The following is a 56,445-nucleotide window of genomic DNA, read 5'->3' as shown; positions in this document are numbered from 1 at the left end:
CAGCCGTACCCGCGCGCCGGTTCAGCCGTCGCTCTCGCCCAGCAGCGTCAGGAAGTCCCGGAACGCCGACGCCATGTCGACCGATTCCGGGTCCAGCAGCCACTGGTACTGCAAGCCGTCCAGGACCGCCACGAGGAGGGGGGCGGCCCGTTCAGGGGTGAGGCCGCTCGGCAGCCGGTCGCCGTACTCGGCGCGCAGCACCCCGGCCATGCCGGACCGCACCCCGGCGTAGCGTTCCGTGAAGTACGCCCGGGCCGGGTGCTCCTCCGTCACGCTCTCGCCGAGCAGCGCCGAGAAGGTCTGGATGATGGCGGGCCGCATGGCGTTGTACTCGACCAGGGAGGCCAGCAGGTCCAGGCGCAGCCGGCCGGCGGGCAGCGCGTCCCAGCGGTCCCGCTCCTGGAGGACCGCGACCAGCAGCGCCTCTTTCGTCGGGAAGTGGTGCAGCAGCCCCTGCTGGGTGAGCCCGACCCGTTCGGCGACCGCGGCCAGGCTCGCCCCCCGGTAACCGCGCTCGGCGATCACCTCCAGAGCGGCCCGCACGATCTCCGCGCGCCGTTCCTCGCTCCTCGTCCTGGCCGTCATGGCGTCACCGTACGACATGCCGAACCGTCGGTTGTTGCGAGAAGATAACGAAACCTACCGCGCCACAGGCAACCCATGCACGATGGTGACATCCAGCGGCTTTCGACGTGGAGGTGCCGACGTGGCGGAGACAGCAGAGGTACGGCGCGAGGCGGCGGTCGAGGCCGCGCTCGGCAAGCTCGGCCTGGACGCCAAGACACGGCTGCTGGCCGGCCAGGACATGTGGAGCCTGCCCGCGCTGCCGGAGGCCGGGCTGGCCTCACTGGTCATGTCCGACGGCCCGGTCGGCGTCCGCGGAGTGCACTGGAGCGCCGACGACCCGTCCGTCGCCCTGCCCTCACCGACCGCCCTCGCCGCCACCTGGGACCCCGGCCTCGCGCACCGGGCCGGCGTGCTGCTGGCCCAGGAGGCCCGCCGCAAGGGCGTCCACGTCCTGCTCGCCCCCACGGTCAACCTGCACCGCTCCCCGCTCGGCGGCCGGCACTTCGAGGCCTACAGCGAGGACCCCTACCTCACCGGCCGGATCGGCACCGAGTACGTGCGCGGGGTCCAGTCCGGCGGTGTCGGCACCACCGTCAAGCACTTCGTCGCCAACGACGCCGAGACCGACCGTCTCACCGTGAACAACCTCGTCGGCGAACGCGCCCTGCGCGAGCTGTACCTGGCCCCCTTCGAGGCGATCGTCGGCAACGCCCACCCCTGGGGCATCATGACCGCCTACAACTCCGTCAACGGCCCGACCATGACCGAGCACCACCACCTGGTCAACGAGGTCCTGCGCGGCGAGTGGGGCTTCGACGGCGCCAACGTCTCCGACTGGACCGCCGCCCGCTCCACCACCGGCGCCCTCACCGGCGGCCTCGACATCGCCATGCCCGGCCCCGGCACCGTCTTCGGCGAGGCCCTCGCCCGGGCCGTGCGCGCCGGCGAGGCCGACGAGGCCCTGGTGGACGAGGCCGTCCGCCGCGTGCTGCGCCTCGCCGCCCGGGTCGGCGTCCTCGCTGGCGCCGAACCGGTCGTCACCGACCCGCCCGCCCCCGTCGACGGCGGGGCGCTCGCCCGCGAGATCGCCCGCCGCTCCTTCGTCCTCGTCCGCAACGAGAACGGCGCCCTGCCGCTGAGGCCCGGCCGGGTCGCGCTGATCGGCGCCGCCGCCCGCGACGCCCGCGTCCTCGGCGGCGGTTCCGCCACCGTCTTCCCCGCCCGGGTCGTCTCCCCGCTCGACGGCCTCACCGCCGCCCTCCCCGACGGGGTCCTCACCTACACCCTCGGCGCCGACCCGAACACCGAACTCCCCATCGCGGACAGGGGCTTCGAGCTGCGCGCCGTCTGCCGCGACAGGGCCGGCCAGGTCCTCGGAGCGCGCTCGGCGCCCAGCGGTCAACTCCAGTGGATGGGGGCGGACCTCCCCGAGGGCGTCACCCACGAGAACCTGCACACCGTCGACTTGACCGGCACCTTCACCCCGCGCGAGAGCGGCACGCACACCTTCGGCATCAAGGGCCTCGGCCCCTTCCGGCTGACCGTGGCGGGCACCACCTACTACGACGGCGTCCAGAGCCCCGCCGGCGACGACCCGTTCCTGACCTTCTTCGGCCCGCCGGTGCCCCACGCCCAGGTCGAACTCACCGCGGGCGAACCGGTCGAGGTCTCCCTCACCTACACGGTCCCGCCGCTCGACGACCACCCCATGCGGGTCATCGGCTTCACCCTCGCCCACCAGGACCCGCAGCGCGACGCCGACGAGCGGATCGCCGAGGCCGCCGCGGCCGCCCGGGCCGCCGACACGGCCGTCGTCGTGGTCGCCACCACCGACCGCGTGGAGTCCGAGGGCTTCGACCGCACCGACCTGCGCCTGCCCGGCCGTCAGGACGACCTGGTCCGCGCCGTCGCCGCCGCCAACCCCAACACCGTCGTGGTCGTCAACTCCGGCTCCCCGGTCGAGCTGCCGTGGCGCGACGACGTCGCCGCCGTGCTCCTGTCCTGGTTCCCCGGCCAGGAAGGCGGCGCGGCCCTCGCGGACGTCCTCACCGGCGCCCACGAGCCCGGCGGCCGCCTCCCCACCACCTGGGGCAGCCTCGCCGACGCCCCGGTCACCCAGGTCGTCCCGGACAAGGGGGAACTCTCCTACGACGAGGGCGTCTTCATCGGCTACCGCGCCTGGGACAAGCACGGCCGCAGCCCCGCCTACCCCTTCGGCCACGGCCTCGGCTACACCGACTGGACCTACGACGCCGTCGAGGTGGCGGAGGCAGCCGGGACGATCACCGCGAAGGTCCGCCTCCGCAACACCGGCGACCGCCCCGGCCGCGAGGTCGTCCAGCTCTACCTCGCCCCGGCCGACCCCGACCCCACCCGCCCGGCCCGCTGGCTGGCCGGCTTCGCGAGCGTCGGTGCCGCACCGGGCGCAAGCACCGAGGCGACGGTCGAACTGCCGCGCCGCGCTTTCGAGATCTGGGACGAAGCGACCGGCTCGTGGTCGCTTGTGAAGGGTTCGTACGAGATCCAGGTCGGACGCTCGATCACGGACCGCAGGATCACCGCGACGATTAACGTCTGATCCGGGACAAGTTCCCCCACCAGCGGCCCCGGTCCGGGACCTGACCTCCGGACCGGGGCACCAGGTCGGTCGCGAGCCCCCTCAGCGGGTGCCGAACCCGTACACCGTCTCCGAGCGGAACACCCCGCCCGGCCGCAGCACCGTCGCCGGGAAATCCGGCCGGTTCGGCGAGTCGGGGAAGTGCTGGGTCTCCAGCGCGATGCCGTCACCGGGCGCGAAGGGCTCGCCCAGGTGGTCGGCGGTGTACAGCTGGAGGCCCGGCTCGGTGGTCGCCACCGTCAGCACCCGCCCGGACGCCGGGTCGTGCAGCTCGGCGACCTCCACCGCGGTGTCCGTCACACCCTTGTCGAGCACGAAGTTGTGGTCGTAGCCGGAGCCGGTCTTGCGGGCCTCGCGGAAGTCGAAGCGTGTCCCGGCCACCTCCTCCGGAGCGCCGGCGGGAATCAGGTCCGCGTCCACCGGCGTGTACCGCGAGGCGGCCAGCCGCAGCTCATGACCGCCCGCGTCACCGGAACCGGCCAGGTTGAAGTAGCTGTGGTTGGTCAGGTTCACCACGGTCGGCGCGTCCGTCACCGCCTCGTACGCGATCCGCAGCGCACCACTCGTGTCGAGCGTGTACGTCGCCGAGACCTCAAGACGCCCCGGGAAGCCCTCCTCGCCGTGCGGGCTGATCCGCGTCAGCCGCACCCCGTGCTCCACGGGCTCCGTGTCCCACACGCGCTGGTCGAAGCCGCGGACTCCGCCGTGCAGCGAGTTCGGCCCGTTGTTCGGCTCCAGCGCGTACGTCCGGCCGTCCAGGGTGAACCGGCCGCCGGCGATCCGGTTGGCGTAGCGCCCGACCAGGGCGCCGAAGTACGGCTCCGGGTGGGCCAGGTAGCCATCGAAGTCCGGGAACCCCAGCACCACGTCGCCGACCCGGCCCTCCCGGTCCGGCACCTCCACGGACTGCACGATCCCGCCGTACGACAGGACACGCACCCGTACACCGGCCCGCTCCAGGGTCCAGCGGTGCACCGGAGTCCCGTCGGAAAGTGTCCCGAAGAGTTCGTTCATGTGCGGAACTCTAAGTCAGAGGCCGGGTCAGGGCCTCTTCGCGGTGACGGTGCGGTATGCGATCTCCGCCAGCCGGGCCTGTCCGTTCACGCTGGGGTGGAAGTAGTCCCAGCGGCTCAACTGGGCGATGCCGAAGCGGTAGTCGTACACCGCGCCCCCGTCGTAGCGGCAGCGCTTGTCCTCGGCGCAGACGTCCTTCAGCACCTCGTTGTAGTCCTCCACCCGCTGCCGCACCGTGTTCCGCCGCAGGGTGGCCGCCGGGTCCAGGGCGTCCGGGTCGCCCAGCATCGACGGGCAGATGCCGAGCTTCCACACCTGCTTGCTCATCGGGCTGGTGCGGCCCTGCGACCAGAGCCGCTTCAGGTTCGGCACGCTCGCCACGAACACCTGCGCCTTCGGCAGGGCCTTGCGCAGCGAGCGCAGGGAGTCCTCGAAGTCGGCGCGGAAGGCCGAGACCGGAGTCATCTCCGCGGGCGTCGGCCGGCAGGCGTCGTTCGCCCCGACCATCACCGTCACCAACTGCGGCCTGCGCCCCACCGCCCGGGCCATCTGCCCGGGCAGATCGGCCATCCGGGCCCCGCTCACGGCGTAGTTCCAGCTCCGCTCAGCTGCCCCGGTCCTTCCCAGCAGCCGCACCGCGAGCGAGTCCACCTCGGGACTGCCACCGGTCGCCCAGGACGCCTCCGGACAGTCCGACAGCACGTCACAGGCGTCGAACCCGCGCGTGATGGAGTCACCGACGGCCGCGACGGAACCCGGGCTGCGGTCCCACAAGGACGGGGGCTTCACAGACGGCTTCGCGGACTCGGACGGGGCGGCGGCATCGCCCCCCACGGCGTCACACCCGGTGACTCCCAGCACGCCCGCCGCGACGACGGCCAGAACGCCCCGTGTACGGCGGCCTCGCTTCCGCATCCCTGGTCCATCCCCTCGCCACGCCGTGTCTGTCTCCCCAACCCATGACAACGCACGAGGGTTCCCGACCGGTCAGGTGCAACGGCTCACACCCGTACAAGCGTCCCCCTGGGTGAATGGCAGGCGTTTCCCGGCACCTGGACCGACCGTACGTCACACTCCTTGCGTCACCGCACGGTAGCCTCGCCATCAACGTGACCCGCCCGGTCACAGCCGTTCCGCCCGTTTGCGTCATGTCCCGCTCTGCCCGGAGGTTCCGGTGACGACACGTGGAGTTCTGTACGTGCACTCCGCGCCGCGCGCGCTGTGCCCGCACGTCGAGTGGGCCGTCGCCGGGGTGCTCGGCACACGCGTCAGCCTGGACTGGATCCGTCAGCCGGCCGCCCCGGGCACCTGGCGCTCGGAGTTCTCCTGGCAGGGCCAGGCGGGCACGGCCTCCAAGCTGGCTTCGGCGCTCCGCGGCTGGCACCTGCTGCGCTTCGAGGTCACCGCGGAACCCTGCGCCACCGCGGAGGGCGAGCGCTACAGCTGCACCCCCGACCTGGGCATCTACCACGCCGTCACCGGCATCCACGGCGACATCCTCATCCCCGAGGACCGGCTCAGAGCAGCCCTGCAGCGCAGCCGACAGGGGGAGACCGACCTGGAGGCCGAACTCAACAAGCTGCTGGGCAAGCCCTGGGACGACGAACTGGAACCCTTCCGCTACGCCGGCGAAGGCGCCCCGGTCCGCTGGTTGCACCAGGTGGTGTAGACGGACTTGAGGTGGCGCACCGTAAGGGGCGCGGGGCTGTTCCGATGTGCGGCTCCGCCGCGTGGGCGCGGACAACCCCCACCGGCCCGCACACGGCTCACAACGCGACACGAAACGGCGAATGGCCCGAACCCCGCTTGGGGTCCGGGCCATTGAAGCGCTCAGAGATCAAACCGTCCGGAACGCCAGCACCACGTTGTGCCCACCGAACCCGAACGAGTCGTTCAGCGCGGCGATGCGGCCCTCGACGGGCAGCTTCCGGGCCTCACCCCGCACGACATCGGCATGCGCCTCGGCCTCGGGGTCGAGGTTCTCCACGTTGATCGTCGGCGGAGCCACCCGGTGGTACAGCGCGAGCACGGTCGCAACCGTCTCGACACCACCGGCACCACCCAGCAGATGCCCGGTCATCGACTTCGTCGCGGACACCGCGAAGTGGTCCGCGTCGTCGCCGAACACCTTCCGCAGCGCCTTCAGCTCGGCGATGTCCCCGGCCGGCGTCGACGTCGCGTGCGCGTTGACGTGCACGATCTCCGCCGGGTCCAGGTCGTTGCGGTCGAGCAGGTTCTGGAGGGCGTGCGAGATGCCCCGCCCCTCCGGCTCCGGCTGCACGATGTCGTGCGCGTCGGCGGAGATGCCCTGCCCGACCGCCTCCGCGTACACCCGGGCACCGCGCTTGGCGGCGTGCTCGGCGGACTCCAGGACCACGACACCGGCGCCCTCACCGAGGACGAAACCGTCGCGGGCGGTGTCGTAGGGACGCGAGGCGCCCTGCGGGTCGTCGTTGTTCTTGGACATCGCCATCATGTTGCCGAACGCGGCGATGGGCAGCGGGTGGATCGCCGCTTCCGTGCCACCCGCGACGACGACGTCGGCACGGCCGGTGCGGATCATCTCGATGGCGTAGCCGATGGCCTCGGCGCCCGAGGCGCAGGCGGAGACCGGCGTGTGCACGCCCGCCCGGGCGCCCACGGCCAGGCCCACGTTGGCCGAGGGGCTGTTGGGCATCAGCATGGGCACGGTGTGCGGGGAGACGCGGCGGACGCCCTTCTCCTTCAGCACGTCGTACTGGTCGAGCAGCGTCGTCACGCCGCCGATACCGGAGGCGATGACCGCGCCGAGCCGGTCGGGGTCGATGTTCGGGTCCTCGCCGGCCTTCGCCTCGAAACCGGCGTCGGCCCAGGCCTCCTTGGCCGCGACCAGCGCGAACTGCGCCGAGCGGTCCAGGCGGCGGGCCTGCGGCCGCGGGATGACCTCGGTCGGCTCCACGGCCACCGGGGCCGCGATCTTGACGGCCTGGTCGGCCGCCCACTCCTGCTCCAGGGGCTTGACGCCGGAACGTCCGGCGATCAGGCCCTCCCAGGTAGAGGCTGCGTCGCCACCCAGCGGTGTGGTTGCGCCGATACCGGTGACGACCACGGTGCGATTGGTCGAGCTCACGGGAATTCTTTCTCCAACGGATCCGAGGATTAAGCGGCGCCACCGCCGGGTGGCGGGGCAGTAAGCCCGAGGGCCTGATCGGTCGATCAGCCCTGGTGCTTGAGGATGTAGTCGGTCGCGTCACCGACGGTCTTGAGGTTCTTGACGTCCTCGTCGGGGATCTTGACGTCGAAACGCTCTTCAGCGGCGACGACGACCTCGACCATGGACAGCGAGTCGACGTCCAGGTCGTCGGTGAAGGACTTGTCCAGCTGGACGTCCTCAACCGGGATGCCGGCGATCTCGTTCACGATCTCGGCGAGACCGGCGACGATCTCTTCCTGAGTGGCGGCCATGTCGGCGCTCCTTCGTAGATATTCAGAGGGTGTGGCAGGTGTTTCCGCCCGCACCGGATTGCATGATCCGGCACGGAGTGCCTAGGGGAGGGTAACGACAGTCGCGGCGTAGACGAGACCCGCCCCGAAGCCGATGACGAGCGCGGTGTCGCCGCTCTTCGCCTCTCCGGTCGCCAGGAGCCGCTCCATCGCGAGCGGGATCGAGGCGGCCGAGGTGTTGCCGGTGGTGCGGATGTCACGGGCGACCGTGACGTGCTCCGGCAGTTTCAGGGTCTTCACCATCGAGTCGATGATCCGCACGTTGGCCTGGTGCGGGATGAAGACGTCCAGGTCGTCCACGCTGATCCCGGCCGCGTCCAGCGCCTGCTGGGCGACCTTCGCCATCTCGAACACGGCCCAGCGGAACACCGCCTGGCCTTCCTGGGTGATCGCGGGGAACTTCTCGACCGTCCCGTCGCGGTAGTCCGTCCACGGCACCGTCTGCTTGATGGTCTCGGACTTGTCGCCCTCCGAGCCCCACACGGTCGGGCCGATCGCCGGCTCCTTCGCCGGGCCGACCACCACCGCGCCGGCGCCGTCGCCGAACAGGAAGGCCGTCGCGCGGTCCTCCAGGTCGGTCAGGTCGCTCAGCCGCTCGACACCGATCACCAGGACGTACTCCGCCGAGCCCTCGACGACCATGCCCTTGGCGAGCGTGAGGCCGTAGCCGAAGCCGGCGCAGCCCGCCGAGATGTCGAACGCGGCGGCCTTGGCGGTGCCCAGCTTGTCGGCGATCTCGGTGGCGACGGCCGGGGTCTGCTTGAAGTGCGAGACCGTCGAGACGATCACGCCGCCGATCTGCTCGGCGGAGATGCCCGCGTCGGCGATGGCCTTGCCGGACGCCTCCAGCGACATCGCGGCGACGGTCTCCTCGTCGGAGGCCCAGTGCCGCGTCTCGATGCCGGAGCGCGAGCGGATCCACTCGTCGGACGAGTCGATCGTCTCCAGGATCACCTCGTTCGGCACGACCCGGGTCGGGCGGTACCCGCCGACGCCGAGGATGCGCGCGTACGGGGCGCCCTTGCTGGGCTTGATCTTCGCCATGCTCTCGGGCTCCTTCTCAGGCACTCTGCCCGGCGATGAGCTCGCGGGCCGCGTCGAGGTCGGCGGGGGACTTCAGGGCCAGCGTCTTCACACCGGGCAGGGCCCGCTTGGCGAGGCCGGTGAGGGTGCCGCCCGGGCACAGCTCGATCAGGGCCGTGACGCCGAGGCCCTTGAAGGTCTCCATGCACAGGTCCCAGCGGACGGGGTTGGCCACCTGGCCGACCAGACGTTCCAGCGCCTCGGTGCCGGCGGCGACGGCCTGCCCGTCCTTGTTGGAGACGTAGGGGAGCTTCGGGTCGCCGGGCGCCAGGGCCTCGGCGGCCTTCGCCAGCGTCTCGACCGCGGGGGCCATGTGGTGCGTGTGGAACGCGCCGGCGACCTTCAGAGCGACGACCTTGCGCACGCCCTCGGGCTTGTCCGCCTCCAGCGCGGCGAGCTGCTCCTTGGTGCCGGCGGCGACGATCTGGCCCGCGCCGTTGATGTTCGCCGGCGTCAGGCCCAGCTTCTCCAGGTGCGGAACCGTCACGGCGGGGTCGCCGCCCAGCAGTGCGGCCATGCCCGTCTCGGTGACGGCGGCGGCCTCGGCCATGGCGAGCCCGCGGGTGCGGACCAGGCGGAGGGCCTCCTCGTGCGGGAGCACGCCGGCGAGCGATGCGGCGGTGAACTCGCCGACGCTGTGCCCGGCGACGGCGCCGACCTTCCCGGCCAGGTCGGCAGGGTCGTCGAAGAGCAGTTGCGCGGACGCCAGTCCGGCCGCGACCAGCAGCGGCTGCGCCACCGCGGTGTCGCGGATCTCCTCCGCGTCGGCCTCGGTGCCGTAACGGATCAGGTCGATCCCCGCGGCGTCGGACCATGCCTCAAGGGCACCGCGGACACCGGGGAGGTCGAGCCATTCAGTCAGGAAGCCGGGCGTCTGAGCGCCCTGGCCGGGAGCGACGAGTACGAGCACTCTCACACTCTCTCTTGGGGACGGGCACGGCCGCCCGTGGGGACAAGGACGAAGAACACGGGGGGGTTTTGTCGGGCCCCGACAAAACCCTAGGGCTGGAGATCTCCATCGACCAGACGCCCCAGGATCAACGCGATCCGCAGTGTGAACGCAGAGCGTACATCGGAGGGTGACCAACCGGTGACGTCTGTCACACGTCGAAGCCGGTAGCGGACGGTGTTGGGATGGACGAACAGCATCCGGGCGGCGCCCTCCAGACTGCTCGCCTGTTCGAGATAGACGCTGAGGGTTTCCAGGAGCGCGGCCCCGGCCTCCTCCAGCGGTCTGTAGATCTCCTCCACCAGCTGCTCACGTGCCGAGGGGTCACCGGCCATCGCCCGCTCCGGGAGCAGGTCGTCGGCCAGGACCGGGCGCGGGGCGTCCTGCCAGGCGGAACACGCCTTCAGCCCTGCCGCCGCGGCCTGCGCGGACCGGGTCGCGGCCTGTAGGTCGGGTACCACCGGCCCCGCCACGACCGGTCCGGCGGCGAACGGGCCGATGAGCGACTTGGCGACGGCCAGCGGGTTGTCGCTGCCGCCCGCGATGACGACCAGCCGGTCGCCGAGCACACCGGTGAGCACCTGGAGCTTGGCGTGCCGGGCCGCGCGCCGTATGGCCTCGACGGTCAGTTCACTGTCCCCGTCGGGCGCCGTCCCGAGCACCACGCACACGTGCTCCGGCGAGTTCCACCCGAGGGCGGCGGCCCGTGACACGGCCCCCTCGTCGGCCTCCCCGCTGAGCACGGCGTTCACGACCAGGGACTCAAGGCGGGCGTCCCAGGCACCCCGCGCCTCGGCGGCCTGCGCGTACACCTGGGCCGTCGCGAAGGCGATCTCCCGGGCGTAGACGAGCAGCGCCTCGCGCAGCACCCGCTCGTCGCCGGGGGCCGCGACCTCGTCGATCGCGCTCTCCATGACCTCGATGGTGGTGCGCACCATCTCCACGGTCTGGCGCAGCGTGATCGCCCGGGTCAGCTCGCGCGGCGCGGTGCCGAACACGTCGGTGGAGATGGCCTGCGGGGCGTCGGGACAGCGGAACCACTCGGTGAACGCGGCGATGCCCGCCTGTGCGACCAGACCGATCCAGGAACGGTTCTCCGGGGGCATGGCCCGGTACCAGGGCAGCGTCTCGTCCATCCGCGCGATGGCCTGCGCGGCGAGCGACCCGGACGACTTCTCCAGCCGCTTCAGCGTCGCGGCATGCGGATGGACGTCGTGGGCTGCGGCTTCGTTCTTACCGGTTTCGGGTTCGGGCACGGGACAAGACTGCCTTATCCGGACGGGAAGGTGGGCCGCCGGGTCTACGGTGGACTCGTGATGGACGTGAGGCGCGCGGGTGAGCGCTACCCCGGAGGGGACCCGGCCGCAGGGATCGAGAGCCGGCACGCCTTCTCCTTCGGGTCCCACTACGACCCGGACAACCTCCGTTTCGGCGCGGTGCTCGCGTGCAACGAGGAGCGACTGGCGCCCGGGGCGGGGTTCGACGAGCACCCGCACAGCCACACCGAGATCGTGACCTGGGTGGTGGAGGGCGAGCTGACCCACCGGGACTCCACCGGGCGCGAGTCGGTCGTGCGGCACGGCGACGTGCAGCGGCTCAGTTCGGCCGGCGGCGTACGGCACGTGGAGCGCAACGACGGCCCCGAGCCCCTGACCTTCCTCCAGATGTGGCTGGCCCCGCTGCGGCCCGGCGGCGACCCGTCCTACGAGGTCGTCCGCGGCATCGCCGACTCGACGCCCTACGCCGTCCCGGAGGCGGGCGCGATGCTGCACGTACGGCGGCTGGGGGCGGGGGAGCGGACCGCCGTGCCGGACGGGGCGTACGCGTACGTGCACGTCGTCCGCGGTGAGGTCCGCCTGGACGGCGAGGTGCTGGGCGCCGGAGACGCGGCCCGGATCACGGACGCCAAGGGCCTGGAGGCCGCGTCCGTGACCGGGGCGGAGCTGCTGATCTGGGAGATGAACGCGGCCTAGAGATCGGCCAGTACCGCGTCCGTGAACGCCGGCCACGCCTCGGTCGCCCACGGCCCGAACGCCCGTTCCGCCAGCGCCACGCAGGCCGCACCCGCGTCCGGGTCGATCCACAGGAACGTACCCGACTGCCCGAAATGCCCGAACGTGCGCGGCGAGGACGACGAGCCCGTCCAGTGCGGCGACTTGGAGTCCCGGATCTCGAAGCCGAGCCCCCAGTCGTTGGGGTTCTGGTGGCCGTACCCCGGCAGGACGCCCTTGGTGCCCGGGTAGTGCACGGTCATCGCCTCGGCGACCGTACGCGGATCCAGCAGCCGCGGAGCCTGCACCTCGGCGGCGAACCGCAGCAGGTCCTCGACCGTCGACACCCCGTCCTTGGCCGGGGAGCCCTCCAGTGCCGTCGAGGTCATGCCCAACGGCTCCAGCACGGCCTGCCGCAGGTACTCCCCGAACGGGATGTCGGTGGCCTTGGCGACATGGTCGCCCAGCTGCTCGAAGCCGGCGTTGGAGTACAGCCGCCGCTCCCCGGGCGGGGCCGTGACCCTGTGCTCGTCGAACGCGAGGCCCGAGGTGTGTGCGAGCAGGTGCCGGACCGTCGACCCGGGGGGACCCGCGGGCTCGTCGAACTCGACGGCCCCCTCCTCGTACGCGACGAGCACCGCGTAGGCGGCCAGCGGCTTGGTCACCGACGCGAGCGGGAACCGCTGGCCGGCCGGGCCGTGTGTGCCGAGGACGGTGCCGTCCGCTCGGACGACACCCGCCGCAGCGGTGGGAACCGGCCAGTTCTCGATCAGGGCGAGGCTCTTCAGCGACATGCGTTCGAGCCTATGCGCTCAGAGCGTGAGTTCCGGCAAGGGGTCGGGCTTGGGCCGGAATCCGAGGGAGACGTACAGCGGCTGGGCCTCCGGCGAGGCGGTGAGCTGCACGCGCCGGGCACCGCGCTCACGGAACCAGGCGAGCAGTGTCGTCATACAGGCGCGCGCGTACCCTCCCCCAAGCTCTCGACCTCGCTCGAGCAGGGGGACCCCCATCGCCGCGCGGCGGGGTCGGTGGCGACGCTGAACACGAAGCCCACCATGCCGTGCGGGTCGCCCGGCTTGCCGATGCGGTAGTCGATCGTCCCGGCCACCAGCGAGGCCAGCGCCCCCGGCCGCTCGGGATGGTCGACGACGAACGCGGCGAAGTCCCCGTCCGGTTCGCCGAGTCGGGCCCTGAGGGTGGGGAGGGACTCCCCGTGCCAGGCGACGGAGGGATCGGAGGCGAACACCGCGTCGATCATGACCTGGCGCAGGCGCAGGCGCAGGCGCAGGCGCAGGCGCAGGACTTCCTCGGCGTCGGCGGGCAGGGCGCGGCGTACAACACTCATGAGTCCGTACGTCAACCAACCGGATCAAGAAGCGTCCTGCCGATTTCTTACCGTCGGCGCTTGCTTGGAGCGCACTCCAAGGTTCTAGCGTTGGGGCCATGACGGTGATGGAGACCACGGGAGCCAGGACCGACACCTGCGCAGGTCCGCCGCAGCAGAACCGGCGCCCGGACGGCGACGACCACTACACGATCAGCGAGGTCGTCGCCTTCACCGGCCTGACGGCACACACCCTGCGCTGGTACGAGCGCATCGGCCTGATGCCGCACATCGACCGGTCCCACACCGGCCAGCGCCGCTACACCAACCGCGACCTCGACTGGCTGGACCTCGTCGGCAAGCTCCGCCTGACGGGCATGCCCGTCGCGGACATGGTCCGGTACGCGGAACTGGTGCGCGAGGGCGACCACACCTACGGCGAGCGCTTCGACCTGCTGAAGACGACCCGCGAGGACGTCCTGGCCAGGATCGACGAACTCCGGGGCACGCTCGCCGTGCTCGACCGGAAGATCAGTTTCTACGCGGACGCCGGGCAGGCCCTGGCGTCGGAGAGGTCCCGATGACGGACGGCAGGATCACGACGGCGAAGCTCGGCGACAACGGCCCCGAGGTGGGTGTCCAGGGCCTCGGCTGCATGGGCATGAGCTTTGCCTACGGCCCCTCGGACGAGGACACCTCCCGCGCCACCCTGGAGCGGGCCCTCGAACTGGGCGTCACCCTCTACGACACGGCCGACGCGTACGGGGCCGGCGAGAACGAGCGGTTCCTGTCGCCGTTCTTCAAGGCCCACCGCGACGAGGTCGTCATCGCGACCAAGTTCGCCCTGTCCATACCCCCGGACGACCCCACCCGCCGGGTCATCCGCAACGACCCGCCCTACATCCGCGAGGCCGTCGAGGCGAGCCTGAAGCGCCTGGACGTCGACGTCATCGACCTCTACTACATGCACCGGCGCGATGTGAACGTGCCGATCGAGGAGAGCGTCGGCACGATGGCCGACCTGGTCCGCGAGGGCAAGGTCAAGCACCTCGGCCTGAGCGAGGTCACGGCGGGCGAACTGCGGGCCGCGCACGCCGTCCACCCCATCGCCGCCGTGCAGTCGGAGTGGTCGCTGTTCAGCCGGGACATCGAGACGCACGTCGTCCCCGCGGCCCGTGAGCTGGGTGTGGCCCTCGTCGCGTACTCGCCCCTCGGCCGGGGCTTCCTCACCGGCTCCTTCACCGACGCCGAGCAGGACCTGAGCGACGGTGACTTCCGCCGCCGGCAGCCCCGCTTCACGGGCGACAACGCCATGGCGAACGCGACCCTGCTGGAGCTGATCCGCTCGGTGGCCGAGGCCCATGACGCGACCATCGGTCAGATCGCCCTGGCCTGGGCCCAGCAGCAGGCGACGATCCACGGCCTCCAGGTCATCCCGATCCCGGGCACCCGCAAGCCCTCCCGGGTGGAGGAGAACACGGCGGCGACCGGCATCGTCCTGACCGACGAGCAACTGGAGCTGCTGGACGGCATAGCGGCCCAGGTGGCGGGCCCGCGGTATGCGGACATGGCGTTCACGTCGGCGGGCCGCGAGTAGAGGCCGGCAGGGGCGCGGGGAACTGCGCGACCGGCCACACACGACCCGCACCCGCCGGCGCGCAGCACCCCGCACACGCTAAAGCTCCGCCAGCAACTCCGCCTTTTTGACCGAAAACTCCTCATCCGTCACCAACCCGGCCTGATGCAGCTCACCCAGGTGACGAATGCGCTCGGCGATGTCGGCGGGGTCCCGCCGCGGCGCGGGCACGGCCGCCACCGGACTCGACGTCCGCACCGCCGCCAACACCGCGGCGGCGAACGGCAGCGACTCGTGCACGGGGCCGTACCCCAGTCCGAACACCACCGCCGCGGGATCCTGATCGGCCTGGGCCGCCGATGCTTCCGCATCCCGGCGCAGAAGCCGCAAATGCCCCTCGAAGACCTCCGGCGACCGCCACTCCACCCCGTTCAGCTCCCCGACGGAGAAGCTCTGGTCGCCGGCCTTCCACTTCGCCGACGACGCTCCCGTCCAGAACCACCGGAAGTTCACGGTGCGTCCGTCGAAGCTCGCCTTCCCGTCGTACGCCTTGAAGGACAACGGTCCCTCGGGCGGCTTCACGAGGAACCGGTCCGCGGGTCCGGACTCGGTCAGCAGCGGACGCAGCTCGTCGGCGTAGTACTCGGCGAGCACCTCCCGCTCGGCGGGCAGCACCAGCCGGTAGGGATCGCCGCTCTCCTTCAGCTGCCCGGCGGCCGCCTCCATGAGCGGGTCCGCCCCGGGGCGCGGCTCGACGCGCAGCACGACCGTGCCGCGCTTCCCGCGGGTCAGGGTCACCCCGGCGATCGCCTCCAGGGGCACGCGGCGTTCCCCGAGGGCCTGGAACAGCTTGGGTGTTCGAATCCCCCGTTCGTAGCGGATGAGCACGGAGTCGGACTCGAACTCCCAGGCGGCATGAAATCCGGCCAGTACGTCACCCATGCGGCTCATCGTATGCGGCACGCGCTCCTCCGTCCCCCTCTCGAGCAGACCGCAATTCCTTCGCCTCTACGCGCGTCAGGCCGCCGCCGCGCCGGACAAACCGGTACGGCAGACGCCGTCTTCGTGCGCGCAGTGCACCGAGCGGTATGCGCCAACGCCGATCTCTGCGAAATTGAACAGACTTGCCGTCCCGGGCTCGAAGTAGCCCGCATGACCCTTCGCGCCGGCCGCCGACAGCACCCGCGCCCCGAACCCGGCGGACACCGGATCAGCTCCGTGGCCCAGCCCGCCGACCTTCAGGTAGGGCACGTCCTGGATCCAGTCGTCGGAGTCCCGCATCGCCCACACCCGGGCACTGGTGTGCAGCTGGGCCGCCTTCTCGACACGCATGCCCGGGCTGCCGGCCACCGCGATGTCGGCCACCCGGCCGGGCAGCTCGTGCGCCGCGACCCCGCACACCACGGAGCCGTAGCTGTGGCAGAAGAGCGAGACCGGCGACTTGCCCGGCAGGGCCCGCACGAGCGCGTTCAGCCGTACGGCACCCTCCTCGGCGCGCATCGCCGTGGCCGAGTCGATGCCGAGCCCGCTGGGTGCCGTGTAGTCGGCCCAGGCGATGACGGCCGTGCGGGTCGAGGGGCTCACCTGCCGCTCGGCCGCGTACAGGGACGTGGCCATGCCGACGGGAGCCGCGTACTTGCGGTGCGTGCGCTGGAAGGTGAGCAGGTCGGTGTCGACACCGGGGACGACGACCGAGACCCGCTCCGCCTCGCGCAGGTCGCCGAAGACCTCCGCCACCCGGCCCGAGCCCTCCGGGTCGAAGGCCAGGATGTGCCGGCCCTTCTCCATGAGGTCCTCGTAACGGTGCATCCTGCGCCCGGCCTCGTGCTGCCCGGTCCGGGTGAGGCGCTTGTCGTGCATGCGTTCCCGCTCGACCTTGCGCGCCTTCGCGAGCGCGAGACGGTTGGCGCGGTAGCGCAGCTCGACCGGCGCGCCGTTCATGTTGCCCACCGCGAGCGAGTACTTGCGGACCAGGGTCGTACGGTCCTGCTCGGTGAGCGACGCGAAGAAGCGGGCCAGCCTCGGCGGCTCGGACTGCGGGTCCGGCAGCCGGTGTCCGGCGATCCGGCCGTGTTCCCAGGCGGAGAGCGAGGCTTGGAGCGGTGTGTCGCCCCGCTGGTTGCGCAGGGCCGTCCAGCCGGTGGTCGCCAGCATCACGAAAACGACGGCCAGAGCGAGCAGTGCGCGCCAGACGTTCAGTTGCGGGGAGGTGTCGAAGGAAGTCACTGAAAGGACACACTAGGAGAACGAGAGGGTCTCGCGTTAACCAAGTGACCGGGATCACGTTTCGGTGTATGGGCTAAGGGGACTGCCCCGCACGCCAGTTCCCGGCCAGTGCGGGACCCACCTGATCCAGGTATGTCGTGGTGAGTTCGCGCATGCCGTCCAGGGTGAGGTCACCCCCGGTGGACCACAGGCGCTCGGTGACACGAATCACCCCGCCGAAGAGGGCGACGACGATCCGCGGCCGGGGGTCCGCGTCCACGTCGAGACCCTCGCGCTCGGCGATGATGCCCGCGAGCTGCTCCTCCAGCTCCGCCGACCGCCGCAGATGGGCGGCGAGCAGCGCGGGCGACGACTCGATCACCCGGTAGACGCGCAGGTGGAGCTCGATCGGCACGAGTTCCACCACGGCCTCGTTGATCGCGTCCCAGCTCTCCAGCACCGCCCGGCGCAGCGCCTCCAGTGGCGCCTCGTCCGGCGGGCGGGTACGCAGGGCCTCCACGACGAGCGTCTCCGCGAGGCGCGGCACGAAGAACGCCGTCTCCTCCTTGCCGGCGAAGTAGCGGAAGAAGGTGCGCTGCGAGACGTCCACGGCGGCGGCGATGTCGTCGACGGTCGTCTCCTCGTACCCGCGCGTGGTGAAGAGTTCCAGCGCGGCCCGCAGCAGTGCGTCCCGGGTGCGCCGCTTCTTGCGTTCGCGCAGGTTCAAGGCCGGCCTCTCGTCTGAAGTGTCTGCCCAGTCCAGGCTATGGGGGGATGTCGTGTCAGTTACCGACTAGTGAATCCGTTTGTCAATTGTCAGTGGCTGTCATTAGCCTCGGAGAATGACTAGTCAGACCACCATCGACACGACGGGACCGGGGGGCAAGGTACCGGCGACGCCGTCGGACGCGACGCCGGGCAAGGGGCTGCGAGGGCACCCCTGGCTCACCCTCATCACCGTCGCTGTGGGGGTCATGATGGTGGCCCTCGACGGCACCATCGTGGCCATAGCCAACCCGGCGATCGGCAAGGACCTGGGGGCCTCATGGTCGGATCTCCAGTGGATCACCAACGCCTACTTCCTCGCCCTCGCCGTGTCCCTGATCACCGCCGGCAAGCTCGGTGACCGGTTCGGTCACCGGCAGACCTTCCTCATCGGCGTGGCGGGCTTCGCCGCCTCCTCGGCTGCCATCGGGCTGTCCAAGGGCATCACGGCGGTCATCGTCTTCCGCGTCTTCCAGGGGCTCTTCGGCGCGCTGCTGATGCCGGCCGCGCTCGGCCTGCTGCGGGCCACCTTCCCGGCCGAGAAGCTGAACATGGCCATCGGCATCTGGGGCATGGTCATCGGCGCGTCCACCGCGGGCGGCCCGATCCTCGGCGGCGTGCTCGTCGAGCACGTCAACTGGCAGTCGGTGTTCTTCATCAACGTGCCGGTCGGCATCCTCGCCGTCGTCCTCGGCGTGCTGATCCTTCTCGACCACCGCGCCGAGAACGCCCCGCGCTCCTTCGATCTCCTCGGCATCGTCCTGCTGTCCGCCGCGATGTTCTGCCTCGTCTGGGCACTGATCAAGGCACCGGAGTGGGGCTGGGGCGATGTGCAGACCTGGGCGTTCATCGTCGCCTCGGTGGTCGGCTTCGGGCTCTTCGCCGTCTGGGAGACGAAGGTGAAGGAGCCGCTGATCCCGCTGGGGCTGTTCCGCTCCGTCCCGCTGTCGGCGGGTGTCGTCCTCATGGTCCTGATGGCCATCGCCTTCATGGGCGGTCTGTTCTTCGTGACGTTCTACCTCCAGAACGTGCACGGCATGAGCCCGATCGACGCCGGTCTGCACCTGCTGCCGCTCACCGGCATGATGATCGTCGGCTCCCCGCTCGCCGGCGTCATGATCACCAAGTTCGGTCCCCGCATCCCGCTGGCCGGCGGCATGGCGTGCACCGCGATCGCCATGTACGGCATGTCCACGCTGGACGCGCAGACGGGCAGCGGCGTCATGTCCGTCTGGTTCGCCCTGCTGGGCCTGGGCCTCGCGCCGGTCATGGTGGGCGCCACCGAAGTCATCGTCGGCAACGCCCCGATGGAGCTCTCGGGCGTCGCGGGCGGTCTCCAGCAGGCCGCCATGCAGATCGGCGGCAGCCTCGGTACGGCCGTGCTGGGCGCCGTCATGGCCTCCAAGGTCGACAACGAGTTCGCCGGCAACTGGGCGGACGCGGGGCTGCCGCCGCTCGACCCGGCCCAGTCCGAGCAGGCCTCGCTGGCCGTTCAGCAGGGCATCGCCCCGGTGCCCGAGGGCACCCCCGAGCAGGTCGCCGCGAAGATCGCCGAGGTCGCGCACACCACGTTCATCGACGGCATGAGCCTGGCCTCCCTGACCGCTGCGGGCGTGGCGGCCGTCGCCGTGTTCGTCGCGTTCCTCACCAAGCGCGGTGAGAACGCGGAGGCCGGTGCCGGCGCGGCGCACATCTGACGCTCCACGGCGGCTTGTTCGCCTATCCGGGTGAACAGCACCGCCGAACTCTCCCCTCCGGTACGCGCCGCAGGTCACAGTGGGTCAAGTCCTCCGCAGGGCATGGAGGGTGGACGCTGCGGCGCGCTGCCGGAGGGGGGCAGCGCGCAGGCAGCGGGATGAACGCGTGCCAACGGGGTACTCGCCATGTCGTACCCGAATCGAACCCCAACCGACCGAGGGTTTACGGGAGTTGATGATGGCGAGCTTCGGACACGGTACGCGCAGGCACCCCCGCTCACGTGGCCGGACGTGGTCACGGACCGGGACGGATCGCGCGACGCTCGGACTCATAGGAGTCATCTGCGCCGTTGCAGGCTTCTTCGTGCTGGGGATCGTCCTCGGTCCCGCCGCGATGGTCTGCGGCTGGCTCGCCATGGGCCGCGCCTGGTCGGGCTCGCGCCCCACCGCGGCCGTGGTCGCCCTGGTCCTGGGCGCCATCGACACGCTCCTGGCCATCATCTGGCTGTCCGGAGCGGCCACACCGGGCATGGGCATGTTCTGACCCGGGTGAGGAATGTGGGAAGAGCCCCCGGCCGTTCGGCCGGGGGCCCTCTCATTGCTCCGCCGGTGTGCCCTTGAGCGCGGCCAGCTCCCCCCGCAGCGCCCGCACCTCCTCCGTCAGCTCCCGGATCGCCTCGGTCTGCCGCTGTTCCTCGGCGTCGTCCTTGTCGAACCGTGCGATGAACCAGGCGGCGATGTTCGCCGTGACCACACCGAGCAGCGCGATCCCGGAGAGCATCAGCCCGACCGCCAGGATCCGCCCCAGGCCGGTGGTCGGTGCCATGTCCCCGTACCCCACGGTGGTCATCGTGGTGAACGCCCACCAGACCGCGTCCCCCAGGGTGTGGATGGAGGCACCGGGCTCGTCCCGTTCCACCTCCAGCACGGCCAGCGCACCGAAGACGAGCAGCCCCAGGCACGATCCCGCGACGTACGTGGTGACCCGTACCTGCGACGCCATCCGCGCCCGCTGCCCGGCGAGGAACAGCATCGACACCAGTTTCAGCAGCCGCAGCGGCTGGGCCAGCGGCAGCACCACGGCCAGCAGCGCCAGCGGATTGCCGCGCACGAACCGCAGCCGCTCCTCGGCCAGCCACAGGCGGACCAGATAGTCGGCGGCGAAAGCGGCCCACACCGCCCAGTTCGTGACGTGGCACGCGGTGAGCAGGTCCTGCGGAGCCCTCGGGGCCACGATCGGTATGGCGTAGGCGATCGCGAACAGCACGGCCAGCGCGAGCAGCGGGCCCTGGGTGCGCCGCTCCCAACGGGCCAGAGCAGTCGAGGCGGTCATCGGGAGCGTCATGGAAGCATGGTAGGAAACGCGTGGGGCGGCACCTCCAGGGTGCCGCCCCACGGAACCGCCCTCGGCGTCCTACGCGTCGCCGCCCGCCGCTCCCGGGTCGGCGGCCGACACGTCGAGCAGCTGGTAGCGGTCGATGGCCTGCTTGAGCACGGAGCGGTCGACCTTGCCCTCACGGGCCAGCTCGGTCAGCACGCCCACCACGATCGACTGCGCGTCGATGTGGAAGAACCGCCGGGCGGCGCCCCGCGTGTCGGCGAAGCCGAAGCCGTCCGCGCCGAGCGACTGGTACGTCTGCGGCACCCAGCGCGCGATCTGGTCCGGAACCGCCCGCATCCAGTCGGACACGGCCACGACCGGACCCTCCGCGCCCGCGAGCTTGCGCGTCACGTACGGCACCCGCTGCTCTTCCTCGGGGTGCAGCAGGTTGTGCGCCTCGCACGCCACGGCCTCGTTGCGCAGCTCGTTCCAGGAGGTCGCCGACCAGACGTCCGCCTTGACGTTCCAGTCCTCGGCCAGGATCTTCTGCGCCTCGATCGCCCAGGGCAGCGCGACGCCGGACGCCAGGACCTGCGCCGGGATCTCACCGGCCGTGCCCTCGCTGAACCGGTAGAGGCCCTTGAGGATGCCGTCGACGTCCACGTTCTCGGGCTCGGCGGGGTGCTGGATCGGCTCGTTGTAGACGGTCAGGTAGTAGAAGACGTCCTCGCCGTGCGGGTGCTCCTCGGAGGAGCCGTACATCCGGCGCAGGCCGTCCTTGACGATGTGGGCGATCTCGAAGCCGAACGCCGGGTCGTAGGCGACGCAGCCCGGGTTCGTGGAGGCCAGCAGCTGGGAGTGGCCGTCCGCGTGCTGGAGGCCCTCGCCGGTCAGGGTCGTACGGCCGGCGGTCGCGCCCAGGACGAATCCGCGCGCCAGCTGGTCGGCCATCTGCCAGAACTGGTCGCCGGTGCGCTGGAAACCGAACATCGAGTAGAAGACGTAGACCGGGATGAGCGGCTCGCCGTGGGTGGCGTAGGCCGAGCCGGCGGCGATGAGCGACGCCGTGCAGCCCGCCTCCGAGATGCCGTCGTGCAGCATCTGGCCGTTCGGCGCCTCCTTGTAGGCGAGCAGCAGGTCGCGGTCGACCGACTCGTACTGCTGGCCGAGCGGGTTGTAGATCTTCGCACTCGGGAAGAACGAGTCCATGCCGAAGGTGCGGTACTCGTCGGGCGCGATCAGCACGAACCGCTTGCCGATCTCCTTGTCCCGCATGAGGTCCTTCAGGAGCCGGACGAAGGCCATCGTCGTCGCGATGGACTGGTGGCCCGAGCCCTTCTTCACGGTCGCGTACGTCTTGTCCTCGGGCAGCGGCAGCGGCTTGGAGCGGACCACGCGCGTGGGGACGTACCCGCCGAGCCCCTTGCGGCGGTCGTGCATGTACTGGATCTCCTCCGAGTCCCGGCCCGGGTGGTAGTACGGCGGCACGCCGGACTCCAGCTCCTTGTCCGGGATCGGCAGGTGCAGACGGTCGCGGAAGCGCTTGAGGTCGTCGACCGTCAGCTTCTTCATCTGGTGCGTGGCGTTGCGGCCCTCGAAGTTCGGGCCGAGGGTCCAGCCCTTGATCGTCTTGGCGAGGATCACCGTCGGCTGGCCCTTGTGCTCCACGGCCGCCTTGTACGCCGCGAAGATCTTCTTGTGGTCGTGACCGCCGCGGCCCAAGTGCAGGATCTGGTCGTCGGTCATGCCCTCGACCATCGCGCGCAGGCGGTGGTCGTCGCCGAAGAAGTGGTCGCGGATGTACGCGCCGGTCTCCGTGGCGTACGTCTGGAACTGCCCGTCCGGCGTGGTGTTCATCCGGTTGACCAGCACGCCGTCGCGGTCCTGGGCGAGCAGCGGGTCCCAGCTGCGGTCCCAGACCAGCTTGATCACGTTCCAGCCGGCGCCGCGGAAGATCGACTCCAGCTCCTGGATGATCTTCCCGTTGCCGCGCACCGGGCCGTCGAGGCGCTGGAGGTTGCAGTTGACGACGAACGTGAGGTTGTCCAGGCCCTCGCGGGCGGCGATGGACAGCTGGCCCAGCGACTCCGGCTCGTCCATCTCCCCGTCGCCCAGGAACGCCCAGACGTGCGACTTGGAGGTGTCGGCGATCCCGCGCGCCTCCATGTAGCGGTTCATCCGCGCCTGGTAGATCGCGCCGATCGGGCCGAGGCCCATCGACACCGTCGGGAACTCCCAGAAGTCCGGCATCGACCGCGGGTGCGGGTACGACGACAGCGCGTACGGGGCCTTGGACTTCTCCTGGCGGAAGCCGTCCAGGTGCTGCTCGCTGAGCCGGTCCAGCAGGAAGGCGCGGGCGTAGATGCCCGGCGAGGCGTGGCCCTGGAAGAAGACCTGGTCGCCGCCGAGGCCGTCGTCCTTGCCGCGGAAGAAGTGGTTGAAGCCGACGTCGTAGAGGGAGGCGGAGGACGCGAACGTGGCGATGTGGCCGCCGACGCCGATGCCCGGGCGCTGGGCCCGGGAGACCATCACCGCGGCGTTCCACCGGGTGGCGTTGAGGACCTTGCGCTCGATGTCCTCGTTGCCCGGGAAGAACGGCTCGCTCTTGGTGGGGATGGTGTTGACGTAGTCCGTGCTGCGCATCTCCGGCACGGCCACGCGCTTCTCACGGGCCCGTTCGATCAGCCGCAGCATCAGGTAGCGGGCCCGCTCGCGGCCGCGCTCGTCGACGGCGGCGTCGAGGGAGTCGAGCCACTCCTGCGTCTCTTCGGGATCGAAGTCAGGAACCTGACTCGGAAGGCCGCCAATGATGATCGGGTTGCGATCGGATGCGGAAGCCACGCTGTTCCTTACCTGTCAGAGGGCCTGCGAGGGCCGCTGTTTCGCTGTCGTCGCCGGGGCGTCGTCGCTGGGGGGCGCGCCGCTGTCCATGGTCCACCTCAGGGCCGGGAAACGTCATCTCTACCGAGCGGTAACCCAGACGTGAGATCGACTCCGTGACGTATGGGGCGAATACCTTCGAGTCTCGTACCCACAGACGATTCCCAAACGCCCAAACGGGGCAGAAAGGTGTGGTGTGCGTCACCTCGGACCATGATGGTGTGCCAGGAGTTGCGGCGACACGGCCAGGATCGTCACCGTTTCGGCGGTCTGAACGGCCGGGTACTTGCGCGATCCGCCCCGCCCGTGTGGACTACGGCCAATGCTTCGCGCACGCGCGTGGCTGAGTTATTCCCAAGACATGATCAGGAGGCAACCCGTGAGCGCGACCGCGGACCACGCGGAGGAGCGGACGAACCCTGCCGCCAGGCTGGGGTTCCAGCCCGGGCAGGTGGTCCAGGAGATCGGCTACGACGACGACGTGGACCAGGAGCTCCGCAAGGCCATCGAGGGCATCATCGAGGCCGACCTGGTGGACGAGGACTACGACGACGTGGCCGATGCCGTTGTGCTGTGGTTCCGTGACGACGACGGCGACCTGACGGATGCGCTGGTGGATGCCACCACGTACATCGAAGAGGGCGGCGCGATCCTGCTCCTGACGCCGAAGACCGGCCGTTCGGGGTACGTGGAGCCGAGCGACATCTCGGAAGCCGCCACCACGGCGGGTCTGACGGCGTCCAAGAGCGTCAGCGTCGGCAAGGACTGGAGCGGCAGCCGGCTGGCCACGCCCAAGGCCGCCAAGTCCAAGCGGTAGTCGTACGGCGGGCGGGCCGGCGTTCGTCGGCCCGCCCATCGGCCTGCGCCGGTGCCTGCGTAGGGTGGTCCCACCCGAGAAGACCGAGAAGGGACACCCACGCGATGGCGATCCAGGTCGGCGAGAAGGCCCCCGACTTCGAGCTCAAGGACAACCACGGCGCGGCCGTGCGGCTGTCCGACTTCCGGGGCCGCAAGAACGTGGTGCTGCTCTTCTACCCCTTCGCCTTCACCGGGGTGTGCACCGGCGAGCTGTGCGAGCTGCGCGACAACCTGCCGCAGTTCTCCGACCGCGACACCGAGCTGCTCGCCGTCTCCAACGACTCCATCCACACCCTGCGCGTCTTCGCCGAGCAGGAGGGCCTGGAGTACCCGCTGCTGTCCGACTTCTGGCCACACGGCAACGTCTCGCGCGCCTACGGCGTCTTCGACGAGGACAAGGGCTGCGCCGTGCGCGGCACCTTCGTCATCGACAAGGAGGGCGTCGTGCGGTGGACCGTCGTCAACGGCCTGCCGGACGCGCGCGACCTGAACGACTACGTGAAGGCGCTCGACTCCCTGTGACCCGGTCGGGCGGCATGCGCCCGACACCCGCCGAATTCCAGGCTTCAGGGCCTGGGTGGGGCGGGAACCCGTCACTAGGATCGACTCGTTGACCCGACATCCGAGCACAACGGGGCATCCCGCCCCTGGACACCAATGGAGGACTCGTGGGAGTCAGCCTCAGCAAGGGCGGCAACGTATCGCTGACCAAGGAGGCGCCGGGCCTGACCGCGGTCATCATCGGTCTGGGGTGGGACGTCCGCACCACGACCGGCACGGACTTCGACCTGGACGCCAGCGCGCTGCTGCTGAACAACTCCGGCAAGGTCGGCAACGACCAGCACTTCATCTTCTTCAACAACCTCAAGACCCCGGACGGCTCCGTGGAGCACACCGGTGACAACCTCACCGGTGAGGGCGAGGGCGACGACGAGCAGATCAAGGTCAACCTCGCCACCGTCCCGGCCGACGTGGAAAAGATCGTCTTCCCGGTCTCGATCTACGACGCCGAGACCCGCCAGCAGTCCTTCGGCCAGGTGCGCAACGCGTTCATCCGCGTCGTGAACCAGGCGGGCGGCGCCGAGATCGCCCGGTACGACCTGAGCGAGGACGCCTCCACCGAGACCGCCATGGTCTTCGGTGAGCTCTACCGGCACGGCGCGGAGTGGAAGTTCCGCGCCATCGGCCAGGGCTACGCCTCGGGCCTGCGCGGCATTGCGCAGGACTTCGGCGTGAACGTCTGAACCATCACCGCGCGGGCCCTGGCGACAGGGCCCGGAGGTCTTCTTGTCCGGCGCCGCACGGTTTACGTGCGGCGCCGGACGTGCAGGACCACCTCAGTGACACCACCGGGCCTGTGGCCCCAAGGGGAGGGACAGCATCATGGGCGTCACGCTCGCCAAGGGGGGCAATGTCTCCCTGTCCAAGGCCGCGCCGAACCTCACTCAGGTGCTGGTCGGGCTCGGCTGGGACGCGCGCTCCACCACCGGAGCGCCCTTCGACCTCGACGCCAGCGCTCTGATGTGCAGCAGCGGGCGCGTGCTCGGGGACGAATGGTTCGTCTTCTACAACCAGCTCAAGAGCCCGGACGGCTCGGTCGAGCACACCGGCGACAACCTCACCGGCGAGGGCGACGGCGACGACGAGTCGCTCCTGATCGACCTGCCCAAGGTGCCGCCGCAGTGCGACAAGATCGTGTTTCCCGTCTCGATCCACATGGCCGACGAGCGCGGCCAGACCTTCGGCCAGGTCAGCAACGCCTTCATCCGCGTCGTCAACCAGGCCGACGGCCAGGAGCTCGCCCGCTACGACCTCAGCGAGGACGCCTCCACGGAAACCGCGATGATCTTCGGCGAGCTCTATCGCTATCAGGGCGAATGGAAGTTCAGGGCCGTGGGCCAGGGGTACGCGTCGGGGCTGCGGGGCATCGCACTGGACTTCGGGGTCAACGTCTCATAACGCGTTATGAGCAAAAACCGGGGCCCACTGGGGTGCTGAGGGGGGACGACTAGACTTCGGCTTCAAAGTTTCGTAAAGCCGGGTACGGCGCGGGGGAGCCCCGTACACACACGATTGGGTAGCCAGTGGTTCTGAAAACCTTCGGGTGGTCGTTCGCGGTCACCGCGCTCGGCCTGGTCGCAGCGGTCTTCTACGGAGGGTGGACCGCGTTCGGTGTCGTAGCGATCCTGTCCGTCCTCGAGATCTCGCTGTCCTTCGACAATGCGGTGGTCAACGCCGGGATCCTGAAGAAGATGAGTGCCTTCTGGCAGAAGATCTTCCTCACGATCGGCATCCTGATCGCCGTCTTCGGCATGCGGCTCGTCTTCCCGGTCGTGATCGTCGCGATCAGCGCCCAGCTCGGGCCGATCGAGGCCGTCGATCTCGCGCTCACCGACAAGGACCAGTACCAGCAGCTGGTCACCGACGCGCACCCGGCGATCGCCGCGTTCGGTGGCATGTTCCTGTTGATGATCTTCCTCGACTTCATCTTCGAGGACCGGGACATCAAGTGGCTCGGCTGGCTGGAGCGCCCGCTGGCCAAGCTCGGCAAGGTCGACATGCTGTCGGTCTGCATCGCGCTGATCGTCCTGCTGATCTCGGCGATGACCTTCGCGACCCACGCCCACCAGCACGGCGGCACCCACGTCGACAAGGCGGAGACCGTCCTGCTCTCCGGCATCGGCGGTCTGATCACCTACATGATCGTCGGCGGCCTCTCCGGCTACTTCGAGGACAAGCTCGAAGAGGAGGAGGAGCGTGAGCACGAGGCCGAGGAGAAGGCCGCGCGCGAGGGCAAGCCCAAGTCCGCGGTCGTCGTGGCCGGCAAGGCCGCGTTCTTCATGTTCCTCTACCTGGAGGTCCTGGACGCGTCCTTCTCCTTCGACGGCGTGATCGGCGCCTTCGCCATCACCAACGACATCGTGCTGATGGCCCTCGGCCTCGGCATCGGCGCCATGTACGTCCGGTCGCTGACGGTCTACCTGGTCCGCCAGGGCACCCTCGACGACTACGTCTACCTGGAGCACGGCGCGCACTACGCCATCGGCGCGCTCGCCGCGATCCTGCTCGTCACCATCCGGTACGAGATCAACGAGATCATCACCGGTCTCATCGGCGTCGTCCTGATCGGTGCCTCCTTCTGGTCCTCCGTACGCCGCAACCGCGCCATCGCGGCGGCCGAGGGGGACGCCGGCTCGGACTCGAAGACTGAGGTCCCGTCCGGGGTGTGACATCCCTCCAGGAGAGGAACGCTCTGTGCGGGGCGGCCACCGAGGGCTCCTCGGTGGCCGCCCCGCCGGTCGTCATGGGCCGTGGGTACGGTGATGACCTGCGGTCTCCGAGTGAACGTGGGGGCGGAATGGGCCTGTTCGACGGACTTCGGCGTGGGCGCGAGGCGCAGTTCGACTCGGGCGACGCGTCGACCAACGCGATCGAGCTGACCAAGCGGCGTGCGCAGATATCACTGACCAAACAGGGCGCGGCCACCGGCCATCTGCGCGTCAACCTGAGCTGGCGGATGCGCACTTCCGACTTCGGCGGCTCCCAGCGCGAGAGCCTGCTGCGCCACCCCTTCCGGGCCCTCAAGCCCCCCGAGGTCGTCGGCCACAGCCAGAGCATGGTCAACGTCGACCTCGACCTCGGCTGCCTCTACGAACTCCAGGACGGCAGCAAGGGCGTCGTCCAGCCCCTCGGCGGCTACTTCGGGGACACCAACGCCGCGCCGTACGTCAAACTCAGCGGCGACGACCGCTTCGGCTCCGCGTCCGGCGAGACGATGTACATCAACCTCGACCACCGCGACAGCATCAAGCGGCTGCTGGTGTTCGTCTACATCTACGACCAGACGCCCGCCTTCGACCGCGCCCACGCCATCGTCACCCTCTACCCGAGCAACGGCCCCCGCATCGAGATCCACCTCGACGAACGCCAGCCGCAGGCCCGCTCCTGCGCCGTCGTCATGATCGAGAAGGTGAAGAACGAGATCGTCGTCCGCCGCGAGGCGAAGTTCGTCTACGGCTTCCAGGCCGAGCTCGACCGGCTCTACGGGTGGGGATTGCAGTGGGGGCGGGGCTACAAGACCAAGGTCGACCGCTGACCGCGAAGCCCTGACGGGCCCCACCCCACAGCTCTGCTCAGCGCCCGACGAACTGCGGGCCCTGCGGGGGCAGCCGGAAGTCCGGGTCGGGGGCCGCGGTGACCGCCGGCGGGTAGCCGTAGCCGGTCGGCGCCCCCGCGGCACCCGCCGCTGCCGGTGCCTGGGGGTAGCCGTACGCCGGCCGGCCGGTGGTCTGCGGGTAGCCGTAGGCCGGCTGCGTCGCCGGCGGCTGCTGCGGCGGCGGATATCCGTAGCCGGGCCGGCCGGGCGCCGCGGCCGGCTGCTCCGGGGGCAGCGGCACGGAGACCTCGGGGGACTGCGCGGAGGCGCCCGCCGTCGTCGGCTGCGCGGCCGTGTTCGTGGTGGGGGGAGCGGGGACCGTCGTGGTCGCCTCCTCAGCCGCCGCCTCCGACTCGTCCACCGAGATGCCGAAGTCGGTCGCGAGACCCTTCAGCCCGTTCGAGTAGCCCTCGCCCAGCGCCCGGAACTTCCAGCCCTCCCCGCGCCGGTACAGCTCGCCGCAGATCAGCGCGGTCTCCTCGCCCGTCTCCGGGGTGACGTCGAAGTACGCCAGCGCCTCGCTGCCGGTGTCCGCCGCGTCGTACAGCAGGATGCGCAGCTCCCGCACGCGGTCGAACGTCACGCCGTCCGCCGATGCGACCAGCAGAATCCGGCTGACCCCGGACTCGACACCGGTGAGATCTGTCTGGATCGTGTCGGTCAGGCCCTCGGCGACCCGCTTCTTGCCGAGCCGCCACACCTTTCCGGCCGGGTGCCGGGGCTGGTTGTAGAAGACGAAGTCCTCGTCGGAGCGCACACGACCGTCGGGGCCGAGGAGCAGCGCGGAGGCGTCGACGTCCGGAACCCCCTGCCCCGGTGTCCAGCGCAGCACGGCGCGCACCGTGGTGGCTTCCAGCGGGACGTTCGACCCCTTCAGCATGGCGTGCGTCATGCGGTCATCCTGCCCTCTCGGTCCTGCTCACGACAACGCGGGGGCGCGGTCGCGAGCGGCGCCGACGGCTGTCGCGGACTACCTTCGTCATGGCCGGGTACTGGCTGTGATTGCCCGCGTTACCTGAAGTTCATGCCTCATGGGAACCTGTGACATGGACATCTACGTACTATTACCGGCCACCTTGCATCGATTCGCAGGTCGCATCACCACCACGGGGGAGTTCCATGCGTCATTTCGGGCACGTCGCCCCTGAGGTACGGAAGGGTCTCTTCTTCCGCGAGCCGTGCGCCTTCACCCCGGACTCCCCGGCCCGGCTGCTCGCGGCCGCCCTGGGCGCCACGCTGTACAGCCCCGCCACCCGGCCACGCCTGGCCGACGACGTCCTCAAGCAGGCCGGGCGCGGTGTGGTCTCGATGGTGCTGTGCCTGGAGGACTCGATCGACGACGCGGACGTCGGCCCCGGCGAGGAGAACCTCGTCCGCCAGCTCACCGCCCTCGCCGCCCTGCCGGACGCCGACCCGCCGCTGCTGTTCATCCGGGTCCGCGTCCCCGAGCAGATCCCCGACCTGGTACGACGCCTCGGTCCCGCCGTCCGGCTGCTGTCCGGGTTCGTCCTGCCCAAGTTCACCGAGGAACGTGGCATCCCCTTCCTGGAGGCCCTGGCCACCGCCGAGGCCGAAAGCGGCCGTCGCCTTTTCGCCATGCCCGTGCTGGAGTCCCCGGAGCTGCTCTACCGGGAGTCGCGCGTGGAGACCCTGGAGGGCATCTCCCGGGCCATCGACAAGTACCGCGACCGCGTCCTCGCCCTGCGCCTCGGCGTGACGGACTTCTGCTCCTCCTACGGGCTGCGCAGAGGCCCCGACATGACGGCCTACGACGTGCAGATCGTCGCCTCCGTGATCGCCGACGTGGTGAACATGCTGGGCCGCGCCGACGGGACCGGCTTCACGGTCACGGGACCGGTGTGGGAGTACTTCCGGGTCCAGGAGCGCATGTTCAAGCCGTTGCTGCGGCAGAGCCCCTTCCTGGAGGTGCAGGCCGCCGAGCTGCGCGAGAAGCTGATTGAGCACGCCATGGACGGGCTGCTGAGGGAGATCTCCCTGGACCACGCCAACGGACTGCTGGGCAAGACCTGCATCCACCCCTCGCACGTGCTGCCGGTGCACGCGCTGTCGGTCGTCAGCCACGAGGAGTTCACCGACGCCCATGACATCCTGCGCCCCGAGCGCGGCGGCGGGGGTGTGCTGAGATCGGCGTACACGAACAAGATGAACGAGGTGAAGCCGCACCGCGCCTGGGCCGAACGGACCCTGCTGCGGGCCGAGGTTTTCGGCGTGGCGAACCAGGACATCGGCTTCGTGGAACTGCTGGCGGCGGGACTGCCGGCCTGACCGCACGGTTTCCGAGGATGCGAAGGTTCATGGAGAAGGCAGTGAACGAGGGGGAGCACCGCGAGGTGCGTGACGACGCGGACGGCGTCTGGTCCGGCAGCTGGGTCGCCGAGCGGCTCGGTGTCGGGCTCGCCGGTGACGGCCGGCTGACCGGCCTGCTGGGGCTGGCGCTGCGCCGCAACCCCAAGCGGGCCCACCTGCTGGTGTCGAACGTCCTGGGCAAGCACGTGCCGCAGTCGCCGTCCGTGGTGTACGGCTACGGGGTCGAGCTCGGCCGCCGGGTGCGGGACCTGCTGGGCGACGACGAGGCCCGCAGGGCCGTCGTCCTCGGCTACGCCGAGACCGCGACCGGCCTCGGCCACTCCGTCGCCGACGGGCTGGGCCTGGCGCCCTACCTGCACTCCACCCGCCGCCCGGTCGCCGGTGTCGCCCCGGCCGGCGGCTTCGAGGAGTCCCACTCCCACGCGACGTCCCACCTGCTGCTGCCGGAGGATCCCGCGCTGCTCGCCGGGGACGGGCCGCTGGTCCTGGTCGACGACGAGTTCTCCACGGGCAACACGGTGCTGAACACTGTCCGTGACCTTCATGGGCGGTATCCGCGGCGGAGGTACGTCGTGGTCGCGCTGGTCGACATGCGGTCGTCGGCCGACGCCGGGCGGCTGGAGGCGTTCGCGCGGGAGATCGGCGCGCGGGTGGATCTGGTCGCGGCGGCTTCGGGGACCGTGCGGCTGCCCGAGGGGGTGCTGGAGAAGGGGCAGGAGCTGGTGGCGCGGTACGAGGCGGCTGCTTCTCAGTTCCCCGCGCCCCTTTCAGGGGCGCGGGGAACTGCGCGACCAGCCCCCACCGGCCCGCAGCCGGACTACGACCGCATCGACCTGCACTGGCCCGCCGACCTGCCGGACGGCGCCCGGCACGGGTTCACGCCCGCGCACCGAGAGCGCCTGGAGGACGCCCTCCCGGCGATGGCCCGCCGCCTGGCGGACGCGCTGCCCCAGGGGGCCCGCCGCGTTCACATCCTCGGCTTCGAAGAGCTGATGTACGCCCCGCTCAGGCTGGCCCGCGAGCTGGAACGGACCACCGGTATCGAGGTCCGCTACTCCACCACCACCCGCTCACCCGTCCTGGCCGTCGACGACCCGGGCTACGCGATACGCACCCGCCTCGCCTTCCCCGCCCACGACGACCCCGCCGACGGCCCCGGCGAGCGCTACGCCTACAACGTCGCGGGCGCCGGCTTCGACGCCGTCGTCGCGGTCGTCGACTCGGCCGGGGACACCCCCGCCCTGCACGCGCCCGACGGTCTGCTGGCCCGCCTCGCCGCCCACACCCCCCGGGTCCTCCTCGCCGTCATACCGTCGTACGCCCCCGAAAGGCCCTCCATGCTGCCCGAGCCCCTCCGCGGCCCCGCCTTCTCCTCGTACGCGCCCGAGGAGGTCGGCTGGCTGCTCCAGGACCTCTCGGACGTGACGCTGGAGGCGCCGACCGAGGAGCGCGAGGAGGCGATCCAGAGCGGCGGCGCGCACTACGCCGAGTCGCTGCCCGTGGAGTACCAGCCCAGCGAGCAGTACCAGGAGCTGTTCCACGCCGCGCTGGAGGAGTCGGCGGCCCGGATCGCCCAGGCGGTCGGTGTCGTCACCGAGACGGTCATCGCGGAGCGGTCGCCGCGTCCCGTGCTGGTCTCCCTGGCCCGGGCCGGGACGCCCGTCGGCATCCTCATGCGCCGCTGGGCGCAGCACCGGCACGGACTGGACCTGCCGCACTACGCCGTGTCGATCGTCCGCGGCCGGGGCATCGACGCCAACGCGCTGCGCTGGCTCGCCCGGCACCACGACCCCCGGGACGTCGTCTTCGTCGACGGCTGGACCGGCAAGGGCGCCATCACCCGCGAACTCGCCCAGGCCCTGGAGGAGTTCGAGAGAACCGACGGCATCACCGGCTTCAGCCCGGAGATCGCGGTCCTGGCCGACCCGGGCTCCTGCGTCCGCACCTACGGCACCCGCGAGGACTTCCTCATCCCCTCCGCCTGCCTCAACTCCACCGTCTCCGGCCTGATCTCGCGGACCGTGCTGCGCGCGGACCTCGTCGGGCCGCACGACTTCCACGGCGCGAAGTTCTACCGCGAACTCGCCGGCACCGACGTCTCGGTGGCCTTCCTGGACGCCGTGTCCGCCCGCTTCCCGGAGGTCACCGACGCCGCCTGCGCCCAGGCCAAGGAACTGCTCGCGACCGACCGCTCACCCACCTGGGACGGCTGGGCCGCCGTCGAGCGCATCAGCGAGGAGTACGCCGTCCACGACGTGAACCTCGTCAAGCCCGGCGTCGGCGAGACCACCCGGGTCATGCTCCGCCGCGTGCCCTGGAAGGTCCTGGCACGGGCCGGGGCGGGCAGCGACCTGGACCACGTGCGCCTGCTGGCCGAGCAGCGCGGGGTGCCCGTCGAGGAGGTCGACGGACTGCCCTACACCTGCGTCGGCCTGATCCACCCCAAGTACACCCGGGGCGCGACCGGCTCCGACGGCAAGGCGGTGTCGGTCTGATGCCCGTCCTCGTCGCGAGCGACCTCGATCGCACCCTGATCTACTCCGCCGCAGCCCTGGCGCTCACCATGCCGGACGCGCGGGCCCCCCGGCTGCTGTGCGTGGAGGTGCACGAGAGCAAGCCGCTGTCGTACATGACGGAGACGGCGGCCCGGCTCCTCACCGACCTGGGCGACGCGGCCGTCTTCGTGCCGACGACGACCCGGACGCGCAAGCAGTACCAGCGCATCAACCTGCCGGGCCCGGAGCCCACGTACGCGATCTGCGCGAACGGCGGCCACCTCATGGTCGACGGCGTCTCCGACCCCGACTGGCACGCGCAGGTCACCGCGCGGCTGGCCGACCAGTGCGCGCCGCTCGCCGAGGTGCAGGAGCACCTGCTCAGGGCCGCCGACCCGGTCTGGGTGCGCAAGCACCGCGTCGCCGACGACCTGTTCGCCTACCTCGTCGTCGAGCGCGAGCTGCTCGACGAGGACTGGGTGAAGGAACTCGCGGTGTGGGCGGAGAACCGCGGCTGGACGGTGTCCCTGCAGGGCCGCAAGATCTACGCCGTGCCCAAGCCGCTCACCAAGAGCGCGGCGATGCGGGAGGTCGCCCGGCGGACCGGGGCCGACCTGATGCTGGCCGCGGGGGACTCGCTGCTCGATGCCGATCTGCTGCTCGCGGCGGACCGGGGGTGGCGGCCGGGGCACGGGGAGCTGGCCGACAGCGGGTTCACGGCTCCCTCGCTCAGGGCGCTTCCCGACCGGGGTGTCCTCGCCGGTGAGCGGATCCTGCGGGAGTTTCTGGGGGCAGTACGGGGCGCCTGAGGACTCGGGTGTCCTGGTCGTCGTGCGGGTGCGGCTGCGTGGTGGTCTCTCGCGCCCCGCGGCGGAGCCGCTGATCGACACGGCCCCGTGCCCCTTCAGGGCGTCGCCGGAGCCGTACGGCGATGAAGACCACCACCGCCACGGCCGCCACCGCCAGGACCACCTTCGAGTAGGTCGAGACGATGTCCGAGACCTGGTGCCAGTTGGCACCGAGGAAGTAGCCCGCGAGGACGAAGACCGTGTTCCAGATCGCGCTGCCCAGGGTGGTCAGGCCCAGGAACACCGGCAGGCGCATGCGCTCCACGCCCGCCGGCACGGAGATCAGGCTGCGGAAGATCGGGATCATCCGGCCGAAGAACACGGCCTTGGTGCCGTGCTTCAGGAACCACGCCTCGGTCTTCTCGATGTCCGAGACCTTCACCAGCGGCAGCCGGCCCGCGATCGCCACCGTCCGGTCACGGCCGAGCAGCGCGCCGATCCCGTACAGCGCGAGTGCGCCGATCACCGAGCCGGCCGTCGTCCACAGCAGGACGGCGAGCAGGCTCATCCGGCCGCTGCTCGCGGCGAACCCGGCCAGCGGCAGGATCACCTCGCTGGGCAGCGGCGGGAACAGGTTCTCCAGGGCGATGGCGAGACCGGCTCCCGGCGCGCCCAGCGCGTCCATCAGGTCATTGACCCACTGCGGTCCGGCGTCCGCTGCGATGGCTGTCATGCCGCCACGTTAGGGAACCGAAGCTGAAGGACTCCTGAGGAAATCCCGGGAGCGGCGTCAGCCGCAGCAGCCCCCTCCGCAGCAGCCGCCCCCGCCGCCGCCCGCGCGGGGCGCCGCAGCCGGGGCGGAGGCCGAGCCTCCCACCGCGACGGTGGAGAGGAGCTTCACCGTGTCCTCATGGCCGGAAGGGCAGGCCGCGGGGTCGGAGGACGCCGCCATGGGACGGCTGAGTTCGAAGGTGTCGCCGCAGGTCCGGCAGCGGTACTCGTAGCGAGGCATGAGGACAGGTTAATCCGCGACGGCAGAAGTGCCGCCTCTCCGGATTCCGTTTGATCACTCTTGCCGTACCGGTGTGGAGGAACTGTAAAGGCCGCTGGTAAATTTCGAACGCCGCGAGAAGCCGTAAGGGCGGGGGAACGTGAGGGCTCGCTGCCGTCGATCACGGCAGCCATGTCCTTCCGCGCGAGCATCACCGTGAGCGGGAGGGAGACGCAGCCGTGTCCAAGGCTGGGCGGGAACCGGACGAGACCATGCAGTTGAAGGTCCCCGCTTCCCCGAACGCGGACGAGACCATGATGTTGCGCGCCGTCGAACCGGCCGCCACCGGCAGCGCGGGACCGCCGTCCTCCGGCACGGCGCCGGAGGGCCGCGGGCGAGGCCCATCGCGCCGTCGGCGCAAGGCCCCCCGTGCCTCCGCCCTGTCCCGTCTGCCCGCGGCGGCCCCCGGGCTGACGCGGCTCGTCGCCCGCGTCGCGTCCGACGCCCGCCGCCTGCGGCCCCGCTACCCGCACGCCGACCGCGCCGGATGGCGGCGCTGGGCACCCTCCTGGCGGCAGTGGCTCGGCGCCGCGCTGGCGTGCACCGGCCTGACCGTCGTCCTCCTCGGCTCCGTCTACGCCGCCACCGACATCCCGGAGAACCTCAACTCGTACGCCACCCAGCAGGACAACGTCTACTTCTGGTCCGACGGGACGCCCATGGCCCGCACCGGCTGGGTGCGGCGGCAGGCGATGCCGCTCAAGGACATCCCGGAGGACGTCCGCGACGCGGTCCTGGCGGCGGAGAACGCGAGCTTCTACAGCGACCCCGGAATATCCGCCAGCGGCCTCGCCCGCGCCCTGTGGCGGACCGTCGGCCGGGGGGACACCCAGGGCGGCTCCACCATCACCCAGCAGTACGTCAAGAACGTCTACCTCAACCAGGACCGTTCGGTCGGCCGCAAGTTCACCGAGGCCATGCTCGCCCTCAAGCTCGACAACCAGATGAGCAAGGACGACATCCTGGAGGGCTACCTCAACACGAGCTGGTTCGGCCGGGGCACCTACGGCATCCAGCGCGCCGCCCAGGCCTACTACGGCAAGGACGTCGGCGACCTCGACGTCAGCGAGGCCGCCTTCCTCGCCTGCCTCCTCAAGGGCGCGGGGCTCTACGACCCGGCCCTGAGCGAGGCCAACCACGACCGGGCGGTGGAGCGCTGGTCCTGGATCCTCGACCGCATGGCCGACGTCGGCACCCTGTCGAAGGCCGAGCGGGCCCGGTACACGACGTTCCCCGAACCGCTCAAGCGGGCGCCCGGGTTCGACACCGGCAAGCAGAGCGACTACCTCGTGGAACTGGCCGCCCGGTACGCCAAGAAGGCGGCGAACCTCTCGGACAAGGAGTTCGACTTCGGCGGCTTCCAGATCTACACGACCTTCGACCGCAAGCAGGAGAGCGCGCTCACCGACGCCGTAGCCGAGGCCCGCAAGCAGGCGCGGAAGAAGGACGCGGCCAAGGCGAAGTCCCTGCACTTCGGCGCCTCCTCGGTGGCCACCGACGGGCGGATCCTCGCCGTCCACGGCGGCCCCGACCACCGCACCCAGGGCTACAACGAGTCGAACGCGACCACCGTGCCCGCCGGTTCGGCCTTCCTGCCCTTCGTCTACGCCGCCGCCCTGGAGAACGGCGTGCGCAAGACCCGGGACGGCGCCGCGACCGCGGTCACCCCGCAGACGCTGTACGACGGGGACGACGGCATCGCCGTCCGGACACCCGAGGGCCCCTACTGGGACCGCGGCGGCAAGCAGGTCACCTCCCACAACGACGGCAGGAAGTCCTACGGGCGGATCGGCCTGGGCCGGGCGCTCGCCCTGTCGGTGAACACGCCGTTCATGCAGCTCGGCATGGACACCGGCCTGGACCGGGTGCGGGCCACCGCCCAGCGGGCCGGACTGCTGCCCTCCAGCTTCGGGCCCCAGGTGCCCGCGATGTCCCTGGGCAGTGCCACGCCCAGCGCGATCCGCATGGCCAGCGGCTACGCCACGTTCGCCGCCGCAGGCAAGCACGTCGAGCCGTACTCGGTGTCCCGCATCACCCGCAACGGCTCCGGGGTCGCGCTGACGAAGCCCGCCTCCCGGCGCGCGGTGAAGGCGAGTGTGGCCGCCGCGGTCCAGGCCGCCCTCACGGACGCCTTCCGCACCGCCCGCCCGGGTGTGGACCCGGGCGTCACGGTGGCCGGGAAGGCCGGCACCACGCAGAACGACACCGCCGCCTGGTACGTCGGCACGGCCCACTCCGTGTCGACGGCCGTGGTGGCCTACCGCATCGACCTCGGCAAGAGCCTCGAACCCCTCCCGCTGAACGGAATCGCGGGCTCCCCGGGGAACAGCGTCCCGTACCGCATCTGGTCCGGTGCCCGGGGCATCGGCTGACCCCGCGCCCGGCACCGCCCCGTCCCCCCACCCCCCTTCGCAGAATGAGCCGCGCATGAAATCGCCCTCCGGCCGCCGCCGACGACCCCGTGCCTCCCGCCGCAGCGCGCCCCCGGGGATCCTGGCCCTGGCGGCACTCCTCGTCGTCGCGTCCCTGGTCGCGGGATATCTGATCCTGACCGGCTCGGACACCACCGCCCCGACCGCCTCCTCCGACAGCGGCAAGGAGCCCGCCGCGAAGCGGGACCGGGAACCCGAGTGGGACGGCAGGACGAAGGTCCTGGGGGACGGCTCCACCTCCTACACCGGCCCCCCGAAGGACCAGTTGAAGCCGGTGCCGCTCAAGCCGGGCCAGAAGCCGCCCCAGTTCGTCGTGTTCTCCTGGGACGGCGCGCTCCAGGGCGACGACGGGCTCTTCTCGCACTACCGGGAGCTGGCCGAGGAGTACGACGCCCACATGACCTTCTTCCTCACGGGCATCTACCTCGTGCCCAAGAGCAAGAAGGACCTCTACGACCCGCCCCAGCACTCCAGGGGCTCGGCGGCGATCAGCTTCGCCACCGACGAGCACATACGCACCACGCTGGAGCAGCTCGGCAAGGCCTGGCAGGGCGGCAACGAGATAGGCACCCACTTCAACGGCCACTTCTGCGGCGAGAAGGGCGGCGGCGACTGGAGCGTCGCGGAGTGGAAGAGCGAGATCGACCAGTTCTACGACTTCGCCGAGAAGTGGAAGACCAACACCGGCTTCCGGGACCTCGACCCGCTGCCGTTCGACTTCAGGAAGGAGGTCACCGGCGGCCGGGCGCCCTGCCTGGAGGGCCAGGAGAACCTGCTGACGGCCGCCAAGGACTACAAGTGGCGCTACGACGCCAGCTCCGCGGGCGACTTCCAGATATGGCCCCGCAAGAAGAACGGCATATGGGACTTCCCGCTCCAGATGCTCCCTTACGAGGGCGGCAAGTACCAGGGCCTGTCGATGGACTTCAACTTCCTCTACAACCAGTCCGAGGGCGAGACCGAGGGCGACCCTGCGAACTACCCCCAGTGGGAGGAACAGACCGTCGCCTCCTACATGTCCGGCTTCAACCGCGTGTACTACGGCAGCCGGGCCCCGCTGTTCATCGGCAACCACTTCGAGGACTGGAACGGCGGCATCTACATGCGGGCCGTCGACCGCGTCGTCAAGGCCATGTGCACGAAGAAGGACGTCAAGTGCGTGTCCTTCAGGGAACTGGCCGACTGGCTCGACGTGCAGAAGCCCGCAACCCTGCAACGGCTCCGCGGCCTTGACCCCGCACAGTCCCCCGACTGGTCGACGGTCGTGAAGTGATCAGGGCCGAAAACAACCGGCGCAACACCCTTCACAGCAGCCGCACATTCCATGCAAAGATCTCCTACCCCGGCAACCCTTGGCCGGGGCAAGAGGGGAAACACCAGTGACATCACGGAAATTGAGCGGGACGCGACGTCGCGTCACGATAGTCGGCGCCGCGGCCACCTCGGTCATCGCCGGAGTCGCCCTGCTGCCCAACTGGAGCGCCGGCGCGGCGGTCAGCGACGATCCGACGGTGGACGCGCGGACGAAGGCCACCTTCCAGCGGCTGGCCGACGCGGTCTTCACCGACCGCACCAACGCCCTGGTCGACGGCGGGCGGGACGACGCGGACAAGCCGCTGACCGACGGCTTCTCCGGCGACGTCGCGCTGTCCTCCGGCACCGCCCGCACCGAGGACGCGACCCGGTCCGCGCTGGGGCAGCGCAAGGAGAAGCTGGCCGAGGCCGGCGAGACGTACCGCGACGCCAGCACCACCGTCACCCTGAACGCCACGCGGGTGACGGGCCGTACGGCCAAGGCCGAGGTCACCGAGACCACGACCCTGACCTACGCCCGGACCCGCGGCAACGCGCCGAAGACCACCGGCTTCCAGGCCCGGCACGAACTGACCTTCACGGCCGACCGGCGGGGCGACTGGCGGCTGACCGGCATCCGCGACGCCGACCAGGGCGGTCTCGCGGTGAACACGCTGTCCAAGCCGGCCCCCGTCAAGCCGGCCGCCGCCGCCGACACCATGCCGAACGCCCCGCGCGCGGCGACCACCCGCAACCCGGCCGCCGCCCCGAAGACCGGCACCACGTACGACTACAAGGCCATGGCGGCCTACGCCGAGAAGCACTGGAACGCCTACAACAAGGACTACCCGGACTTCAGCGGCCGCGGTGCCGGCGGCGACTGCACCAACTTCGTCAGCCAGTCCCTGAAGGCGGGCGGCTGGAAGCACGTCCCCGGCTACGTGTACGACTACACCAGGTGGTTCGGCAACGCCGACATCCAGTCGCACTCGTTCATCGGCGTGAACGAGTGGTCCTGGTTCGCCCAGAACTCCAAGCGGACCACGCCGCTCGCCAACGTCTACCAGATGGAGGTCGGCGACGTCCTCCAGATGGACTTCGACAAGGACGGGTCCAAGGACCACACCATGATCGTCTCGTTCAAGAGCGGCGGGGTGCCGTACCTGACCTACCACTCCACCAACACCCTGCGCAGGTCGGTGGCGAGCATCGTCGCGTCGTACCCGAACGCGTACTACTACGCCTACCGCACCTGAGTCCGGACGGGGGCCGGGCTCAGTGCCCGGCTCCCCGCTCCTCGCGGATCCCGTCCACCACCCGGGCCACCGACCGCCGGATCGCCTCCGTCTCCGTGAGGAAGTGCCAGTAGTCGGGGTGGCGGCCTTCGAGGCCGGCGACGGCGCGGTCCAGGCGGGCCACGGCGTCGTCCAGGGGGCGGGCGTGGCGCGGGTCGGGGGTGTTGCGGCCGGCCATGGCGAGGCGCTGGGCGTCGCGGATGGCGAAGCGGGTGCGGTCGATCTCCTGCTGGGGGTCCTTCTGCACGGCGTTCAGGCGGTGCAGGCGGTCCCCGGCGGCCGACACGGCCTCGTCGGTGTTGTTCAGCAGGGCCCGTACGGTCGACAGCAGGGCCGTCGCGTCGGCCCAGCGCTGTTCGCCGCGGGCGGTGCGGGCCTCGGCCAGTCTCGTCTCCGCCTGGCGGACGTTCTCGGCGGCCGTCTGCGGAACGTGCTGGAGGTCCTGCCAGCAGGCGGCGGTGAAGCGGCGCCGGAGTTCGCTCAGGATGGGTTCCACCTGCTCGGAGCGGGTGGTGAGGGCCTGGGCGCGGGTGCGCAGGGAGACGAGCCGGTGGTCGATCTCGGCGGCGCGGTCCGGCAGCCGCTCGGCCTCCACACGGACCGCCTCGGCCTCGCGGGTGACCCGCTCCGCCCGCTCCAGGGTCTGCGGCACGCCGTGCTGCCCGGCGCCCTGGTTCAGCTTGGTCAGCTCCGGGGAGAGGGCGGCGAGCCGGGCGGCGAGGTCGTCCGCCCTGAGCCCCGACGTCCGTACGGCGTCCAGCGCGTTGGAGGCGGCGAGCAGGGCCTGGCGGGCGCGTTCGACGGCGGGGGCGAGACGGGCCAGCTGGGTCTCCGCCTTGCCGAGGAGCGGGCCGAGACCGTCGGTGAACCGGTCGAGCTCCTGCTTGACCCGGCCGAGTTCCTCCTTGGCGGCGGTCAGCTCGCCGCGGGCGCGGGACGCGGCGGAGGCCTCCAGGTCATCGCGGTCGAGATCGTGGGCGTCGACGGCGTTGATGTACCGGTGACTGGCCTCGTCGATCCGCCGGCCCAGTGCGTCGAAGTCGGCGACGGCCCGCCGGGCGGCGGGGGAGTCGTCGACGGCGGTGATCGTCTCGATCGAGATGCGCAGGTCGCGCTGGGCGGTGTCGAGCTCGTAGAAGGCCGCGGCGGCGGCGTCCTTCGCGGCCTGGGCCTCGGCCCGCTGGTTCTCGGCCCGGCCGCCGAACCAGCGCCGGGTGCCCCCGCCCGCGAAGGCGGCGGCCAGGGCCGGCGCGGCCAGCAGCGGGAGCGCGGCAAGGACGAGTGTGTCGCGCAGCGGCCCGGGGGCGCGGGGGGTGCGGCGGCGCGGACGGCGGGCGCGCGGCACCGACGGCGAGTCCGGCTGTCCTGGTGTCGCCGTCACATCCCTCTCCCGTGCTGTGGTCCACCCTGCCCGGTGTCATTCTCCCACCGGTAGAGGACGAACACACGGGCCGTTCAGTTCACTGTTCGCACCGTCACGCTGCCGTCGCCGGTGTGGGCGGACACCCGGTGGGCGCTGCTCTCGTCGCGGGGCACGGACACGTCGACGCCGCCGTCACCGGTCTCGGTGGTCACGCGGTAGGCGGCCCGGGGCAGTGCGATGGTCACGGAGCCGTCGCTGCTGCGGGACTCGACACGGTCCGGCACGGCACCGAGTTCGAGGCGGACCGAACCGTCGCCGGTGTGGGTGCGGACGTCGCGGGAGGAGACGTTCGCGCGGATGGATCCGTCGCCCGTGCGCATCCGCAGCGGACCGCTGGTGCCGCTGACGCGGATGGATCCGTCGCCGGTGCGCACCTCCACGGGGCCGGTGGTGTCGGTGACGCGGACGGATCCGTCGCCGGTGCGGATGTTCAGGGGGTCCCGGAAGCCCCGGGCGTGGACCGTGCCGTCGCCGTCCCGGACCTTGACGGTGATGCCGCGGGGGACCTCGATGCGGTGCTTGGCCGCGCAGTCGGCGACCATGCCGGAGCACTTCAGGCGCAGCACCAGACGGTCGTCGCGCATGGCCCAGGTCACCTTGGGCTCCTTCCCGACGACGACCGAGCCCTGGAACCACCGGGTGACCTCGATCTTGCCGGCCGGGTTCTCGTCGGAGGCGACGATCTCCAGGGCCGAGTCGTCCGAGTCGACGTTGAGGGTGCGGCCCTGGAGGCCGAAGGACCGGCGGTCGGGGTCCGTGTCGTCCCCGGCGGACGCCCCGCAGGCGCTGAGCCCGGCGACGAGCACGACGACGGCACCGGTGAGGGCGGTGGCGCGGACGGTGGCGCGGGCGGTGGCTGTGCGTGCGGTCATGACGGTCTCCCCCTGGACGGACGACGGGCGCTCCGGTGCGCTCTACGACCGTATGGATCCGGGGCCCGCGGGGGGATCCGGGCCGCTCCCGGATCAACGGTGGGGTTAACCCCAGGTGCGGCACCCGGACGCTCCCGCGATACGGGTTTGCCGGACCGTGCCCCGGGCCATGTAGGCTGTCGACTCGTCCTGGGCACGTGGCCCGGGAGCCGGGTGCGTAGCTCAGGGGTAGAGCGCCTGCCTTACAAGCAGGATGTCGGCGGTTCGAAACCGTCCGCGCCCACGGTACTGAGGAGCAGGTGAGAGGCCCCCCGGGATGTTCCCGGGGGGCCTCTCCGACTGTCGCCCCGCGCGCGTTCGGCCCCGTGCTGGAGGCCCCTCTTCCCTCGCCCTCAGGGCCCGCCCCCTACGATGAGCACGTGAACAGCCCCGCCCAGCGTGCTCAGCGACCCGCCCTGCGGCGGTGGTATGTGCTGGGCGTGCTGGGGCTGTTGGCGGGGTTGCTGGGGATGCACGGGCTGGCACCCGGGGGCGGTCCTTCTCAGCGGGCGCATGTGATGCAGGGGCATCAGGCCCAGACGGCCCCGGCCTCCGTGTCGACGACCCACGTCATGCCGTACCTGCACTGTGTTGACCCGCATGGGCGGCACGCCGACGCGACCTGTGCGTCCGGTGCCGTGGGCGGGGGGCCGGTGCTGCCCCCGCTGGTTCCCGACCCGGTCCCCGGGGTCGCGGGCGAGAGCGCCGTTCGGGCGTATGCGGTCGTGGATTCGGATGGTGCCCGGGCCCCGCCTTCCCTGGCCGAGCTCCAGCTTCTGCGGATTTAGACACACCCCATCACGCCGGCCGGCACCGACCTGTGCGCGGAACGGCGTGGTGCTCCGTCGTGTCCGACATCCTCAGTTCTTTGCAGAAGCAGGAGTTCACGCATGAGCAACAGCATTCGTATCCTGGCGCGCCGCGCCGCCCTGGTGGCGGCCACGGGGGCCGCGGCCGTCGTCCTCGCCGCGTGCGGCGGTGACGGCGCCGACCGTGCCGCGGGCGGTGCCGGGCATGGCGACGCCGGAAGTCACGGACCCACCGGGACCCCGTCCGCCGACGGTGCCCACAACCCCCAGGACGTCACCTTCGCGCAGGGCATGATCCCGCACCACCAGCAGGCGCTGGAGATGGCGCGGCTGGCCGGCGGCCGGGCCTCCTCCGGGGCGGTCAAGGACCTGGCCCGGCGGATCGAGAAGGCGCAGGATCCGGAGATCCGGACCATGACCGGCTGGCTGAAGACCTGGGGCGAGGACCTGCCCCGGGCGGGCGGCGGCATGGACCACTCCGCGTCGGGCCACTCCGGCATGCCCGGGATGATGGACGAGAAGGACATGGCCGCGCTGGAGAAGCTGACGGGCAAGGCCTTCGACCACCAGTTCCTGACCCTGATGGTCGAACACCACGAGGGGGCCGTGGAGATGGCCCGGACCGAGCAGAGCAAGGGCCGCTACGGCCCCGCCAAGGCCATGGCCGGTGACATCGTCACGGCCCAGCAGGCCGAGATCCGCGAGATGAACGGGATGCTGGGCGACAAGGGTTGATCCCGTAGGGCGTCACGAGGTTCCGCCGGTCTCCTCCGGTGGAACCTCGTGCGCGTGCTTCAGCCCCGAGCGGGCCGCCACCCGCTCGGGGCCGGCGAGTTCGGACCAGTAGCGGTGGGTGCTGACGAACACCGCCAGTTCGTGCTCGCGCTGCCGGAGCTTCTCCACTTCGGCCTGTTCGTCGGCGCTCCAGCCGGGCGAGGCGGGGCGTTCCACCTTGCGCCAGCCGTTGTCGTCGCTGAAGCCGTCCAGCGGCTCCACCGACCAGGGAAGCCGCTTCAGCAGGGCCGACAGCTCGGCCCGGACCTGATGGAGTTCCTCCTGACCGGCCAGGAGGTCACTCGGAAAGTCATAGGTCGTAGCCACGACACAATGATACGCCTGTTCGAATTTGCTGGGCGAGTTCCTTCCTGTGGTTCCTGCGAACGGGTGTGCCCCCGTAGCGACGGCTCCGCATCAGCGACGGCTGCGCCTCAGCGACGGCTGCGCCTCAGCGACGGGCCGTGCCCCCGGCCCCGTCCGACAACTCCCGTACCACGCGCGCCGCCACCGGGGCCGGAACCCCATGGCGCCCGGCCGCGCGGAGCAACGCCCCGCCGATGGCGTCCAGTTCGAGGGGCCGGCCGGCCTCGGCGTCGCGCTGCATCGACGACTTCGTCGCCGCCGGGAAGGCGTCGTAGCGGGCGAGGGCCTGGGCGGGATCCGCCGGGCCGCCGCACGCGTGGCTGATCGCGGCGGTCTCCTCCACCAGGGCGGTCAGCTCGTCGCGGTGACGGGTGCGGACGTCGCCGAGGGGGAGGCCGTAGCGCGTGGTCAGCAGGGCGAACGGTGCCAGGAACGACATCTTCGCCCACAGGGCCGCCGTCTCGTCCTCCAGGACCCGGGTGGCCGGACCGGCCGCAGCGAAGGCCCCGGCGAGGGCGTCCAGGCGCGGCCTGGGCACATCCGCGCCGGTCAGGTCGATCTCCGCGAAGGGGCTGCCGTGGTCGATGACGCCCGGCGCGACCCGGGTGGACTCGACCCGGATCACGGCGGGGGCCACGCGGTCGGGCCGGTAGCGGGCGCGCAGGGCCGCCGGGTGTTCGACACCGTTCAGGAACGGCACGAGAAGGCCGTCGCCCAGCACCGGGGCGGGGACCCGGGCCAGGGCGGCGTCCAGGGCGGTGTCCTTCACGGTGACCAGGCATGCGTCGACCGGTTCGCGCAGCTCGGTGTCCGCCTCGACGCGGGCCGTGAAGTCGCCGAAGCGGGCGCTGCGCACCTGGATGCCGCCGGTGCGCAGGGTCTCGGCGGTCTGCTCGCCGGACAGGCAGACCACGCGGTGGCCGGAGCGGGAGAGCAGGGCGGCGAGCAGGCCGCCCACTCCGCCGGGGCCCAGGACGGCCACGGTGCGTTCGTTCGCCACGAGGAGTTCCTCTCGTCGGTCGGCCCCGGGATGGTGGCCGCCTCGGAGTGATCATGGCAGGCGCCGCTGTCGCAGGAGGGCCGGACGGGTGAAACTGGGGGCATGTGCCGGAGTATCAAGACGCTGCGTCCGCCCGCCATACCGGAAGAGGCCACCGAGGCCGACGTGCGCGCTGCCGCCCTGCAGTACGTGCGGAAGGTCTCGGGATTCCGTGCCCCCGCCGCTCACAACCAGGAGGTGTTCGACCGCGCCGTGGAGGCCGTCGCGCAGGCCACGGCCGAGTTGCTGGACGGTCTGGAGGTCCGCGGGGCCGGGGTACGGAAGGCGAGCCGGGCCTGATCCGTTCGAGACGGCCGGGGCGCACCCGTTCGAGACGAATGACCCGTTCGGGACGAATGGCCCGGGCGGCACGAACGACCCTGGCGGAACGCCCCGCGCCTCAGACCGCCAGTTCCGGCTGTGGTTCGGGGCGCGGCGCCGGTACGGCCTCCGCTTCCCACAGCCGGGTGGTCCGCAGGTAGCCGTAGACCACCGAGGACATCGCCAGCAGCAGGAGAGGGCCGGACAGCCACGGGTGGGCGGCCATCTCCAGCGGCACGAAGCGGTAGGACGCCAGCAGCACCGTGAAGACGGCCGCGCCGTACGCGATCAGCCGCACTCCGGCCCGGTCCCAGCCGCGGTCGTACGTGCGCAGCGCCGCCTCGACCGTGTACGCGAACACCACGCCGGCGATGAGGTCCACGCCGTAGTGCCAGCCGAAGCCCAGCGTGGCGGCGAGGGTGGCGACCAGCCAGAACGTGCCGGCGTACCGCAGGGCGCGCGGTCCCTTGCGGGAGTGGATGAAGATCGTGACGGCCCAGGCCGTGTGCAGGCTGGGCATGCAGTTGCGCGGGGTGATCTCGTCGAACGGCAGCTCGTACGGGGTGATGACCGGCGGCAGGGTGTCCGGCCACAGGTCGGCCGCCGCCCAGTGCCCGCCCTCGGGGCCGTAGGCGAACATCGGCCCGACCACCGGGTAGATCATGTAGAAGGCCGGTCCGAGCAGGCCGATGAGCAGGAAGGTCCGCACCAGGTGGTGGCGCGGGAAGCGCTGCTCGGCCGCCACGTTGCGCAGCTGGTACAGCGCCACGCAGACCGCCGCCACAGCGAGTTGGGCGTAGACGTAGTCGAGAGCGTGCTCGCCGACCGGACCGCTCGCCCGCAGGAGCCGGCCCGCCAGCCACGACGGGTTGCCCAGCGCGTGATCGGCCATGGCGACGTACGGGTCGAGCGTGACCGGGCGGGTCTGCGACGTGATCAGCAGCCAGGTGTCACCGGTCTTGCGGCCGGTCACCAGCAGCAGGCCGAGCCCCACGCCCTTCAGTATCAGGACGCGTTCCGGGCCGGTGCGGCGTACGAGGGCGAAGACCGCCACGCCCAGGATCACCCACAGCGCGCCGTTGCCGAACGGGTGGCCTTCGGCGGGATGGGTGCCGGTCGCCCACCGCACCAGCAGGAAGACGAGGTCGATGCCGACCGCGGTGCCGAGAGCGATGAGCCGTTGCCGCCAGGTGAGCACCACCATCATCAGCGCCATGCTGGCGTAGAGCAGGAACCCCGACTTGGGGGCGTGGATCACCTCGCGGGCCTGCGTGGTGATCGGCCCCGGTACGCCGAGGTGGTGCGCGGTGATCTGGAGCGCGACGAGGAAGCCGAGGGTGACCACGCCGGCGGCGGCCCACAGCATCGCACGGGGCCGCCGCCTCGCGGCGAGCGCGATCCGTCCTATTCGGGAGGCTTCCCGCGACGCCGTGGTTGTCAATGTCTCAGCCGCTTCCAGGTCTCGGAGTGGTCGTGGTGGTGAGGGGAGCCGGTCTACGACGTCCGCGGCTCGCGCCGCATCAGATACGCCGCGCCCGCCCCGGCCCCGAACAGCGCCCCCACCGACACCGCCGTGGCCACCCAGCTCGCGCCCAGCAGGTGGGCGCCGAAGTAGCCGAGGGCGACGCTGTACGCGGCCCAGGTGAGACCGGCCAGGGCCGACCAGGGCAGGAAGTCGCGGACGCGGCGCCGGGCGGCGCCCGCGCCGAGGGAGACCACCGAGCGGCCGGCGGGCGCGAACCGGGCGAGGACGACGAGGGCGCCGCCGCCCCGCGCGAGCGCCGCGCCGAGGCGATCCTGGGCGGTGGTGAGCCGCCGGGAACGCGAGATCGCCCGGTCCAGCCGGGCGCCGCCGCGCCAGGCGAGGCGGTAGGCCAGCAGGTCGCCCAGGACGGAGGCCGTGGCCGCGCAGAGGGTCAGGACGAGGATGTCGGGTACGTCGGCCGCCGTGCCCGCTGCCGCCGCCGTGGCCGCCGTGATCACCAGGACGCCGCTGGGCAGCACCGGCAGGAACACGTCGAGCAGGACGGACAAGGCCACCACCGCGTAGATCCATGGGCTGCCGATCAGCGACCCCAAGTCCTCCAGCACCGCGACTCCCCGTGACGCCCCCGTGGGCCAGACCGTGCCGCGATGGCGCGGGCGGAGACGGCAGGAGTGGCCATGACAGCCATAGAGCGTACGCCTGAGGTGTGACGGGCGGTTCACGGGGGGCTCATACGTTCGGTGCGGAGTGTTCACCTCGTCGCGCCTCGCCCCGGATTGTCGGCATATATGCGGGTGCCGTCCTCGCCGCCCCGGGGCCGGGGCGGCACAGAGACAGCGGCGCCTCCCCGGTGGGGGAGGCGCCGCTGGGTGTCCGGGAGGCCGGGCGGCTCAGGCGGCCACCGGGGCCTGGCCGGCGGAGCGCTGCTCCTGCGTCGAGGTGCGCTTGGCCAGCAGCCGGTCCAGACCGAACGCGCCGGAACCCGTGAAGATCAGCAGGAACATGGCCCAGCAGTACATGGCCGCGCCCTCGCCGCTGTTCTCGATCGGCCACAGGCCCTGGGGCTGGTGGACCTTGAAGTACGCGTACGCCATCGCGCCGGAGGAGATGAACGCCGCGATGCGGGTGCCGAGGCCCAGCAGTACCAGGGTGCCTCCGACGAGCTCGATGACGGCCGCGTACCAGTTCGGCCAGGCGCCGGTCGCGGCGGTGCCGCCCTTGCCGTCCACGCCCCCGAGGACGCCGAAGAGCGCGACGGCGCCGTGGCAGGCGAAGAGCAGGCCGACGACGATCCGGAACAGTCCGAGGGCGTACGGCTGTGCGCCGTTGAGGCGAGCGGTCATGTGGGGGGTCTCTCCTTCGGTTGGCCGGCCCTGGGGAGGCCGGTCGGGGACGGATACCGCGGAGTAGCCCACGTTAGGTGCGCCTAATTGATGCTTGCAAGTTCAACATTTGGCCACAACTTTGCCTCCCGTTGGGGCTCGAATTCGGGCCCAGTCGCACGTAGAACGGCTCTCGCCACCGCGTCCGCGTCCGAAAGAGTGACCGAATCCACCCCTGGGCGGGCTCCGGCGGCGGTCACCCAGTGCACGCCTTCTGTCGGCACGCCGAACGCGAACAGCGTTGTGTGTGCAACTCCTTGACGATCCATCAGCCGATAAGGGCGGGATGTGACGTCCAGTCCGCCTGTCTCGTAACCGTCGACGGTGTGCGGTCGGCACCGCCCGCTGCGCAGCAGGCCGGCCAGGAGGGCGTCGGCGGTGTGCCGCAGGTCCGGTTCCGGCAGGCGCGCCTCTATGAGGGTTCTCACAACGACGGCCCGCCCCGGCACGTCGGGGGAGTGCGCGGCCCAGGCCCCGTCCTCCTCCGTCACCCGCAGTCGCGGTCCCAGCACCTCCACCACGCCCGCTTCCATGAGGGCCACGAGTTCCTCGATGCGGCGCCGCGGCGGGCCGATGGACAGGAACGCGTTGAGCGGGGTGTACCAGCGGTCCAGGTGGTCCCGACGGGAGGCACCGGCGAGGCCGCCGTGGTCCACGATCAGCCGGAGCTCGTTGCGCAGGTCGCGCAGCACGTCCAGGGCCGCCTTCAGCGGGCCGTGCACATTGCCCAGGGCGGCCTGGGCGGCGTCTTCGCGCAGATGTGCCAGCAGCCAGTCGCGCCACCGGCCGGGGTGGGCGATGTCCCGTCCGGTGTACGGGCGGGAGATCCGCTCCCAGCACCAGCGGTCGGCGTCCGGCACCCCGAACTCCTCCAGCAGGGGCGCCTCCCGGGGATCGCCGTGCGGAACGGCGAGGAAGCGGTCTGCGAACTCCCGCTCCCGCCCGGCCGGCTCCCGCTCCCGCCCGGCGCGGTCCGCGTCGCCACGCCGGATCAGCGCGGCGTAGTAGACCGTCTCCACCTCCTTCGCCACCAACGGCCAGATCTCCGCGAGGAAGTCGGGCGCCTCCCCGGAGTCCGCGCGCTTGCGGAACCCGGCGATCACCTCGGGGGTGAGGACGAGCGGGACGTGCCGGCCGTACGGCCCCTTCGCGTTGTCGCCGCGTGCCTGGTAGGGGACACCGCGCCGGGAACCGGCGAAGAGTCGCGGCTCACGGCCGGAGGGGAGGTAGCGCAGACGCCCGGCGTCCCGCACGAAACGGCCGCCGCGGCCGGTCGTCAGCAGGGCCGTGTGGTCGAAGAAGTTGAGGCCGAGGCCTCGCAGCAGAACGGGCTCGCCCGGGGGTATGGAGGACAGGTCGACGTCGGCCGGGTTGGCGGGCGGGACGTGGCGCAGGCCGTGCCGCGCGGCGTGGGCCGCGTGCCGCAGCAGGTCCGGGCCGGCGGTCCGCGGCAGGTGCCCCTGGGCCAGCACCACCGCGGACAGGCCGGTCAGGATGCGGCCGTCGTCGAGGGTGAGGGCCTGGCGGCCCCCGGGGGTGTCGTCGAGACGCACCGCGCGTGCCCGGTGTGTCTCGACCCGTACGGCCGGCGGCGCCTGCCGTACGACCTCGGCGAACACCCATTCCAGATAGCGGCCGTAGTCGGCCCGGGTCGGGTACTCGTCCGGGCCCAGCGCGCCGTCCGCCCACTCGTGCAGACTCGGGCCCGGGCGGATCGGGCCCGAGCAGTCGACGCTGTCGTCGGTGAACAGGGTGACCTGGCAGGCCACGGTGTTCATCAGCAGCTCGGGGGACTGGGCGGTGCGCCAGACGCGGCCGGGACCGGGCGGGTCCGGGTCGATCACGTGGACCGTCAGGAGGGCACCCGGCGGGAGCAGTTCCGGGGCGGAGGCGCACAGGCGTTCCAGGACGCTGGTGCCGCGCGGTCCGGCGCCGACCAGGGCGACGGAGACGCGCGCGAAGGCTTCCTCGGAGGGTTCCTCGAAGGTGTCCTCGGACGACGCGGACAAGGGTGGGACTCCCGGGCGTGGGGGGGGGCGTGTCGGCGGTCCGCCGGGCAGGAAGCGGACGGTCCGCCTCATCATGCCGTCGCCGGGAGCGGTAACGGAGACTCCTGGGGAAGGATTGACGCTCGCTGTGGGATGCCTCACTGTCATCGCGGGGCATCACGGAGCATCACGGAACACAGCGGCAACAAGCGGGGCGTAACAGTGAGTTACGGGGCGAGCTCGGAGTCCAGAAGCGTCGTCAGGCGTGGGCCCGCGCCCTCGCGGGCCTTGGCGTGCTCCAGTCGCAGCCGGGCCGAACGGCCGCGCAGGGTCAGGGTCATGAGCTGGTTGCCGAACCAGGGGCCGCCCGTCTTGCGCCAGCTGACCGGCGGCTTCGGGAGACGGCCGTGCCGGGCCAGCCCGCGGCCCAGGCGCCGCGCCATCGCGCTCCAGCCGATGCGGAACGCCAGCCGCATCGACATCGGGACGGAGTTGTGCACGGGGGAGCAGACCAGCTGAACCACCCGGGCGTCCGGGCTCCGGCCGGGCCACGAGGGCTCGGCGATGTAGGCGTGGTGCACGTCCCCGGAGAGCACGCACACCGTCGCCGGCGCCCGGTCGCCCGAGCCCGCCTCGGCGATCAGCTCCGCCAGCCCCGCGAAGGACGCGGGGAACGCCGACCAGTGCTCCAGGTCGGCGGCGCGCCGCACCTTCTCCCCGAACCGCGCCCAGCGCTCGCCGCGTTCACCGCCGCACAGCGCCGCGTTCCAGCCCTCCGCGTCGTGCACCAAGTGCGGCAGCAGCCAGGGCAGCGAGGTGCCGATCAGGAGGTGGTCGTAGGACTCGCGGGAGTCCAGCACCTGCTCGCGCAGCCAGGCCTCCTCGCCCGGGTCGAGCATCGCGCGCTCCTCCTCGGCGAGGACCCGGGCGGCCCGGCTGTCCACCATCACCAGGCGTACGCGCCCGAAGTCGCGCCGGTAGCTCCAGCGGACCGTGGCCGCGTCGGCGTCGGCCCGGGAGGCGAAGGCGCGCAGCACATCGGTCCCGTCGGGGGTCTCGCGGACCGCCTCGAACACCGGGTCGGCCGCCAGTTCCTCCAGGGAGAGGTTCCCGAGGTGCTGGTGGACCCAGTACGACATCAGGCCGCTCAGCAGGCGCTCCTGCCACCAGCCGGTGGAGCGCATGTCGGCGAGCCAGGCGGCGGAGGTGTTCCAGTCGTCGATGACGTCGTGGTCGTCGAAGATCATGAAGCTGGGCACGGTGGACAGCAGCCAGCGGATGCGCGGGTCGAGCCAGGACTCGTAGTAGAGGTGGGTGTACTCCTCGTAGTCCGCGACCCCGTTGCCCGGCTCCTCCTTCAGGTCGCGGCGGCCCGCCAGCCAGCGTTGCGTGGCGTCGGAGGTCTCGTCGGCGTACACCTGGTCGCCGAGCAGCAGCAGGACGTGCGGCCGCTCGCCCCCGGGGTCGGCCGCGAGGCGGGTGGCGAGGGCGTCCAGGGCGTCCGGGCCCACGGGGTCGTCCCCGCCCGCCGGGGGAGAGGCCCAGCGGCAGGAGCCGAAGGCGACGTTGAACGCGTCCTCCGGGCCCGGCGCGTGGATCGCCGAGGGCGGGAAGGGGGAGCCGGGCAGCGGCCACACCCTGGTGCCGTCGAGCAGCACCTCGTACGTCGTGGTCGTACCCGCCGTCAGGCCGGTCACCGGGATCAGTGCGTAGTGGTGGCCCGCGATCTGGAAGCTGTGGGCCGTGCCGCCGGCGCCGTCGGCGCAGCGCACCTCGGCGGTGCACGGACGGCTCGTCTCGACCCATACGGTCGCGGAGGAGCCGTCGGTGTACCTCAGCAGCGGTCCGAGGCGCAGTGCGCTCATGTCGTTCCCCTCTCCGTCGCCCCGTACGGTACGGAACGACGGAGGTCAGCGGGGAGGTCCCGGCACGAATCAGCGTGTCAGCAGCTCGCGAGGTGGTTCGTCAGCGCGGACTTCTCGGCCGAGTCGACGGAGAGGCCGTAGTAGTACTTCACCTGCACCCAGGCGCGGACGTAGGTGCAGCGGTACGCCGTCCGGGAGGGCATCCAGGTGGCCGGGTCCTGGTCGCCCTTGGCCTGGTTGACGTTGTCGGTGACCGCGATGAGCTGCGGGCGTGTCAGGTCGTTGGCGAACGACTGGCGGCGGGAGGTGGTCCAGGAGTCGGCGCCGGAGTCCCAGGCCTCGGCCAGCGGCACGAGGTGGTCGATGTCGACGTCGGAGGCGGCGGACCAGGTGGCACCTTCGTAGGGGGAGTACCAGCTGCCGCTGGTGGCGGCGCAGGAGGAGTCCTGCTGGACGTTGGTGCCGTCGCGCTTGAGGACGACCTCGCGGGTGTTGCAGGAGCCCGACTGGGTGATCCAGTGCGGGAAGAGGTCGCGGTTGTAGCCGGTGCGGTCCTCGGTCGCCACGGTGAGCGAGGCGAGGTAGGAGCGTGCGGTGGCGCCGCTCACGGGGGTGGGGAGGGCGGCGGAGGCCGTGGGGGCGTTGAAGAGGGCCACGGACGATATGAGCGCGGTGGCGGCCGCGGCCACGCTGAGCCGTCGACGCGCGTAGAACCTGGGCATGCGAACTCCCTGGGGAGGAGGGGGTGTTGGCGTGCGAGCAGGGGAATGCTCGCGGTGCCGTGTTGCGCACAGGTGTGCGCCCGGTGAGAAGTTAGTGACACGTGCATGACATGACAAGGTTCACGGGGAAAGTTTTCACGCCAGGGGTGTCGCGTACGATGGACGGCGCAGAAGGGGAGTAGCTCTTCGCCGGACCGTCGACATACTGCTCAGCCCGCCTGAGCCGGCGCCCGGAGGCCGGTCCTTTCCCGGACCTGCCAGCGAGACCTTCGGCAAAGCAGTGCACGCCCGCGCCCCCCGGCGCGGGTGCCGTGTGTGCTGCCGTGCCGAGGTGTCGTGTGCGAAGGTCCAGCACTCTCGGTGGGGCGGCCCCGACCGATTGAGGAACCCTTGATCAGCCTGACCGTGACGGCCGTCGTCTTCGGCGTCGTCTTCCTCGCAGAACTGCCGGACAAGACCGCCCTCGCCGGCCTGGTCCTCGGCACCCGCTACCGCGCCTCCTACGTCTTCGCCGGGGTCGCCGCCGCCTTCGCGCTGCACGTCGCGCTCGCCGTCGCCGCCGGCAGTGTGCTGACGCTGCTGCCGCAGCAGATCGTGCAGGCCCTCACGGGCGTGCTGTTCCTGGGCGGGGCCGCGGTGCTGCTGCTGCGCAAGGGCGAGGACGAGGAGGAGGTCCGTAAGCCGGAGAACCAGTCCTTCTGGAAGGTCTCGGGCGCCGGGTTCATGCTCATCCTGGTCGCCGAGTTCGGTGATCTGACGCAGATCATGACCGCGAACCTGGCCGCCCGCTACGACGACCCGCTCTCCGTCGGCCTGGGTGCCGTGCTCGCGCTGTGGGCCGTGGCCGGGCTCGGCATCGTCGGCGGCAAGGCGCTGATGAAGAAGGTGCCGCTGCGGCTGATCACGCAGATCGCGGCGCTGGTCATGCTGGCGCTCGGGGTGTGGAGCCTGTGGGAGGCCGTGACCGGCTGAGCCGGGCGAGCCGGACAGTGGGTGAACGTCCGGTGGGGCCCCCTGGCGCGAAGGCCGCCTTGTTTTGTACCGTAGAGAAACAAAGTGGCCTCCGCCCGTTTTCCCTGACCGGCGGGCGGGGCCGCCTTGTCTCCCGGGGCGTGCCGGTCGCGATCCGTCGTCCGCCCCCTCCCGCGCTGGAACGCGCCCCGAGCCTTGGAGCTGCCGATGACGGCCACCGCCGTGCTCACCGCCCGCGCCCTCCTGCTGGACATGGACGGCACCCTCGTCAACTCGGACGCCTCGGTCGAGCGTGTCTGGCGGCGCTGGGCCGAGCGCCACGGGCTCGACGGGGACGAGGTCATGAAGGTCGTCCACGGCCGGCAGGGCTACGCCTCCATGGCGCTGCTCCTGCCCGGGCGGCCGATGGAGCAGAACCACGCCGACAACGCCCGGATGCTCGCCGAGGAGACGGCCGACACCGACGGTGTCGTCGCGATCCCCGGCGCGCCGGAGTTCCTGGCCTCGCTGCGGGGACTGCCGCACGCCCTGGTGACCTCGGCCGACGTGCCGCTCTCGACGGCGCGGATGGCCGCGGCCGGCCTGGAGCAGCCCGAGGTGCGGGTGACCGCGGAGTCCGTCGGAGCGAGCAAGCCCGACCCCGAGGGCTTCCTGAAGGGCGCCGCCGAGCTGGGCGTCGCCCCCGCCGACTGTGTGGTCTTCGAGGACTCCGGGGCCGGCATAGCGGCCGGGCGCGCCGCCGGGATGAGGGTGGTCGGGGTCGGACCCCGGGCAGCGGCCCACGAACCGGACGTCGTGGTGGAGGACCTCACGACGGTGCGGGTGGAGGCCGGTGCCGACGGGACGATCCGGCTCCGCATCGGGTGACCCCGAGCCGTCCGGCTCACTCGGGCCGCGAGGGCCCGCCCGACACGTGGGCGGCGATGACGCGTGCGCACTCCAGGGACTCGGTGTACGTCGTGTCCACTTCCACGTCGTAGCTCACACCCTCGTGCACGACCGACGCCTGTGAGGCGGCCATGCCCTTGACCCGGTTTCCCCGGGCGATCTCGCGGCCGGCGGCGACCTCGGCGTCGCACCGGACGCCGACCCACAGCACGGCGAGTCCGGCGAGAGCCTTCTCCCACCGCTGCCGGGACGCCGCACCGCCGAGGAAGACGTCGTCGACGATGATCCCGGCGCCGGCGCGGGCCATGGCGGCGATGCCCTCGGCCCAGGCCGCGTCCAGAGCCCGGAACTCCGCGCCGACGCTCACCCCGCCGTCCGCCGCGAACGTGATCCCGCCCTCCGAGCCCTCCAGCTTCGCGGGCAGTGCCTCGACGAACGAGTCGACGCCGAAAGCCATCCACGATCCGGGCAGGACCTCTTGCAGGCACCGGACGATCCCCGACTTGCCCGAGCTCGAACCGCCGTTGAGAACGATCACCTGAGTAGTCACGGCGTCACGATAGGGCGGCCGGGCCGGTCAGGGCTCCCGGGTTTCCGACTCCAGCTTCGCCCGGGTCTCCCGGTCGTAGACGCCCAGGTCGTCGACCTGGATGCCGCGGGACCACTGGTAGGTGCGGACCGCGTCCTCCAGCCGGGCGTCGAAGCTGCCGTCGGTGTCCTCGTCGTACAAGTACAACTGCCGCAGACGGGACTGGAGTTCGGTGACCTCCGGGCCGGTGTCGCCGAGGCGCAGGACGACCGGTCCCTTGTCCTGGCGGGAGTTGTCCGGAGGTGCCTGCCCGGGGCCGGTCGCCGATGCCGACGGCTGCGATGCCGACGGGGAGGGCGACTGCGACGGGCTCGCCGAGGCGCTCGCGGACGGCGACGGCGAGGCGGACGGGCTCGCCGTGCGGGACGGCGACGGCCGCGGCGCTGCCGGGGCCGGCGGAGCCGCCGAGGCACCGCCCTTCGGCGGCGTGGACGCCGCGCTGCTCGACGGGGCGTCCGGCACGCTCGCGCGGATGTCGTCCGGCAGTGCGGTGTCCCGGGACGGGCTCTCGTAGGAGAACAGCCCGCTCGCGTACCCGGCCGCCGCGACGACGGCGACGCAGGCACCGGCGGCGGCGAGGAGCAGGGTGCTGCGCCGACGCGGCCGACGCGTACCGGACCGGCCGCTTTGCGGTGCCCCGGCGGGCGTCCCCCCGGTGCCGTCGAACATCCGCAGATCGGTGACGCTCGGCTCGGCCGGGGCGGGGGCCAGGGACGTGGGAAGCACCGAGGTGGCGGAGGCG

At 71.4% G+C, this 56,445-nt stretch carries 53 protein-coding genes, 1 tRNA gene and 2 pseudogenes (1 of these 56 only partly in view); 26 read left to right on the top strand and 30 right to left on the bottom strand.

Annotated elements, in window-relative coordinates; genetic code table 11:
- Nucleotides 1–17, top strand: a pseudogene (locus GTY56_RS02680) (RidA family protein) (its annotated part extends 367 nt beyond the left edge of the window); the annotation flags it as partial.
- 4 nt (nt 18–21) lie between these two features.
- On the opposite strand, the gene GTY56_RS02675 reads toward GTY56_RS02680, so the two are convergent.
- Nucleotides 22–603 carry a TetR/AcrR family transcriptional regulator gene (locus GTY56_RS02675; RefSeq protein WP_161362048.1) on the bottom strand — a complete coding sequence of 194 codons (582 nt, stop codon included), beginning with the start codon at nt 601–603 and terminating at the stop codon, nt 22–24.
- Between the two features lie 64 nt (nt 604–667).
- Between GTY56_RS02675 and GTY56_RS02670 the strand changes: the two genes are divergently transcribed.
- The gene (locus GTY56_RS02670) at nt 668–3,145 is read left to right on the top strand and encodes a beta-glucosidase H (RefSeq protein WP_161362046.1); all 2,478 of its coding nucleotides are present in this window, start codon (nt 668–670) and stop codon (nt 3,143–3,145) included.
- An 81-nt stretch (nt 3,146–3,226) separates the two neighbouring features.
- Here the strand turns inward: GTY56_RS02670 and GTY56_RS02665 are convergent, their stop codons facing one another.
- Nucleotides 3,227–4,198 (bottom strand): aldose epimerase family protein, encoded by a 972-nt coding sequence (locus tag GTY56_RS02665; protein WP_161362044.1) that lies wholly within the window; start codon nt 4,196–4,198, stop codon nt 3,227–3,229.
- A gap of 27 nt (nt 4,199–4,225) precedes the next feature.
- On the bottom strand, nt 4,226–5,113 hold the full coding sequence (locus GTY56_RS02660; protein ID WP_161362042.1) for an SGNH/GDSL hydrolase family protein: 888 nt from the start codon (nt 5,111–5,113) through the stop codon (nt 4,226–4,228).
- Nucleotides 5,114–5,372: 259 nt separating this feature from the next.
- On the opposite strand from GTY56_RS02660, the gene GTY56_RS02655 reads away from it, so the two are divergent.
- Nucleotides 5,373–5,867 (top strand): DUF3145 domain-containing protein, encoded by a 495-nt coding sequence (locus GTY56_RS02655; protein ID WP_031131293.1) that lies wholly within the window; start codon nt 5,373–5,375, stop codon nt 5,865–5,867.
- Between the two features lie 168 nt (nt 5,868–6,035).
- Here GTY56_RS02655 and fabF read toward each other — a convergent pair whose 3' ends face one another.
- The 5 genes from fabF to fasR form a co-directional block, all read right to left on the bottom strand.
- On the bottom strand, nt 6,036–7,307 hold the full coding sequence (gene fabF / locus GTY56_RS02650) for a beta-ketoacyl-ACP synthase II (RefSeq protein ID WP_161362040.1): 1,272 nt from the start codon (nt 7,305–7,307) through the stop codon (nt 6,036–6,038).
- Between the two features lie 86 nt (nt 7,308–7,393).
- Nucleotides 7,394–7,642, bottom strand: a complete 249-nt coding sequence (locus GTY56_RS02645) for an acyl carrier protein (protein WP_003989952.1) — start codon at nt 7,640–7,642, stop codon at nt 7,394–7,396.
- Between the two features lie 81 nt (nt 7,643–7,723).
- Nucleotides 7,724–8,725 (bottom strand): ketoacyl-ACP synthase III, encoded by a 1,002-nt coding sequence (locus GTY56_RS02640; protein ID WP_107454731.1) that lies wholly within the window; start codon nt 8,723–8,725, stop codon nt 7,724–7,726.
- Nucleotides 8,726–8,741: 16 nt separating this feature from the next.
- Nucleotides 8,742–9,674, bottom strand: a complete 933-nt coding sequence (locus GTY56_RS02635; protein ID WP_161362038.1) for an acyltransferase domain-containing protein — start codon at nt 9,672–9,674, stop codon at nt 8,742–8,744.
- 89 nt (nt 9,675–9,763) lie between these two features.
- Nucleotides 9,764–10,969, bottom strand: coding sequence for a fatty acid biosynthesis transcriptional regulator FasR (gene fasR, locus GTY56_RS02630; protein ID WP_161362036.1), 1,206 nt, complete (start codon nt 10,967–10,969; stop codon nt 9,764–9,766).
- A 60-nt stretch (nt 10,970–11,029) separates the two neighbouring features.
- On the opposite strand from fasR, the gene GTY56_RS02625 reads away from it, so the two are divergent.
- Complete coding sequence (locus GTY56_RS02625) at nt 11,030–11,686, top strand: pirin family protein (protein ID WP_161362094.1); 657 nt, start codon at nt 11,030–11,032, stop codon at nt 11,684–11,686.
- On the opposite strand, the gene GTY56_RS02620 is transcribed toward GTY56_RS02625, so the two are convergent.
- Together GTY56_RS02620 and GTY56_RS02615 are read right to left on the bottom strand one after the other, a co-directional pair.
- A complete protein-coding gene (locus GTY56_RS02620; RefSeq protein ID WP_161362034.1) occupies nt 11,683–12,498 on the bottom strand; it encodes a serine hydrolase domain-containing protein in 816 nt (271 codons plus the stop codon). The genes GTY56_RS02625 and GTY56_RS02620 overlap by 4 nt on opposite strands.
- An 18-nt stretch (nt 12,499–12,516) precedes the next feature.
- Nucleotides 12,517–13,049 (bottom strand): annotated as a pseudogene (locus tag GTY56_RS02615) (GNAT family N-acetyltransferase).
- 98 nt (nt 13,050–13,147) lie between these two features.
- Between GTY56_RS02615 and GTY56_RS02610 the strand changes: the two are divergent.
- Together GTY56_RS02610 and GTY56_RS02605 are read left to right on the top strand one after the other, a co-directional pair.
- A complete protein-coding gene (locus GTY56_RS02610; protein WP_161362032.1) occupies nt 13,148–13,612 on the top strand; it encodes a MerR family transcriptional regulator in 465 nt (154 codons plus the stop codon).
- Entirely contained in the window at nt 13,609–14,625 is a 1,017-nt protein-coding gene (locus GTY56_RS02605; RefSeq protein ID WP_161362030.1) for an aldo/keto reductase, read from the top strand. Before GTY56_RS02610 ends, GTY56_RS02605 begins: the two co-directional genes overlap by 4 nt.
- Nucleotides 14,626–14,703: 78 nt before the next feature.
- Here the strand turns inward: GTY56_RS02605 and GTY56_RS02600 are convergent, their stop codons facing one another.
- The 3 genes from GTY56_RS02600 to GTY56_RS02590 form a co-directional block, all read right to left on the bottom strand.
- Nucleotides 14,704–15,555: a DUF4429 domain-containing protein gene (locus tag GTY56_RS02600; protein WP_161362092.1), complete on the bottom strand. Its 852-nt coding sequence runs from the start codon at nt 15,553–15,555 to the stop codon at nt 14,704–14,706.
- Nucleotides 15,556–15,621: 66 nt separating this feature from the next.
- Nucleotides 15,622–16,830, bottom strand: coding sequence for an alpha/beta hydrolase (locus tag GTY56_RS02595; protein WP_161362028.1), 1,209 nt, complete (start codon nt 16,828–16,830; stop codon nt 15,622–15,624).
- A gap of 73 nt (nt 16,831–16,903) precedes the next feature.
- On the bottom strand, nt 16,904–17,536 hold the full coding sequence (locus GTY56_RS02590; RefSeq protein WP_237524352.1) for a TetR family transcriptional regulator: 633 nt from the start codon (nt 17,534–17,536) through the stop codon (nt 16,904–16,906).
- 115 nt (nt 17,537–17,651) lie between these two features.
- Between GTY56_RS02590 and GTY56_RS02585 the strand changes: the two genes are divergently transcribed.
- Together GTY56_RS02585 and GTY56_RS02580 are read left to right on the top strand one after the other, a co-directional pair.
- Nucleotides 17,652–19,271: an MFS transporter gene (locus tag GTY56_RS02585; protein ID WP_161362026.1), complete on the top strand. Its 1,620-nt coding sequence runs from the start codon at nt 17,652–17,654 to the stop codon at nt 19,269–19,271.
- A gap of 235 nt (nt 19,272–19,506) precedes the next feature.
- Nucleotides 19,507–19,815 carry a small hydrophobic protein gene (locus tag GTY56_RS02580; RefSeq protein ID WP_161362024.1) on the top strand — a complete coding sequence of 103 codons (309 nt, stop codon included), beginning with the start codon at nt 19,507–19,509 and terminating at the stop codon, nt 19,813–19,815.
- 51 nt (nt 19,816–19,866) lie between these two features.
- On the opposite strand, the gene GTY56_RS02575 is transcribed toward GTY56_RS02580, so the two are convergent.
- A complete protein-coding gene (locus tag GTY56_RS02575; RefSeq protein ID WP_237524351.1) occupies nt 19,867–20,616 on the bottom strand; it encodes a potassium channel family protein in 750 nt (249 codons plus the stop codon).
- A gap of 69 nt (nt 20,617–20,685) precedes the next feature.
- Entirely contained in the window at nt 20,686–23,433 is a 2,748-nt protein-coding gene (gene aceE / locus GTY56_RS02570; RefSeq protein WP_161362022.1) for a pyruvate dehydrogenase (acetyl-transferring), homodimeric type, read from the bottom strand.
- Between the two features lie 418 nt (nt 23,434–23,851).
- On the opposite strand from aceE, the gene GTY56_RS02565 reads away from it, so the two are divergent.
- From GTY56_RS02565 to GTY56_RS02540, 6 genes are all read left to right on the top strand, one after another.
- Nucleotides 23,852–24,289, top strand: coding sequence for a DUF3052 domain-containing protein (locus tag GTY56_RS02565; RefSeq protein WP_062926619.1), 438 nt, complete (start codon nt 23,852–23,854; stop codon nt 24,287–24,289).
- Nucleotides 24,290–24,393: 104 nt separating this feature from the next.
- Nucleotides 24,394–24,852 carry a peroxiredoxin gene (locus tag GTY56_RS02560; RefSeq protein ID WP_161362020.1) on the top strand — a complete coding sequence of 153 codons (459 nt, stop codon included), beginning with the start codon at nt 24,394–24,396 and terminating at the stop codon, nt 24,850–24,852.
- A 146-nt stretch (nt 24,853–24,998) separates the two neighbouring features.
- On the top strand, nt 24,999–25,574 hold the full coding sequence (locus GTY56_RS02555; protein ID WP_031131329.1) for a TerD family protein: 576 nt from the start codon (nt 24,999–25,001) through the stop codon (nt 25,572–25,574).
- Nucleotides 25,575–25,713: 139 nt separating this feature from the next.
- On the top strand, nt 25,714–26,289 hold the full coding sequence (locus GTY56_RS02550) for a TerD family protein (protein WP_062926617.1): 576 nt from the start codon (nt 25,714–25,716) through the stop codon (nt 26,287–26,289).
- 125 nt (nt 26,290–26,414) lie between these two features.
- Complete coding sequence (locus GTY56_RS02545) at nt 26,415–27,560, top strand: DUF475 domain-containing protein (RefSeq protein WP_161362018.1); 1,146 nt, start codon at nt 26,415–26,417, stop codon at nt 27,558–27,560.
- 128 nt (nt 27,561–27,688) lie between these two features.
- A complete protein-coding gene (locus GTY56_RS02540; protein ID WP_033306114.1) occupies nt 27,689–28,426 on the top strand; it encodes a TerD family protein in 738 nt (245 codons plus the stop codon).
- Nucleotides 28,427–28,463: 37 nt separating this feature from the next.
- On the opposite strand, the gene GTY56_RS02535 is transcribed toward GTY56_RS02540, so the two are convergent.
- Entirely contained in the window at nt 28,464–29,378 is a 915-nt protein-coding gene (locus GTY56_RS02535) for a TerD family protein (protein WP_161362016.1), read from the bottom strand.
- Nucleotides 29,379–29,605: 227 nt separating this feature from the next.
- Between GTY56_RS02535 and GTY56_RS02530 the strand changes: the two genes are divergently transcribed.
- From GTY56_RS02530 to GTY56_RS02510, 3 genes are read left to right on the top strand one after another with little or no spacing between them, the layout of a single operon-like run.
- On the top strand, nt 29,606–30,772 hold the full coding sequence (locus GTY56_RS02530; protein ID WP_161362015.1) for an HpcH/HpaI aldolase/citrate lyase family protein: 1,167 nt from the start codon (nt 29,606–29,608) through the stop codon (nt 30,770–30,772).
- 29 nt (nt 30,773–30,801) lie between these two features.
- Nucleotides 30,802–33,309, top strand: a complete 2,508-nt coding sequence (locus GTY56_RS39755) for a phosphoribosyltransferase (RefSeq protein WP_202509636.1) — start codon at nt 30,802–30,804, stop codon at nt 33,307–33,309.
- Nucleotides 33,309–34,118, top strand: coding sequence for an HAD family hydrolase (locus tag GTY56_RS02510; protein ID WP_161362009.1), 810 nt, complete (start codon nt 33,309–33,311; stop codon nt 34,116–34,118). Before GTY56_RS39755 ends, GTY56_RS02510 begins: the two co-directional genes overlap by 1 nt.
- On the opposite strand, the gene GTY56_RS02505 is transcribed toward GTY56_RS02510, so the two are convergent.
- Nucleotides 34,039–34,830: a DedA family protein gene (locus tag GTY56_RS02505; protein ID WP_161362007.1), complete on the bottom strand. Its 792-nt coding sequence runs from the start codon at nt 34,828–34,830 to the stop codon at nt 34,039–34,041. The genes GTY56_RS02510 and GTY56_RS02505 overlap by 80 nt on opposite strands.
- A gap of 57 nt (nt 34,831–34,887) precedes the next feature.
- A complete protein-coding gene (locus tag GTY56_RS02500) occupies nt 34,888–35,109 on the bottom strand; it encodes an FmdB family zinc ribbon protein (protein ID WP_161362004.1) in 222 nt (73 codons plus the stop codon).
- A gap of 251 nt (nt 35,110–35,360) precedes the next feature.
- Here GTY56_RS02500 and GTY56_RS02495 point away from each other — a divergent pair, with 251 nt between their 5' ends.
- The 3 genes from GTY56_RS02495 to GTY56_RS02485 all read left to right on the top strand — a co-directional run bounded on the left by GTY56_RS02495 (nt 35,361) and on the right by GTY56_RS02485 (nt 40,129).
- Nucleotides 35,361–37,520 (top strand): transglycosylase domain-containing protein, encoded by a 2,160-nt coding sequence (locus GTY56_RS02495; protein WP_161362087.1) that lies wholly within the window; start codon nt 35,361–35,363, stop codon nt 37,518–37,520.
- A gap of 55 nt (nt 37,521–37,575) precedes the next feature.
- Complete coding sequence (locus GTY56_RS02490) at nt 37,576–38,853, top strand: polysaccharide deacetylase family protein (protein WP_161362002.1); 1,278 nt, start codon at nt 37,576–37,578, stop codon at nt 38,851–38,853.
- A gap of 121 nt (nt 38,854–38,974) precedes the next feature.
- Complete coding sequence (locus GTY56_RS02485) at nt 38,975–40,129, top strand: amidase domain-containing protein (protein ID WP_202509635.1); 1,155 nt, start codon at nt 38,975–38,977, stop codon at nt 40,127–40,129.
- Between the two features lie 19 nt (nt 40,130–40,148).
- On the opposite strand, the gene GTY56_RS02480 is transcribed toward GTY56_RS02485, so the two are convergent.
- The gene (locus GTY56_RS02480; RefSeq protein WP_161361999.1) at nt 40,149–41,549 is read right to left on the bottom strand and encodes a hypothetical protein; all 1,401 of its coding nucleotides are present in this window, start codon (nt 41,547–41,549) and stop codon (nt 40,149–40,151) included.
- A gap of 74 nt (nt 41,550–41,623) precedes the next feature.
- The gene (locus tag GTY56_RS02475; protein WP_161361997.1) at nt 41,624–42,463 is read right to left on the bottom strand and encodes a DUF4097 family beta strand repeat-containing protein; all 840 of its coding nucleotides are present in this window, start codon (nt 42,461–42,463) and stop codon (nt 41,624–41,626) included.
- A 211-nt stretch (nt 42,464–42,674) separates the two neighbouring features.
- Here GTY56_RS02475 and GTY56_RS02470 point away from each other — a divergent pair.
- The 3 genes from GTY56_RS02470 to GTY56_RS02465 all read left to right on the top strand — a co-directional run bounded on the left by GTY56_RS02470 (nt 42,675) and on the right by GTY56_RS02465 (nt 44,046).
- A tRNA-Val gene (locus GTY56_RS02470) sits at nt 42,675–42,746 on the top strand.
- Between the two features lie 16 nt (nt 42,747–42,762).
- Nucleotides 42,763–43,290 (top strand): DUF6153 family protein, encoded by a 528-nt coding sequence (locus GTY56_RS41480; protein ID WP_524540067.1) that lies wholly within the window; start codon nt 42,763–42,765, stop codon nt 43,288–43,290.
- Nucleotides 43,291–43,392: 102 nt separating this feature from the next.
- On the top strand, nt 43,393–44,046 hold the full coding sequence (locus GTY56_RS02465) for a DUF305 domain-containing protein (RefSeq protein WP_161361995.1): 654 nt from the start codon (nt 43,393–43,395) through the stop codon (nt 44,044–44,046).
- 12 nt (nt 44,047–44,058) lie between these two features.
- Here GTY56_RS02465 and GTY56_RS02460 read toward each other — a convergent pair whose 3' ends face one another.
- Nucleotides 44,059–44,412, bottom strand: a complete 354-nt coding sequence (locus GTY56_RS02460) for a DUF8825 domain-containing protein (protein WP_161361993.1) — start codon at nt 44,410–44,412, stop codon at nt 44,059–44,061.
- Nucleotides 44,413–44,536: 124 nt separating this feature from the next.
- Nucleotides 44,537–45,451, bottom strand: a complete 915-nt coding sequence (locus tag GTY56_RS02455; protein WP_161361991.1) for a 2-dehydropantoate 2-reductase — start codon at nt 45,449–45,451, stop codon at nt 44,537–44,539.
- Between the two features lie 102 nt (nt 45,452–45,553).
- Between GTY56_RS02455 and GTY56_RS02450 the strand changes: the two genes are divergently transcribed.
- Complete coding sequence (locus tag GTY56_RS02450; protein WP_161361989.1) at nt 45,554–45,790, top strand: DUF2277 domain-containing protein; 237 nt, start codon at nt 45,554–45,556, stop codon at nt 45,788–45,790.
- Nucleotides 45,791–45,890: 100 nt separating this feature from the next.
- Here GTY56_RS02450 and GTY56_RS02445 read toward each other — a convergent pair whose 3' ends face one another.
- From GTY56_RS02445 to GTY56_RS02420, 6 genes are all read right to left on the bottom strand, one after another.
- On the bottom strand, nt 45,891–47,177 hold the full coding sequence (locus GTY56_RS02445; protein WP_161361987.1) for a phosphatase PAP2 family protein: 1,287 nt from the start codon (nt 47,175–47,177) through the stop codon (nt 45,891–45,893).
- Between the two features lie 128 nt (nt 47,178–47,305).
- Nucleotides 47,306–47,902, bottom strand: a complete 597-nt coding sequence (locus GTY56_RS02440; protein ID WP_161361985.1) for a VTT domain-containing protein — start codon at nt 47,900–47,902, stop codon at nt 47,306–47,308.
- A gap of 285 nt (nt 47,903–48,187) precedes the next feature.
- Nucleotides 48,188–48,640: a DoxX family protein gene (locus GTY56_RS02435; protein ID WP_161361983.1), complete on the bottom strand. Its 453-nt coding sequence runs from the start codon at nt 48,638–48,640 to the stop codon at nt 48,188–48,190.
- A gap of 83 nt (nt 48,641–48,723) precedes the next feature.
- Complete coding sequence (locus GTY56_RS02430; RefSeq protein WP_237524350.1) at nt 48,724–50,688, bottom strand: FAD/NAD(P)-binding protein; 1,965 nt, start codon at nt 50,686–50,688, stop codon at nt 48,724–48,726.
- Between the two features lie 206 nt (nt 50,689–50,894).
- Entirely contained in the window at nt 50,895–52,532 is a 1,638-nt protein-coding gene (locus GTY56_RS02425; RefSeq protein ID WP_161361980.1) for an alkaline phosphatase D family protein, read from the bottom strand.
- Between the two features lie 77 nt (nt 52,533–52,609).
- On the bottom strand, nt 52,610–53,254 hold the full coding sequence (locus GTY56_RS02420; protein WP_161361979.1) for an HNH endonuclease family protein: 645 nt from the start codon (nt 53,252–53,254) through the stop codon (nt 52,610–52,612).
- A 390-nt stretch (nt 53,255–53,644) separates the two neighbouring features.
- Here GTY56_RS02420 and GTY56_RS02415 point away from each other — a divergent pair, with 390 nt between their 5' ends.
- A complete protein-coding gene (locus tag GTY56_RS02415; RefSeq protein WP_161361977.1) occupies nt 53,645–54,226 on the top strand; it encodes a TMEM165/GDT1 family protein in 582 nt (193 codons plus the stop codon).
- Between the two features lie 207 nt (nt 54,227–54,433).
- Nucleotides 54,434–55,093 (top strand): HAD-IA family hydrolase, encoded by a 660-nt coding sequence (locus tag GTY56_RS02410; protein WP_161361975.1) that lies wholly within the window; start codon nt 54,434–54,436, stop codon nt 55,091–55,093.
- Between the two features lie 16 nt (nt 55,094–55,109).
- On the opposite strand, the gene cpt is transcribed toward GTY56_RS02410, so the two are convergent.
- Together cpt and GTY56_RS02400 are read right to left on the bottom strand one after the other, a co-directional pair.
- Entirely contained in the window at nt 55,110–55,664 is a 555-nt protein-coding gene (gene cpt, locus GTY56_RS02405) for a chloramphenicol phosphotransferase CPT (protein WP_346345397.1), read from the bottom strand.
- 27 nt (nt 55,665–55,691) lie between these two features.
- The coding region (locus GTY56_RS02400; protein ID WP_237524349.1) for a peptidoglycan-binding domain-containing protein at nt 55,692–56,445 on the bottom strand (754 nt) is incomplete at its 5' end.

It is taken from the genome of Streptomyces sp. SID5643, assembly GCF_009872555.1.
GTDB lineage: Bacteria > Actinomycetota > Actinomycetes > Streptomycetales > Streptomycetaceae > Streptomyces > Streptomyces iakyrus.
This window is presented reverse-complemented; position numbering and strand designations above follow the sequence as displayed.

Bases quoted from the DNA above. Each gene is read 5' to 3' on its own strand.
- GTY56_RS02600 (WP_161362092.1), bottom strand. From the start codon at position 15,555: ATGAGCCGCATGGGTGACGTACTGGCCGGATTTCATGCCGCCTGGGAG.
- GTY56_RS02500 (WP_161362004.1), bottom strand. From the start codon at position 35,109: ATGCCTCGCTACGAGTACCGCTGCCGGACCTGCGGCGACACCTTCGAA.
- GTY56_RS02645 (WP_003989952.1), bottom strand. From the start codon at position 7,642: ATGGCCGCCACTCAGGAAGAGATCGTCGCCGGTCTCGCCGAGATCGTG.
- GTY56_RS02620 (WP_161362034.1), bottom strand. From the start codon at position 12,498: ATGTCGCTGAAGAGCCTCGCCCTGATCGAGAACTGGCCGGTTCCCACC.
- GTY56_RS02420 (WP_161361979.1), bottom strand. From the start codon at position 53,254: ATGCCCAGGTTCTACGCGCGTCGACGGCTCAGCGTGGCCGCGGCCGCC.
- GTY56_RS02445 (WP_161361987.1), bottom strand. From the start codon at position 47,177: ATGCTGTGGGCCGCCGCCGGCGTGGTCACCCTCGGCTTCCTCGTCGCG.
- GTY56_RS02490 (WP_161362002.1), top strand. From the start codon at position 37,576: ATGAAATCGCCCTCCGGCCGCCGCCGACGACCCCGTGCCTCCCGCCGC.
- GTY56_RS02675 (WP_161362048.1), bottom strand. From the start codon at position 603: ATGTCGTACGGTGACGCCATGACGGCCAGGACGAGGAGCGAGGAACGG.
- GTY56_RS02575 (WP_237524351.1), bottom strand. From the start codon at position 20,616: ATGACGCTCCCGATGACCGCCTCGACTGCTCTGGCCCGTTGGGAGCGG.
- GTY56_RS02425 (WP_161361980.1), bottom strand. From the start codon at position 52,532: ATGAGCGCACTGCGCCTCGGACCGCTGCTGAGGTACACCGACGGCTCC.
- GTY56_RS02660 (WP_161362042.1), bottom strand. From the start codon at position 5,113: ATGCGGAAGCGAGGCCGCCGTACACGGGGCGTTCTGGCCGTCGTCGCG.
- GTY56_RS02560 (WP_161362020.1), top strand. From the start codon at position 24,394: ATGGCGATCCAGGTCGGCGAGAAGGCCCCCGACTTCGAGCTCAAGGAC.
- GTY56_RS02670 (WP_161362046.1), top strand. From the start codon at position 668: ATGGTGACATCCAGCGGCTTTCGACGTGGAGGTGCCGACGTGGCGGAG.
- GTY56_RS02495 (WP_161362087.1), top strand. From the start codon at position 35,361: ATGCAGTTGAAGGTCCCCGCTTCCCCGAACGCGGACGAGACCATGATG.
- GTY56_RS02435 (WP_161361983.1), bottom strand. From the start codon at position 48,640: ATGACCGCTCGCCTCAACGGCGCACAGCCGTACGCCCTCGGACTGTTC.
- GTY56_RS02530 (WP_161362015.1), top strand. From the start codon at position 29,606: ATGCGTCATTTCGGGCACGTCGCCCCTGAGGTACGGAAGGGTCTCTTC.
- GTY56_RS02450 (WP_161361989.1), top strand. From the start codon at position 45,554: ATGTGCCGGAGTATCAAGACGCTGCGTCCGCCCGCCATACCGGAAGAG.
- GTY56_RS39755 (WP_202509636.1), top strand. From the start codon at position 30,802: ATGGAGAAGGCAGTGAACGAGGGGGAGCACCGCGAGGTGCGTGACGAC.
- GTY56_RS02585 (WP_161362026.1), top strand. From the start codon at position 17,652: ATGACTAGTCAGACCACCATCGACACGACGGGACCGGGGGGCAAGGTA.
- GTY56_RS02410 (WP_161361975.1), top strand. From the start codon at position 54,434: ATGACGGCCACCGCCGTGCTCACCGCCCGCGCCCTCCTGCTGGACATG.
- GTY56_RS02510 (WP_161362009.1), top strand. From the start codon at position 33,309: ATGCCCGTCCTCGTCGCGAGCGACCTCGATCGCACCCTGATCTACTCC.
- GTY56_RS02625 (WP_161362094.1), top strand. From the start codon at position 11,030: ATGGACGTGAGGCGCGCGGGTGAGCGCTACCCCGGAGGGGACCCGGCC.
- GTY56_RS02550 (WP_062926617.1), top strand. From the start codon at position 25,714: ATGGGCGTCACGCTCGCCAAGGGGGGCAATGTCTCCCTGTCCAAGGCC.
- GTY56_RS02505 (WP_161362007.1), bottom strand. From the start codon at position 34,830: ATGACAGCCATCGCAGCGGACGCCGGACCGCAGTGGGTCAATGACCTG.
- GTY56_RS02580 (WP_161362024.1), top strand. From the start codon at position 19,507: ATGATGGCGAGCTTCGGACACGGTACGCGCAGGCACCCCCGCTCACGT.
- GTY56_RS02540 (WP_033306114.1), top strand. From the start codon at position 27,689: ATGGGCCTGTTCGACGGACTTCGGCGTGGGCGCGAGGCGCAGTTCGAC.
- GTY56_RS02475 (WP_161361997.1), bottom strand. From the start codon at position 42,463: ATGACCGCACGCACAGCCACCGCCCGCGCCACCGTCCGCGCCACCGCC.
- GTY56_RS02605 (WP_161362030.1), top strand. From the start codon at position 13,609: ATGACGGACGGCAGGATCACGACGGCGAAGCTCGGCGACAACGGCCCC.
- GTY56_RS02610 (WP_161362032.1), top strand. From the start codon at position 13,148: ATGACGGTGATGGAGACCACGGGAGCCAGGACCGACACCTGCGCAGGT.
- GTY56_RS02535 (WP_161362016.1), bottom strand. From the start codon at position 29,378: ATGACGCACGCCATGCTGAAGGGGTCGAACGTCCCGCTGGAAGCCACC.
- GTY56_RS02640 (WP_107454731.1), bottom strand. From the start codon at position 8,725: ATGGCGAAGATCAAGCCCAGCAAGGGCGCCCCGTACGCGCGCATCCTC.
- GTY56_RS02465 (WP_161361995.1), top strand. From the start codon at position 43,393: ATGAGCAACAGCATTCGTATCCTGGCGCGCCGCGCCGCCCTGGTGGCG.
- GTY56_RS02665 (WP_161362044.1), bottom strand. From the start codon at position 4,198: ATGAACGAACTCTTCGGGACACTTTCCGACGGGACTCCGGTGCACCGC.